The 55,382-nt window shown below is 61.2% G+C and carries 59 protein-coding genes and 2 pseudogenes (2 of these 61 cut by a window edge); 24 read left to right on the top strand and 37 right to left on the bottom strand.

Annotation, left to right across the window (positions count from 1 at the left end):
* The 5 genes from cyoB to AC1D3C_RS03170 form a co-directional block, all read left to right on the top strand.
* A protein-coding gene (gene cyoB / locus AC1D3C_RS03190; RefSeq protein ID WP_477481845.1) for a cytochrome o ubiquinol oxidase subunit I crosses the window boundary here: on the top strand, positions 1-295 show its end. It extends 1,709 nt beyond the left edge of the window; 295 of the gene's 2,004 nt are visible here — the last part of the coding sequence; its start codon lies off the left edge, out of view; it ends in the stop codon at positions 293-295.
* 4 nt (positions 296-299) lie between these two features.
* Positions 300-944, top strand: coding sequence for a cytochrome o ubiquinol oxidase subunit III (gene cyoC, locus AC1D3C_RS03185; RefSeq protein ID WP_477481844.1), 645 nt, complete (start codon positions 300-302; stop codon positions 942-944).
* On the top strand, positions 941-1,357 hold the full coding sequence (gene cyoD, locus AC1D3C_RS03180; protein WP_040124287.1) for a cytochrome o ubiquinol oxidase subunit IV: 417 nt from the start codon (positions 941-943) through the stop codon (positions 1,355-1,357). The genes cyoC and cyoD overlap by 4 nt, the downstream gene beginning before the upstream one ends.
* Before the next feature lie 33 nt (positions 1,358-1,390).
* On the top strand, positions 1,391-2,140 hold the full coding sequence (locus AC1D3C_RS03175) for an SURF1 family protein (protein ID WP_477481843.1): 750 nt from the start codon (positions 1,391-1,393) through the stop codon (positions 2,138-2,140).
* Positions 2,141-2,267: 127 nt separating this feature from the next.
* Positions 2,268-2,723 carry a hypothetical protein gene (locus AC1D3C_RS03170; protein WP_247135769.1) on the top strand — a complete coding sequence of 152 codons (456 nt, stop codon included), beginning with the start codon at positions 2,268-2,270 and terminating at the stop codon, positions 2,721-2,723.
* Between the two features lie 74 nt (positions 2,724-2,797).
* Here AC1D3C_RS03170 and katG read toward each other — a convergent pair whose 3' ends face one another.
* Positions 2,798-4,981, bottom strand: coding sequence for a catalase/peroxidase HPI (gene katG / locus AC1D3C_RS03165; protein ID WP_477481842.1), 2,184 nt, complete (start codon positions 4,979-4,981; stop codon positions 2,798-2,800).
* 206 nt (positions 4,982-5,187) lie between these two features.
* On the opposite strand from katG, the gene AC1D3C_RS03160 reads away from it, so the two are divergent.
* Both AC1D3C_RS03160 and AC1D3C_RS03155 read left to right on the top strand, forming a co-directional pair.
* Positions 5,188-6,105: a LysR substrate-binding domain-containing protein gene (locus tag AC1D3C_RS03160; protein ID WP_477481841.1), complete on the top strand. Its 918-nt coding sequence runs from the start codon at positions 5,188-5,190 to the stop codon at positions 6,103-6,105.
* 27 nt (positions 6,106-6,132) lie between these two features.
* Positions 6,133-6,342: pseudogene (locus AC1D3C_RS03155) on the top strand (IS3 family transposase); the annotation flags it as partial.
* Here AC1D3C_RS03155 and AC1D3C_RS03150 read toward each other — a convergent pair.
* From AC1D3C_RS03150 to AC1D3C_RS03110, 9 genes are all read right to left on the bottom strand, one after another.
* Positions 6,328-7,359 carry an L-idonate 5-dehydrogenase gene (locus AC1D3C_RS03150; protein ID WP_477481840.1) on the bottom strand — a complete coding sequence of 344 codons (1,032 nt, stop codon included), beginning with the start codon at positions 7,357-7,359 and terminating at the stop codon, positions 6,328-6,330. The pseudogene AC1D3C_RS03155 and the gene AC1D3C_RS03150 overlap by 15 nt on opposite strands.
* A gap of 10 nt (positions 7,360-7,369) precedes the next feature.
* Positions 7,370-8,317 (bottom strand): 2-hydroxyacid dehydrogenase, encoded by a 948-nt coding sequence (locus AC1D3C_RS03145; RefSeq protein ID WP_477481839.1) that lies wholly within the window; start codon positions 8,315-8,317, stop codon positions 7,370-7,372.
* Positions 8,318-8,507: 190 nt separating this feature from the next.
* Positions 8,508-9,275, bottom strand: a complete 768-nt coding sequence (locus AC1D3C_RS03140; protein WP_477481838.1) for an SDR family oxidoreductase — start codon at positions 9,273-9,275, stop codon at positions 8,508-8,510.
* A 54-nt stretch (positions 9,276-9,329) separates the two neighbouring features.
* Complete coding sequence (locus AC1D3C_RS03135) at positions 9,330-10,004, bottom strand: 4-carboxy-4-hydroxy-2-oxoadipate aldolase/oxaloacetate decarboxylase (protein WP_247031451.1); 675 nt, start codon at positions 10,002-10,004, stop codon at positions 9,330-9,332.
* A 98-nt stretch (positions 10,005-10,102) separates the two neighbouring features.
* Positions 10,103-10,939, bottom strand: coding sequence for an ABC transporter substrate-binding protein (locus AC1D3C_RS03130; RefSeq protein ID WP_040124270.1), 837 nt, complete (start codon positions 10,937-10,939; stop codon positions 10,103-10,105).
* Positions 10,940-10,971: 32 nt separating this feature from the next.
* Complete coding sequence (locus tag AC1D3C_RS03125; protein WP_040124268.1) at positions 10,972-11,739, bottom strand: amino acid ABC transporter ATP-binding protein; 768 nt, start codon at positions 11,737-11,739, stop codon at positions 10,972-10,974.
* On the bottom strand, positions 11,736-12,497 hold the full coding sequence (locus tag AC1D3C_RS03120) for an amino acid ABC transporter permease (RefSeq protein WP_477481837.1): 762 nt from the start codon (positions 12,495-12,497) through the stop codon (positions 11,736-11,738). The genes AC1D3C_RS03125 and AC1D3C_RS03120 overlap by 4 nt, the downstream gene beginning before the upstream one ends.
* A complete protein-coding gene (locus tag AC1D3C_RS03115; RefSeq protein ID WP_247135760.1) occupies positions 12,494-13,201 on the bottom strand; it encodes an amino acid ABC transporter permease in 708 nt (235 codons plus the stop codon). Before AC1D3C_RS03115 ends, AC1D3C_RS03120 begins: the two co-directional genes overlap by 4 nt.
* A complete protein-coding gene (locus AC1D3C_RS03110; RefSeq protein ID WP_477481836.1) occupies positions 13,198-13,977 on the bottom strand; it encodes an SDR family oxidoreductase in 780 nt (259 codons plus the stop codon). The genes AC1D3C_RS03115 and AC1D3C_RS03110 overlap by 4 nt, the downstream gene beginning before the upstream one ends.
* A 232-nt stretch (positions 13,978-14,209) precedes the next feature.
* Here AC1D3C_RS03110 and nac point away from each other — a divergent pair, with 232 nt between their 5' ends.
* Positions 14,210-15,115, top strand: coding sequence for a nitrogen assimilation transcriptional regulator NAC (gene nac, locus AC1D3C_RS03105; RefSeq protein WP_040124260.1), 906 nt, complete (start codon positions 14,210-14,212; stop codon positions 15,113-15,115).
* 36 nt (positions 15,116-15,151) lie between these two features.
* Here nac and AC1D3C_RS03100 read toward each other — a convergent pair whose 3' ends face one another.
* Genes AC1D3C_RS03100 through AC1D3C_RS03070 form a run of 7 tightly spaced genes read right to left on the bottom strand, consistent with a single transcriptional unit; the run spans position 15,152 to position 21,150 of the window.
* Entirely contained in the window at positions 15,152-16,357 is a 1,206-nt protein-coding gene (locus AC1D3C_RS03100) for a pyridoxal phosphate-dependent aminotransferase (RefSeq protein ID WP_477481835.1), read from the bottom strand.
* A gap of 47 nt (positions 16,358-16,404) precedes the next feature.
* Positions 16,405-17,172, bottom strand: a complete 768-nt coding sequence (locus AC1D3C_RS03095; protein ID WP_477481834.1) for a 5-oxoprolinase subunit PxpA — start codon at positions 17,170-17,172, stop codon at positions 16,405-16,407.
* Between the two features lie 28 nt (positions 17,173-17,200).
* Positions 17,201-18,196 (bottom strand): 5-oxoprolinase subunit C family protein, encoded by a 996-nt coding sequence (locus tag AC1D3C_RS03090; protein ID WP_477481833.1) that lies wholly within the window; start codon positions 18,194-18,196, stop codon positions 17,201-17,203.
* Complete coding sequence (pxpB, locus tag AC1D3C_RS03085) at positions 18,193-18,900, bottom strand: 5-oxoprolinase subunit PxpB (protein ID WP_477481832.1); 708 nt, start codon at positions 18,898-18,900, stop codon at positions 18,193-18,195. Before pxpB ends, AC1D3C_RS03090 begins: the two co-directional genes overlap by 4 nt.
* Positions 18,897-19,319: an acetyl-CoA carboxylase gene (locus AC1D3C_RS03080; RefSeq protein ID WP_477481831.1), complete on the bottom strand. Its 423-nt coding sequence runs from the start codon at positions 19,317-19,319 to the stop codon at positions 18,897-18,899. The genes pxpB and AC1D3C_RS03080 overlap by 4 nt, the downstream gene beginning before the upstream one ends.
* Complete coding sequence (accC, locus tag AC1D3C_RS03075; protein WP_477481830.1) at positions 19,316-20,707, bottom strand: acetyl-CoA carboxylase biotin carboxylase subunit; 1,392 nt, start codon at positions 20,705-20,707, stop codon at positions 19,316-19,318. Before accC ends, AC1D3C_RS03080 begins: the two co-directional genes overlap by 4 nt.
* On the bottom strand, positions 20,707-21,150 hold the full coding sequence (locus tag AC1D3C_RS03070) for an acetyl-CoA carboxylase biotin carboxyl carrier protein (protein WP_477481998.1): 444 nt from the start codon (positions 21,148-21,150) through the stop codon (positions 20,707-20,709). Before AC1D3C_RS03070 ends, accC begins: the two co-directional genes overlap by 1 nt.
* Positions 21,151-21,510: 360 nt before the next feature.
* Between AC1D3C_RS03070 and AC1D3C_RS03065 the strand changes: the two genes are divergently transcribed.
* Positions 21,511-21,732, top strand: coding sequence for a hypothetical protein (locus AC1D3C_RS03065; protein ID WP_247135753.1), 222 nt, complete (start codon positions 21,511-21,513; stop codon positions 21,730-21,732).
* Between the two features lie 106 nt (positions 21,733-21,838).
* On the opposite strand, the gene pdxR is transcribed toward AC1D3C_RS03065, so the two are convergent.
* A complete protein-coding gene (pdxR, locus tag AC1D3C_RS03060) occupies positions 21,839-23,347 on the bottom strand; it encodes a MocR-like pyridoxine biosynthesis transcription factor PdxR (RefSeq protein WP_477481829.1) in 1,509 nt (502 codons plus the stop codon).
* Between the two features lie 128 nt (positions 23,348-23,475).
* Here pdxR and AC1D3C_RS03055 point away from each other — a divergent pair, with 128 nt between their 5' ends.
* Both AC1D3C_RS03055 and AC1D3C_RS03050 read left to right on the top strand, forming a co-directional pair.
* The gene (locus AC1D3C_RS03055; protein WP_477481828.1) at positions 23,476-24,114 is read left to right on the top strand and encodes a LysE family translocator; all 639 of its coding nucleotides are present in this window, start codon (positions 23,476-23,478) and stop codon (positions 24,112-24,114) included.
* 17 nt (positions 24,115-24,131) lie between these two features.
* Positions 24,132-25,040, top strand: coding sequence for a dihydrodipicolinate synthase family protein (locus AC1D3C_RS03050; RefSeq protein ID WP_477481827.1), 909 nt, complete (start codon positions 24,132-24,134; stop codon positions 25,038-25,040).
* 196 nt (positions 25,041-25,236) lie between these two features.
* On the opposite strand, the gene AC1D3C_RS03045 is transcribed toward AC1D3C_RS03050, so the two are convergent.
* Positions 25,237-25,755 (bottom strand): hypothetical protein, encoded by a 519-nt coding sequence (locus AC1D3C_RS03045; protein ID WP_477481826.1) that lies wholly within the window; start codon positions 25,753-25,755, stop codon positions 25,237-25,239.
* A 367-nt stretch (positions 25,756-26,122) separates the two neighbouring features.
* Between AC1D3C_RS03045 and AC1D3C_RS03040 the strand changes: the two genes are divergently transcribed.
* The 7 genes from AC1D3C_RS03040 to AC1D3C_RS03010 all read left to right on the top strand — a co-directional run bounded on the left by AC1D3C_RS03040 (position 26,123) and on the right by AC1D3C_RS03010 (position 34,655).
* Entirely contained in the window at positions 26,123-27,133 is a 1,011-nt protein-coding gene (locus AC1D3C_RS03040) for a LacI family DNA-binding transcriptional regulator (RefSeq protein ID WP_247135748.1), read from the top strand.
* Positions 27,134-27,175: 42 nt separating this feature from the next.
* The gene (locus AC1D3C_RS03035) at positions 27,176-28,450 is read left to right on the top strand and encodes an ABC transporter substrate-binding protein (RefSeq protein ID WP_477481825.1); all 1,275 of its coding nucleotides are present in this window, start codon (positions 27,176-27,178) and stop codon (positions 28,448-28,450) included.
* Positions 28,451-28,629: 179 nt separating this feature from the next.
* Positions 28,630-29,481 carry a carbohydrate ABC transporter permease gene (locus AC1D3C_RS03030; protein WP_477481824.1) on the top strand — a complete coding sequence of 284 codons (852 nt, stop codon included), beginning with the start codon at positions 28,630-28,632 and terminating at the stop codon, positions 29,479-29,481.
* Positions 29,478-30,335, top strand: coding sequence for a carbohydrate ABC transporter permease (locus tag AC1D3C_RS03025; RefSeq protein ID WP_040124231.1), 858 nt, complete (start codon positions 29,478-29,480; stop codon positions 30,333-30,335). Before AC1D3C_RS03030 ends, AC1D3C_RS03025 begins: the two co-directional genes overlap by 4 nt.
* Before the next feature lie 13 nt (positions 30,336-30,348).
* The gene (locus AC1D3C_RS03020) at positions 30,349-31,407 is read left to right on the top strand and encodes an ABC transporter ATP-binding protein (RefSeq protein ID WP_477481823.1); all 1,059 of its coding nucleotides are present in this window, start codon (positions 30,349-30,351) and stop codon (positions 31,405-31,407) included.
* A gap of 19 nt (positions 31,408-31,426) precedes the next feature.
* Entirely contained in the window at positions 31,427-32,683 is a 1,257-nt protein-coding gene (locus AC1D3C_RS03015) for an MGH1-like glycoside hydrolase domain-containing protein (RefSeq protein ID WP_477481822.1), read from the top strand.
* Positions 32,684-33,089: 406 nt separating this feature from the next.
* Positions 33,090-34,655: a sensor domain-containing diguanylate cyclase gene (locus AC1D3C_RS03010; protein ID WP_477481821.1), complete on the top strand. Its 1,566-nt coding sequence runs from the start codon at positions 33,090-33,092 to the stop codon at positions 34,653-34,655.
* 85 nt (positions 34,656-34,740) lie between these two features.
* Here AC1D3C_RS03010 and AC1D3C_RS03005 read toward each other — a convergent pair whose 3' ends face one another.
* Positions 34,741-35,211 (bottom strand): TetR-like C-terminal domain-containing protein, encoded by a 471-nt coding sequence (locus AC1D3C_RS03005; RefSeq protein ID WP_477481820.1) that lies wholly within the window; start codon positions 35,209-35,211, stop codon positions 34,741-34,743.
* A 150-nt stretch (positions 35,212-35,361) separates the two neighbouring features.
* Between AC1D3C_RS03005 and AC1D3C_RS03000 the strand changes: the two genes are divergently transcribed.
* The 3 genes from AC1D3C_RS03000 (at position 35,362) to AC1D3C_RS02990 (ending at position 37,395) form a co-directional block, all read left to right on the top strand.
* Positions 35,362-36,051, top strand: a complete 690-nt coding sequence (locus AC1D3C_RS03000) for a hypothetical protein (RefSeq protein WP_477481819.1) — start codon at positions 35,362-35,364, stop codon at positions 36,049-36,051.
* Positions 36,052-36,303: 252 nt separating this feature from the next.
* The gene (locus tag AC1D3C_RS02995; RefSeq protein ID WP_477481818.1) at positions 36,304-36,762 is read left to right on the top strand and encodes a hypothetical protein; all 459 of its coding nucleotides are present in this window, start codon (positions 36,304-36,306) and stop codon (positions 36,760-36,762) included.
* Between the two features lie 102 nt (positions 36,763-36,864).
* Positions 36,865-37,395: an imm11 family protein gene (locus tag AC1D3C_RS02990; RefSeq protein WP_477481817.1), complete on the top strand. Its 531-nt coding sequence runs from the start codon at positions 36,865-36,867 to the stop codon at positions 37,393-37,395.
* Positions 37,396-37,484: 89 nt separating this feature from the next.
* Here the strand turns inward: AC1D3C_RS02990 and AC1D3C_RS02985 are convergent, their stop codons facing one another.
* Positions 37,485-37,817, bottom strand: a complete 333-nt coding sequence (locus AC1D3C_RS02985; protein ID WP_477481816.1) for a YciI family protein — start codon at positions 37,815-37,817, stop codon at positions 37,485-37,487.
* Positions 37,818-37,914: 97 nt separating this feature from the next.
* The gene (locus AC1D3C_RS02980; protein WP_477481815.1) at positions 37,915-38,460 is read right to left on the bottom strand and encodes a GNAT family N-acetyltransferase; all 546 of its coding nucleotides are present in this window, start codon (positions 38,458-38,460) and stop codon (positions 37,915-37,917) included.
* Positions 38,461-39,168: 708 nt separating this feature from the next.
* Between AC1D3C_RS02980 and AC1D3C_RS02975 the strand changes: the two genes are divergently transcribed.
* Entirely contained in the window at positions 39,169-39,627 is a 459-nt protein-coding gene (locus AC1D3C_RS02975; RefSeq protein ID WP_477481814.1) for a mobile mystery protein A, read from the top strand.
* On the top strand, positions 39,624-40,226 hold the full coding sequence (locus AC1D3C_RS02970; RefSeq protein WP_477481813.1) for a mobile mystery protein B: 603 nt from the start codon (positions 39,624-39,626) through the stop codon (positions 40,224-40,226). The genes AC1D3C_RS02975 and AC1D3C_RS02970 overlap by 4 nt, the downstream gene beginning before the upstream one ends.
* 153 nt (positions 40,227-40,379) lie before the next feature.
* On the opposite strand, the pseudogene AC1D3C_RS02965 reads toward AC1D3C_RS02970, so the two are convergent.
* A pseudogene (locus AC1D3C_RS02965) lies at positions 40,380-40,496 on the bottom strand (hypothetical protein); the annotation flags it as partial.
* A gap of 306 nt (positions 40,497-40,802) precedes the next feature.
* On the opposite strand from AC1D3C_RS02965, the gene AC1D3C_RS02960 reads away from it, so the two are divergent.
* A complete protein-coding gene (locus AC1D3C_RS02960; RefSeq protein ID WP_477481812.1) occupies positions 40,803-41,708 on the top strand; it encodes a LysR substrate-binding domain-containing protein in 906 nt (301 codons plus the stop codon).
* 58 nt (positions 41,709-41,766) lie between these two features.
* On the opposite strand, the gene AC1D3C_RS02955 is transcribed toward AC1D3C_RS02960, so the two are convergent.
* From AC1D3C_RS02955 to AC1D3C_RS02890, 14 genes are all read right to left on the bottom strand, one after another.
* Entirely contained in the window at positions 41,767-43,047 is a 1,281-nt protein-coding gene (locus AC1D3C_RS02955; protein ID WP_477481811.1) for a TRAP transporter large permease, read from the bottom strand.
* On the bottom strand, positions 43,044-43,559 hold the full coding sequence (locus AC1D3C_RS02950; protein ID WP_477481810.1) for a TRAP transporter small permease: 516 nt from the start codon (positions 43,557-43,559) through the stop codon (positions 43,044-43,046). Before AC1D3C_RS02950 ends, AC1D3C_RS02955 begins: the two co-directional genes overlap by 4 nt.
* A 96-nt stretch (positions 43,560-43,655) precedes the next feature.
* Positions 43,656-44,651: a DctP family TRAP transporter solute-binding subunit gene (locus AC1D3C_RS02945; RefSeq protein WP_247033892.1), complete on the bottom strand. Its 996-nt coding sequence runs from the start codon at positions 44,649-44,651 to the stop codon at positions 43,656-43,658.
* Between the two features lie 44 nt (positions 44,652-44,695).
* Complete coding sequence (locus AC1D3C_RS02940) at positions 44,696-45,586, bottom strand: NAD(P)-dependent oxidoreductase (RefSeq protein WP_477481809.1); 891 nt, start codon at positions 45,584-45,586, stop codon at positions 44,696-44,698.
* Positions 45,587-45,603: 17 nt separating this feature from the next.
* Complete coding sequence (locus AC1D3C_RS02935) at positions 45,604-45,909, bottom strand: putative quinol monooxygenase (RefSeq protein ID WP_477481997.1); 306 nt, start codon at positions 45,907-45,909, stop codon at positions 45,604-45,606.
* 14 nt (positions 45,910-45,923) lie between these two features.
* Positions 45,924-47,282: an NAD(P)H-dependent oxidoreductase gene (locus AC1D3C_RS02930; protein ID WP_477481808.1), complete on the bottom strand. Its 1,359-nt coding sequence runs from the start codon at positions 47,280-47,282 to the stop codon at positions 45,924-45,926.
* A 417-nt stretch (positions 47,283-47,699) separates the two neighbouring features.
* Positions 47,700-48,590: a ribokinase gene (locus AC1D3C_RS02925; protein ID WP_477481807.1), complete on the bottom strand. Its 891-nt coding sequence runs from the start codon at positions 48,588-48,590 to the stop codon at positions 47,700-47,702.
* Positions 48,587-49,462, bottom strand: coding sequence for a MurR/RpiR family transcriptional regulator (locus tag AC1D3C_RS02920; RefSeq protein WP_041364133.1), 876 nt, complete (start codon positions 49,460-49,462; stop codon positions 48,587-48,589). Before AC1D3C_RS02920 ends, AC1D3C_RS02925 begins: the two co-directional genes overlap by 4 nt.
* Entirely contained in the window at positions 49,459-50,433 is a 975-nt protein-coding gene (locus AC1D3C_RS02915) for an ABC transporter permease (protein ID WP_477481806.1), read from the bottom strand. Before AC1D3C_RS02915 ends, AC1D3C_RS02920 begins: the two co-directional genes overlap by 4 nt.
* A gap of 17 nt (positions 50,434-50,450) precedes the next feature.
* Positions 50,451-51,977 carry a sugar ABC transporter ATP-binding protein gene (locus AC1D3C_RS02910; RefSeq protein ID WP_477481996.1) on the bottom strand — a complete coding sequence of 509 codons (1,527 nt, stop codon included), beginning with the start codon at positions 51,975-51,977 and terminating at the stop codon, positions 50,451-50,453.
* 63 nt (positions 51,978-52,040) lie between these two features.
* On the bottom strand, positions 52,041-53,105 hold the full coding sequence (locus tag AC1D3C_RS02905) for a sugar ABC transporter substrate-binding protein (RefSeq protein ID WP_477481805.1): 1,065 nt from the start codon (positions 53,103-53,105) through the stop codon (positions 52,041-52,043).
* A 92-nt stretch (positions 53,106-53,197) separates the two neighbouring features.
* The gene (locus AC1D3C_RS02900) at positions 53,198-54,178 is read right to left on the bottom strand and encodes a sugar phosphate isomerase/epimerase family protein (RefSeq protein WP_477481804.1); all 981 of its coding nucleotides are present in this window, start codon (positions 54,176-54,178) and stop codon (positions 53,198-53,200) included.
* A 243-nt stretch (positions 54,179-54,421) separates the two neighbouring features.
* Entirely contained in the window at positions 54,422-55,342 is a 921-nt protein-coding gene (rbsK, locus tag AC1D3C_RS02895; RefSeq protein WP_477481803.1) for a ribokinase, read from the bottom strand.
* A gap of 10 nt (positions 55,343-55,352) precedes the next feature.
* Positions 55,353-55,382, bottom strand: partial view of an RbsD/FucU family protein gene (locus tag AC1D3C_RS02890; RefSeq protein WP_247033879.1) — the final stretch only. Its footprint extends 426 nt past the window's final position; the window shows 30 of its 456 coding nt (coding positions 427-456); its start codon lies off the right edge, out of view; the stop codon is at positions 55,353-55,355.

The following is a 55,382-nucleotide window of genomic DNA, read 5'->3' as shown; positions in this document are numbered from 1 at the left end:
CCATGACAGCTGGTACGACATGAAGAGCCGCGGCTATGAGCGCCCGCTCGGCGGCTTCAAGCCGATCCACATGCCGAAGAATACCGGCACGGGCGTCATCCTCGCCGCAATCAGCGTCGTCTTCGCCTTCGCGATGATCTGGTATATCTGGTGGCTGGCAATCGTCGCCTTCGTCGCCATGATCGCCGTCGCGATCGGCCATACCTTCAACTACGATCGGGATTTCCACATTCCAGCCGATACCGTGACCGCAACAGAGGACGCGCGCTCGAAGCTGCTCGCGGAACGGACCTGAGACCATGAGCCAGACGCAAGTTCAGACCCACGGCCCCTCGGGCAATCGCGAAACCCACAAGCCGCAATTCTATGTCACCGAAGATCACCACCCGGAAGGCAGCACCATGCTGGGCTTCTGGCTCTACCTGATGAGCGACTGCCTCATCTTCGCCGTTCTCTTTGCCACCCACGGTGTGCTCGGCCGAAATTATGCGGCAGGCCCCTCGCCCGCCGACCTGTTCGACCTGCCGATCGTCGCCCTCAACACCGCTATGCTGCTGTTCTCGTCGATCACCTACGGTTTTGCGATGCTGCAGATGGAACGCGGCGCCAAGACCGAGACGCTGTTCTGGCTCGGCGTGACCGGCGTGTTCGGCGCGATCTTCCTCGGCCTCGAACTTTACGAGTTCAACCACCTGATCCATGAGGGCGCCGGCCCCACCCGCTCGGCCTTCCTCTCCTCCTTCTTCACGCTGGTCGGCACCCACGGGCTGCACGTCACCTTCGGCATCGTCTGGCTGATCACGCTGATGGTGCAGGTCGGCAGACACGGACTGATCGAGGCAAACAAGCGCCGCCTGATGTGCCTGTCGATGTTCTGGCACTTTCTCGACGTCGTCTGGATCGGCGTCTTTTCCTTCGTCTATCTCATGGGAGTCCTCGGATGAGCTCGCACGGCCAAGCCCCGCACGCCCCCGCGCACGAAAGTGCCTCAGAGGCCCATCATGGCCACAGCAACGGCCATCAGGCTGGCCACGGCACGCTGAAAGGCTACCTGATCGGCTTTAGCCTGTCGGTCATCCTGACCGCCATCCCGTTCTGGCTGGTGATGAGCGGCGCCATCGACAGCAAGCTGTTCACCGCCTTTCTCGTCATGGGGCTCGGCGTCATCCAGATCGTCGTGCACATGGTCTATTTCCTGCACATGAACCCGCGCTCCGAAGGCGGATGGACGATGATGGCGCTGCTCTTCACGCTTGTCCTGGTCGGTATCACGCTTGCCGGATCGCTCTGGGTCATGCACCATCTCAACACCAACATGATGCCGATGTCGCCGGAGATGATGAAAAACATGCCATGACCCCTCGGGGGCAAGCTGGGAAGGGATAGACGCGTGGCTCTCGACCATCCTTTGACCGGAGAAACAGCGGATGCGGCACCGGCTCGTTCCAGGTTCGTCTTTGCCGCCGCGATGCTGTTCCTGACCGTCGTCTTCCTCGGGCTCGGCACCTGGCAGGTGCAGCGGCTCTTCTGGAAGCTCGACCTGATCGCCCGCGTCGATGCCCGGGTCACGGCAACCCCAGTGCCTGCGCCCTCATCGCCAGCCTGGCCCACCATCAACGCCGAAGACGACGAGTATCGGCGCGTCACGGCGACTGGCACTTTCCGCCATGACGCGGAAACGCTGGTCCAGGCGGTCACCGATCTCGGTCCCGGCTTCTGGATCCTGACACCCCTGGAACAGGAGGACGGGACCACCGTCCTCATCAATCGCGGCTTCGTGCCCGCCAACCGCCGTGACCCGGCTTTGCGGCCGGATGGGCAGCTCGCAGGTCCTGTGAAGATCACCGGCCTCATCCGCATCAGCGAGCCGGAGGGCGCCTTCCTGCGCTCCAACGATCCCGCGAACGGCCGCTGGCACTCCCGCGACGTGGCCGCGATTGCCGCCGCCAACGGCCTCGAAAGGGTCGCACCCTATTTCATCGATGCGGACGCGACGCCGATCCCCGGCGGCCTGCCCGTCGGCGGACTGACGGTGATCCGCTTCCGCAACAGCCACCTCGTTTATGCCGTGACCTGGTATCTGCTGGCGGTGATGAGCGCGGCGGCCGCCTATGCGATCCAGCGCCGGCGGCTCGCCTGAAACTTGAGGCGTGGATTTCCACGGAATACCAGGTCCGCAACCTGTTCATCGCGCGCCGAATTTCTCATACTCGATAAACGGCATTTGCCAGCGCCGCGGGCGGGCCGGTTAAGAGCGGATTGATATTATGCGCCAGTTTTTCAACTCGAAATACAAGATCATTTTCACGGCCGCGCTGTTCGTCCTGACATCGATCTTCATGTCGATCTCCGCGACCGGGCATGTCAGTGGCAACTATATCGCGATTGTTCTGGTGGGATTCCTGTTCACGATCCTGTCGCTCTATTCGGCAGTCAGGTCGCGACACGCGGAATACCTGATCATCGGCAGCCTGTTGTTGTCGCTTTCGACACTGGTCGGGATCACCGAATTGCTGACCAAGAAGATCTCCAACATGCAGTACGGGGTTTATTTTTTCGCCTTCCTCGGCTGCGTCGGCTTGCTTTCGCTCGGCCTGATAGCACGGTATCTCACCAGCGAGGGATGGAGCGTCAGCTCCGAAAAGACGCGCGAGGCCCTCTCGGTCTGCGCCACGATCCTGGGATTTGTGCTGGCGATCGCCTCGGCCTTCGTGCCGACCTGAAAAGCCCGGCGGTAAATCAGCATTGAAAAGCTGCCCGGACGCAGCTGAGCCACGTCCGGGCGATTTTTTATCGATCAGACAAGATCGAAGCGGTCGGCGTTCATGACCTTGGTCCAGGCCGCCACGAAATCCCTGACGAACTTCGCCTTGGCATCGGACTGGGCATAGACTTCCGCGATCGCACGAAGCTGCGAATGCGAGCCGAAGATCAGGTCGACGCGGGTGCCGGTCCACTTGGGCGCCTTCGTCTTGCGGTCATGACCTTCGTAAACACCATCCTTGCCGGCAACGGGCGACCATTCGGTGCCCATGTCGAGCAGGTTGACGAAGAAGTCGTTCGTCAGCGTTTCCGGTTGGGACGTGAAGACGCCGTGTTCAGGCTGGCCGGCCTTCAGTACGCGCAGGCCGCCGAGAAGAACGGTCATTTCCGGTGCCGTCAGCGTCAGAAGCTGAGCGCGGTCCAGCAAGGCCTCTTCAGCCTTCATGAACTGCGTCTTGCCGCTGTTGACATAGTTGCGGAAGGCGTCTGCGCGGGGTTCCAGCGCGGCAAAGGAAGCCGCGTCGGTCTGCGCCTCGGAGGCATCCATACGGCCCGGCGTGAAGGGCACGATGATGTCCTGGCCGCCGGCCTTGGCGGCCTTTTCGACGCCGGCTGCACCAGCAAGCACGATCAGGTCGGCCAGCGAGATCTTCTTGCCCCCTGCCTGGGCAGCGTTGAAGTCCTTCTGGATGCCTTCGAGGATGCCCAGGACCTTGGCGAGCTGCGCAGGCTGGTTGGCTTCCCAGTCCTTCTGCGGCGCAAGCCGGATCCGCGAGCCGTTGGCACCGCCGCGCTTGTCGGAACCGCGGAAGGTCGAGGCGGAAGCCCAGGCGGTGGAAACCAGTTCCTGCACCGTCAGGCCGGTCGCCAGAACCTTTGCCTTCAGGTCGGCGACGTCCTTGTCGTCGACGAGCGGGTGGTCGACGGCCGGGATCACATCCTGCCAGATCAGGTCTTCGGCCGGAACTTCCGGGCCGAGATAACGAACCTTCGGCCCCATGTCGCGATGGGTCAGCTTGAACCAGGCGCGGGCAAAGGCATCGGCGAATTCGGCCGGGTTTTCCAGGAACCGACGCGAGATCTTCTCGTAGATCGGGTCGAAGCGTAGTGCCAGGTCGCTGGTCAGCATAGTCGGCAGCTGCTTCTTCGACGGGTCGAAGGCGTCCGGAATGGAAGCTTCAGCGTTCTTGGCCACCCACTGCTTGGCGCCGGCCGGGCTGGTGGTCAGCTCCCATTCGAAGCCGAACAGGTTTTCGAAGAAGTAGTTGCTCCACTGGGTCGGTGTCTGCGTCCAGGTCACTTCGAGGCCGCTGCCGATCGCATCGCGCCCAACCCCGGTGTTGAACTTGCTCGACCAGCCGAGACCCTGGGCTTCGAGCTCGCCGCCTTCCGGGTCGACACCGACAAACGACGGATCGCCGGCGCCATGGGTCTTGCCGAACGTGTGGCCGCCGGCGATCAGCGCCACGGTCTCTTCGTCGTTCATCGCCATGCGGGCGAAGGTTTCGCGGATGTCGCGCGCCGAAGCGAGCGGATCGGGTGTGCCGTTCGGGCCTTCCGGGTTGACGTAGATGAGGCCCATCTGCACGGCGCCGAGCGGTTCTGCGAGCTGACGTTCGCCGCTATAGCGCTCATCCCCGAGCCAGGTTCCTTCCGGACCCCAGTAGAGCTCTTCCGGCTCCCAGACGTCGGCGCGCCCGCCGGCAAAACCGAACGTCTTGAAGCCCATCGATTCGAGCGCGACATTGCCGGTGAGGATCATCAGATCCGCCCAGGAGATCTTGTTGCCGTATTTCTGTTTGATCGGCCAGAGCAGGCGACGGGCCTTGTCGAGGTTGACGTTGTCCGGCCAGCTGTTGAGCGGCGCGAAACGCTGCTGCCCCTGGCCTGCGCCGCCGCGGCCGTCGGTGATGCGGTAGGTGCCGGCGCTGTGCCAGGCCATGCGGATGAACAGGCCGCCGTAGTGACCGAAATCGGCTGGCCACCATTCCTGCGAATCCGTCATCAGGGCCTGAAGGTCTTTCTTCAGGGCGTCGAGATCGAGCGTCTTGAACTCTTCGGCGTAATTGAACGCCTCACCCATCGGGTCGGAGCGGACGGAGTGCCCGTGAAGAATCTGGACGTTCAGCTGGTTGGGCCACCACTCGCGGTTCGATCGACCGCGAGGCGTATGCGCGACCGGACATTTGCCGGCGTTTTCGCTAGATTTCGCATCCATGACTATCTCCTTGATTTCTTTAATTATCTGTCGTGCAAAAGAGGCTGTTTCTGCCGAACCGTCCGGTCCGGCTGCGCTGTTTCAGACTGTCGTCCCACCTTTCGAGCAAGGATCATGGTCACGCGCACCCTCCCTTGGATCCTTCTTATCGGAAGCGCCTCATAAATTTAAGTTGGATTTACTGATCGCCGCGATAAGTTGAGGTTATGAAGAACGTCACACTGAAACAGCTCCGTTATTTTGAAGCCCTGGCGCGGGACGGCCGCTTCCGCCGCGCCGCCGATGCCTGCGCGATTTCCCAGCCGGCTTTGTCGATGCAGATCAAGGAACTCGAACAGGAATTGGGCGGCGATCTCTTCGAGCGGAATGCGCGCGAAGTGAAACTGACCGCCTTCGGTCAGACATTTGCGCTGCGGGTTCGCGATATCCTGCGGGCGGTGGACGAACTGGCGGATCTCGCCCGCGCGTCGCGCGATCCGTTCCTGGCGCGCCTGCGCATCGGCATCATCCCGACGATCGCGCCCTATCTGCTGCCGGCGATCATCAACGACCTGAACAGGACGTTCGACGGGATCGAATTGCAGGTGCGCGAGACGCAGACGGCAAAACTGGTTCAGGAACTGGCGCAGGGCGAGCTGGATCTGGCAATCGTCGCCCTGCCCGTATCGGAACCGTTCCTGACCGAGCTCAAACTGTTCGACGAGGAGTTCGTGCTGGTCCGGCGACGTGAGGACGAGGACAAGCCCGTCCCCGAACGCGAGGCGTTGCGCGAAATGCGCCTGCTTCTGCTGGAGGAAGGCCACTGTTTTCGCGACCAAGCCTTATCGTTCTGCAAGATTGGATCGACCCGCGCCCGGGAAGTGATGGAAGGCAGCTCTTTGTCCACCCTGGTCCAGATGGTCAGCGCCGGCATCGGCATCACCCTGATCCCGGAAATGGCGGTGCCTTTGGAAACGCGCTCGGCGCAGGTTTCGATCTCCCGCTTCCAGACGCCCCGGCCGGCCCGCACCATCGGAATGATCTGGCGCCATTCGACGCCTCTCGTCACCCAACTCCTGCAGATTTCCGAGGTAGTGCGCCGCTCAGCCGATACGGTGCGCGAACAGTATGCGATGCGACGTTGAGACGTCGATCTGCCAGCGAAGCTGCGCCGCCTCTCCAACCAGCGGCGGCGTTTTGTCGGCACGTCGGCACCGATCCTGGTCGAGACGAAGGCCAATTCCCGCCGGTCGCTCGATTTCGTCCACGACCAGTTCGCCTGCGGCAGACGGTTCCGGGTCCTCAATGTCGTTGACGACGTGAGGCGCGAATGCCTTGCTCATGGTTTCGTTGCTGACTACGCATTGTCAAAACGCGAGTTGGACCTTCATCGATCGCGTCCGGTCACCGGCCGCCTCGAATGCCTTGACGGCATCTTCGAGGGGATAGGTTCCGGTGAGCAGTGGCTTCAGATCAACGCGCCGCTTGCCGATGAGGTCAACGGCAAGCCCGAATTCCTCGTGGAAGCGGAAAGTGCCCTTCATCTCGATCTCCTTGGCCACCACCATGTTCTGCGGGATCGACACGTCGCCGCCGAGCCCGAGCTGGACGAGGATGCCGCGCGGCTTCAACACCTCCAGCCCCGAACGCAATGCGCTCTGATTGCCAGACGCCTCGAACTGGACGTCGAAGTATCCCTTATTGGCAGCGTAGGCGGATAGGAGCTCCGGATCGCGGGCGACGTTGATGACCCGGTCGGCACCAACCTGGAGCGCCGTTTCGAGTACGGGGTTCATTACGTCGGTGGCTATGATCTCACGGGCTCCATGGGCGCGTGCCGCGATGATCGCCAGCGCACCGATCGGACCGCAGCCTGTGACGAGAACCCGCTTGTCGGCGAGCCCGCCTGCGCGGACGACGGCGTGGAGCGCCACAGCGAAAGGTTCGGCCATCGCGGCTTCGTGGATGGAGACGCCATCGGCGACCTTGTGGCATTGCCACTGTTCGGCAACCAGCCGCTGGCGGAACGCGCCCTGGATATGCGGCATCGGCATGGCGGAGCCGTAGAAGCGCATGTTCAGGCAATGGTTCTGCTGCCCCTTCAGGCAATAGTCGCAGGCATTGCAGGGCCGGCTCGGCGACACCGCCACCCGGTCTCCGACGACGAGGCTGGAGACGCCTTCTCCCAGCGCCTTGATCGTACCCGCAACTTCGTGGCCGAGGATCATCGGCTCGCGGACACGCACTGTGCCGAAGCCGCCATGATTGTAGTAATGCAGGTCGGAACCGCAGATGCCGCCCGCCTCGATGGCGACCTCCACCTGTCCTTGCCCGAGCGCCTCGACCTCCCGTTCCTCTATACGCAGATCCTTGGCGGCATGAATGACGACGGCTTTCATGGGCTTGTCCTCAGAGAACGGGGGTTGGCAGGGCGGCACCGGCAAAGTGGGCGGCGAGATTGTCGCGCACCAACTTGCCCATCGCCTTGCGGGTTTCGATCGTGCCGGACGCATGATGCGGCTGGACGAGAACATTGGAGAGTTTCAGGAAACGCGGGTTCAGTTTCGGCTCGCCTTCGAACACATCGAGTGCCGCAGATCCGAGCGCTCCGCTTTCGAGTGCGCCGAGCAGCGCTTCCTCGTCGATATTGGAGGCCCGCGAGATGTTGATCAGCATGCCTTCCGGGCCAAGCGCCGCGATCACGCTCTTCGAAACGATATGACGCGTGGCAGCCGACGCGGCGAGAGTGACGAACAGGAAGTCCGAGTGCCGGGCAAGTTCGACCGGATCGGCGATGAAAGTCATCCCGTCGGAATAGGGCTTTTCCGATACGTCGCTATAGGCAATGTCCATGTCGAAGCCCTTGAGGCGCTTGGCGACCTCGAAGCCGATGCGACCGAGGCCGAGAACTCCGGCCTTGCGGCCCCAGACCCGGCGCTTCAGCGGATAGAGACCCTTTGCCCCCCAGCTTCCGTCCCGGACCCAGGCCTCGGCGCCGATCATGCCGCGCGACTGGACGAGCATCATCGCCACGCCGAGATCGGCCACGTCATTGGTCAGCACGTCCGGCGTATTGGTCACGCGGATGCCGCGAGCGCGGGCAGCATCCAGATTGACCGCATCGTAACCGACGCCGTAGACGGAGATGACTTCGAGCTTCGGCAATGCGGCGATAAGATCGGCGGAAGCACCAAGCTCGCCGCGCGTGGCGATGGCGCGGATACCGGCGGCATGTTCACTCATGAAGGCATCACGATCGGACGCCTCGTACAGCTTGCGCACGTTGTACTGCGCCTCCAGTTCGACGAGATCCCATTCCGGATATGGGCCGATCAGAAGAATGTCGGGCTTGCTCATGGTTCCTCCAGGTTTCAGTTCGAGCGCCTCTGGCGGGCCGCCAGCAGCGTCATTGCCATCGAGACGATGGATTCAAGCGACTGGTTGATGTCGACGGTCACGACGTCGGGCTCTGCGGTCGGAAGATCGAGCGTCGCACTTGCCGCAGCCGGACACGCCCATCACGACGATCGGCCCGAAGCCTCCTGCTTCAGAGGCTGGTGGTGATGCCGCCGTCGACATAGAGCGTGTGTCCGTTGACGAAGGAGGAGGCCCTGCTTGACAGGAAAACGGCCGCACCGACCAGTTCTTCGACATCGCCCCATCGGCCCGCAGGGGTCCGCTTCTCCAGCCAGGATGAGAACTCCTGGCTGTCGACCAGTGCCTGGTTCAACGGCGTCTTGAAGTAACCCGGCGCGAGCGCATTGATCTGCAGGCCGTGCTTGGCCCAGTCGGTGCACATGCCGCGCGTCAGGTTCTTCACCGCCCCTTTCGTCGCCGTATAGGGCGCGATGCCCGGGCGCGCGAGTTCGCTCTGCACCGAGGCGATGTTGATGATCTTGCCACGACCGCGGCCGATCATGTGCTTGGCCACCGCCTGGCCAACGTAGAAGACACTGGAGATATTGGTCTTCAGCAATTGCTCCCAGCGATCGATGGGGAAATCTTCGAGCGGGCTGCGGAACTGCATCCCGGCATTATTGACGAGGATGTCGATCGCACCGATTTCGGCCTCGATCGTATCGACCCCGCGCTTCACCGCTTCGGCGTCCGTAACGTCGAAGTCAGAGGCCGAAACCGTCGCACCAGTTTCCTTGAGCTGTCCTGCAGCGGTCTCGAGCCTGGCCCTGTCACGACCGTTCAGAACGATGGAAGCTCCGTGTTCCGCAAGGCCCCTGGCAAGCGCAAGTCCGATACCCTGCGACGATCCCGTTACCAGGGCTCGCAAACCGGTCAGATCGAACAGGGAATAGCTCATCGGATACCTCGTTCCTTGAACAGGAAAAATTGCTGCGACATCTGGAGCGCCTACTCAGATATCGACGACAAGTCCCTTGGCTTTCAACACCGGTTCCAGCTTACTGACCTCGATGACCGACTTTCCCTGTTTGTAGGCTTCGATATAGCCGGCTTCCGCATCTTCGCGGGCCTGCGACAGACGCGCTACCTCCTGCGCCTCGGCGCGGCGCACGACAACGAGGCCATCGGCATCGCCGACGATGATATCGCCCGGATTGATGATCTCTCCGCCGACGATAACCGGATCGTTGACGGCGGCGATGGTTTCCTTGACGGTGCCCTTGATGCAGACGCTGAGCGAAAAGACCGGGAAGCCAAGCTCCCGCAGTTGCAACGTGTCACGGACGCCGGTATCCGTCACCAGGCCGCCAATGCCCTTTGCAAGGCAGGCATTGGCAAGAACATCGCCGAATGAGCCGGCCTCTTCAAACTCGCCCGCAGACACGACGATGATATCGCCCGGTTTGGCGTAGTTGATGGCAAGCTGCAACATGATGTTGTCGCGCGGCGCACATTTGACAGTAAAGGCCGGGCCGCACAGCTTCATGCGATAGTCGACCGGCTTGAGGCGCGAGGAAAGCGCCCCCCTGCGCCCCTGCGCTTCATGGATCGTGGCCGGCGAGAATTTGGCGACCGCCTCGATGTCGGCCTTGCTTGGCCGTTCTGCGATGTCTTTGATATGGATCATGGAAACCTCGTATGGCAAGACCGGCGACGGGCACGTCCCGCCGCCTGCAGCCTTCGTTGATTTGCGATTGAGTTCAGGCAGAGCCGAGCGGGAGGCGATTACGGGATTGGGTCGAACTTCAGTTCGGAAAGCGGCACCACCTTGTCGGTGCGGGTCATCTTGTATTCGGTGTCCTGGCCAAGCCACTTGTCCCAGATCTTGTTGAGATCGCCGGACGTGTCGAGCTTGCGCAGGATTTCGTTGACCTTGGCGGTCAGGGCGGGATTGTCCTTGGCCATGCCGATACCGATTGGCTGGAAGAGCATCGGCTCGTCGATCATCCGCATCGGCTTGCCCTTTGTCTTGGATTCGTTCACCAGCTTGGTCGTGGTCATGGTGTTGGCGACCATGCCGCGTGCCTTGCCCTGCTGGACGGCGAGATAGGCGGAGCCGGTGTCCTGGAAGGTCAGCGGATCGGACTTGTTGAGCTTGATCGACATTTCCGATGTCGAACCCTTGGTGGAGGCGACGCGCTGGCCCTCGTAATCGGACTTCTTCTTGCCGGCATCGTCGACTGGAACGATCAGCATTTCCTTGGCGAGATAATAGGGATCGCTGAACTGGATCTGCTCGGCGCGGCCCTGGGTATAGGCAAGATTGGCAACCGTGATGTCGACGCGGCCAAGCTTGACTTCCGGCACGCGGGCTTCGACCGAAACCGGCTTCACTTCAGCCTTGACGCCGAGTTCCTTGGCGATGGCATTGCAGAGATCGACGTCGAACCCGACCATCTCGCGCGTCTTCACATCCGGAGCGGCGAATGGCGGAACGTCGGCGAACGTAGCGCAGCGCAACGTCTTGCTGGCCAGGATCGTATCGAGTTGGTCCGCGACCGCCGGCGAAGCGGCACCGGCCGCTGCCAATGCGATGGTTAGTGTCAGGCATTTCCAGTTCATTGCTGTTCTCCTTGTTATGATGTCTTGATTGGTCAATGGCGCAGATCGGACAGGAACCGCTGGGCTCGGGGATGACGAGGGTTCTGGAAGAAATCCGTGGGCGGCGCCATTTCAAGGATCTCGCCCGCATCGATGAACCAGATGCGGTCTGCGACATCGCGGGCAAAGCCCATCTCGTGGGTGACGCAGAGCATGGTCATACCGTCGGCAGCCAGGCTCTTCATGACACTCAGCACCTCGCCCACCATTTCCGGGTCGAGCGCGCTGGTCGGCTCGTCGAACAGCATGACCGGTGGTTCCATGGCAAGTGCCCGGGCAATCGCCACGCGCTGCTGCTGCCCGCCGGATAGCTGGCCTGGATAGGAATTCGCCTTGTCGGCAAGCCCGACACGATCGAGTAGCTTGATGGCTTTCTCGCGAGCGACGTCCGCAGAAACGCCCTTCACCCGGATCGGCGACATGGAGACGTTCTCGACCGCCGAGAGATGCGGAAACAGATTGAAGCTCTGAAACACAAACCCGATCCTGCTGCGCAGCCGGTTCAGTTCGCGTCCGCGCATCGGGGCATGAATATTCTGGCCCTCGAAGTTGATCGATCCGCTGTTGATTTCCTCCAGCCGGTTGACGGTGCGGATCAGCGTGGACTTGCCGGAACCGGATGGTCCGCAGATCACGACGACTTCGCCGCGGCCGACCTCGGCGTTGATGTTGCGCAGGACCGGATAATCGCCGTAGCTCTTGCAGACATCCGAAAGGCGGATGGCCTGGCCATCCTGCAGCGGGGAAACTGGCATCGTCATGGCTGCTCCACAAGTGTTTTGAGGGGGACGGCCTCGGTGGCCAGGCGAGCGTTGCGGCGCGGACCTGCGCGGCGGCGTGCAATGCGCCGCTCGAGGCTGTTGGCCACATAGGTCAGGCTCCAGCAGAGCACGTAGTAGACGGTAGCCAGGATGATGAAGACCTGGAAGGGCTGGGTGAACAGCTGGTTGTTCACCTGGCTTGCCGCGAAGGTCAGGTCCGGCACGTTGATCACGTAACCGAGCGTCGTGTCCTTGATCGTCGAGACGAATGTCGAGATCATGCTCGGGATCATGTTGTAGAGCGCCTGCGGCAGGATCACGAAGCGCATTGCGCTGAGATGGCTGTGGCCGAGCGCCCTTGCCGCATCCATCTGCCCCTGGCCCAGCGAGACGATGCCAGCCCGCACCACTTCGCTCAGGAACGCCCCCTCGTAGACGACCAGCGTTACGAGCATGATCAGGAAGCTTGGTACGTCGGCACCGGTCCAGAGCGGAACCAGGAAATAGCACCACAGAATGAGCATCAGCAGCGGCACGCCCCGGGTGACGTAGACGAGGCCGGTCACCGGCCATCTCAACGCCCGCCATTTTGAAAGGCGTGCCAGGGCGAGCAGAATGCTGACCGGAAAGGCAAGCAGGATCGCCAGCAGGGAGAGGATGATCGTATTGGCAAGCCCGCCTAGCGGTCCGTTGGGATACTGCCCGATCAGCAAGAGGAGCCAATAGTCATGGATGATGGTGATGATGTCCTGGATCATATGCGCGCTCTCCGAGCCGGATCAGCGCGCATCGACAGATAAGCACCGGCCCCCATGATGATGAGCGAGAAGAACAGGTAGAGGACCGTGCCGACCAGGTAGATTTCGAAAGTGCGGAAGCTGAGGTTTTCAATCTCCTTGACCGCGTGCGTCAGTTCCGAAGCGCCGACGACGATCGCCAGGCTGCTGTTCTTGAACAGGGAAACGCTGTGATTGATCAGCGGCGGCAAGGCATTGCGCACGCCCTGGGGCATGACCACGAAGCGCAGGGCCGAGATATAGCCGTGACCGAGGGCCTTGGCGGCTTCCATCTGGCCCGGGCTGACGGAGCGCAAGCCGGACCGCAGGTCTTCGCTGAAATAGGCTGCCTGGCACAGTCCAAGGCCGATAATGGCGAAGATCGCCTCCGCATTGTGATCCGTCAGCCAATTCGCCAGGCCCTGCGGCAGCAGCGTGAATATCCCGAAATACCACAGCATCAGCTGCACCAGGGTCGGCACGTTGCGATGGTAGGAGATGTAGGCCTTGACGATGGGCTCGCCGATCCTGACCGGCGACATGCGGAACGCCAGCAGCAGGATCGCAAGCGTCATCGCCAGCAGCCACGAACCGACATAGATGGCGAAGGTCGTCTCGATGCCGTGCAGCAGCATCGCGCGATAGTCGGAATTGGTCAGGATCGCGGATAGATCAAAGCCGGTCACCGCTTCGCGCCTTCAGCTTCGTAGACGGCTGCGGAGGTTTCGGGCCTGGCAGTCTGCAGCCCGCCCATCACCTGCAATGTCGGGGTGATTTCTATATGGCCGATATTGACGGCAACCGGTGCGGCGATCGCAAAGGCGATCGCGTCGGCGATGTCGGATGCCTGCGGCAGCTCGAACCCGTCGATGAAACGTTCGCGTACGCTCGGATCGTTGCCGTGCACGTGGTTGAAAATATCCGTCGCGACACGCCCCGGGCAGATTTCCGTCACGCGGACGCGTTTGCCGAATGCGTCGATCCTGAGCTGATTGGACAGCATGGCGACGCCGGACTTGACCGCATGATAGATGGAATTGCCGCCGAAATTGTAGTTGCCGGCGATCGAGGAAATGTTGACGACATGGCCGCGGTCACGCTCGACCATGCCGGGAACGATCAGGCGGCAGATATGCAGGACCGCGCGCAGATTGACGTCGACCAGCAGATCGATGTCTTCGGCATCCGCCTGCAGAAACTTCTTCGGCCGGTCGACGCCGGCATTGTTGATCAGAATGTCGAACTGGACGCTGCCGGCAAGTTCAGCGATCGCGGCACGGTCGGTGACGTCGATGACATGCGCGATACAGCCCGTACGCTCGGCGAGTTCATTGAGGGCATCAGCACTACGAGCGATCGCATGCACTTCGATATTCTCGGCGCGGAGACGCTCGACGACGGCAGCGCCGATGCCGGACGATGCGCCGGTGACCAGTGCGGTCCTGTAATCGGAGAATGACATTCTGATCCCCTTGTTGTTGGCGTGGACAGTATCGAAGCTTTAACGGCTTGCCTAAGACCGATTATTTCTGGAGTAATAAGCAAGTTTTATGGAGCTTGCCGGATGGCAAGCGCCCAGCCCCAAGGCCTTGAATTCCTTATGCGGAGTAGGCGGCCATCCTTCAGAGCCGCATTGCCAAAGGCGGGCATGTCTGCAAAACATAGGCCTGCGGAACAGAGCATCACCCGACCCCATGGATATTAGGCGCCTCAAATCCTTCATCGTCATTGTCGACAGCGGCAGTATCACCCGCGCCGCCGATATCCTTCACCTCGCACAGCCGGCGCTCAGCCAGCAGCTTGCGGCGCTCGAGGAGCATTTCGGCCAGAAACTGCTGATCCGCAGCCAGCAGGGCGTCAGTATGACCGATGCGGGACATGCGGTGTACAGGCACGCGCAGATCATCCTGCGGCAGATGGAGCAGGCGCAGGCTGATGCCGCAGCCGCCGGCAATTCACTGGCGGGCAGGGTCTCGGTGGGCCTCGTGCCGTTCAGCAGTGCCGCGACGCTCTCGGTCGATCTCTTGGCGGAAACGCGCAAGCGGCATCCGGGCATTCTGCTTCACCTGACCGAAAGCGTCGGCCAGACCTATAGCCAGATGATCATGAACGGGCGGCTGGAAATGGCGCTGATCCATGGTATCGGGCCGATCAAGGGCGTTCGCTTCGAACCGATCCTGAGCGAGGAATTTTATCTCGTCGCGCATCGCAACTTCGCGATCGAGGCGGATTCGAAACCCGTGCCGCTCGGCGCCCTGGATGGAATGCCGATGCTGCTGCCACCGGCCTATAATTTCGTGCGCCGCGCCATCGATACCGCTTTCACCCGCAGCAGGATCAATCTCAAGGTCGTGGCGGAAGTGGAAATCGTGCGCACCCTCGCCCGCGCGGTCGGAAATGGGCTCGGGGCGACGATCATGCCGAAGGCCATTGCCGATCGCATCGTTTCCGAGTCGAGCGAACCGCTCGTCTGCCGGGTCGTATCGCCCCGGATAGAGGAAACGCTTTCGCTCTGCACGTCCGACCAGAACTCGTTGTCGGAACCGGCATTTGCCGTCCGGGACATTCTTGTCGAACTGACCGAGCGGTTGAAACTCTGAGCAAGCTATTTCCGAGCCGGAAGTCGGCACTTCATCTCAGTGCATCGATTTGCAGAACTCGGCAATGCGCGCGCAACCCTCGTTCAGCATCTCCATGCTGGTCGCATAGGAAATGCGGAAATGCGGGCTCATGCCATAGGCCGCACCCTGGACGGTCGCGACATGGTGTTCCTCTATCAGGCCCATGACGAAATCGACGTCGGTCTCGATCTTCCGCCCGCCCTTCGTGGTCTTGCCGATCAGGCCCGACATGTTGGGGTAGAGGTAGAATGCCCCTTCCGGCTTGTGGCAGCGCAGGCCTTCGATTTCCGAGAGCCTTCCGACGACGAAGTCGCGCCGTTCCCGGTAGATCGCCGCACGCTCCTTAAGCAGATCCTGCGGGCCGTCGAGGGCAGCGATGGCCGCGGCCTGCGTGACCGTCGTGATGCCGCCGGCGTTCTGGGAGTTGACCTTGCTGATCGCCGCGACCAGTTCCTTCGAACCGCTGGCGCAGAAGCCTAGCCGCCAGCCGGTCATGGCATAGGCTTTCGAGACGCCGTTCATCGTCAGGACGCGGTCGTAGAGCCTGGGTTCGACCTCGGCGATGGTGCAGAATTCGAAATCGTCATAGACCAGATGCTCATAGATGTCATCGGTCAGGATCCAGACATTCGGGTGCCGCAGCATGACCTGCGCGATCGCCGCCATCTCGGCCCGCGAGCAGGCAGCGCCCGTGGGGTTGTTCGGGAAATTCAGGATGAGCCATTTGGTGCGTGGCGTGATCGCCGCGTCCAGATCCTCCGGGCGCAGTTTGAACCCGGTCTGCTCGAAGCAGGGAACCGCGACGGGTGTTCCACCGGCGAAATGGACGATATCCGCGTAGCTCACCCAGGAAGGGGTCGGAATGACCACCTCGTCGCCCGGATTCAGGGTCGCGAGCATGGCGTTGAAAATGGTCTGCTTGCCGCCAGCCGACGCAACGATCTGGCTGGCGTCATAGACGAGATTGTTGTCCCGCTTGAACTTCCTGGCGATCGCGGCCTTCAGCTCCGACGTACCATCGATCGGCGGATATTTCGTATCGCCACCCAGTCCTGCAACGTGAGCGGCCTCGATCGCGTGGGCCGGTGTGGGGAAATCCGGTTCCCCGGAGGAAAGGCTGACGACCTTGATGCCCTTGGAGGCCAGTTCCCGGGCGCGCTGGGTCATGGCGGCGGACGCCGGTATGGAAACGTTCTTCAGGCGGTCGGCGATGGACGGCATTGACTTGGTCTCTCGGTGAAACGGAAATTTTGATGGCAGGCATCCGGTCAGGACGCGAGTTCGGCCGCAGGCGCGAGCGTCGCGCCGGAAGCTTCGATTTCGCTGCGGACGATCCGGGCAAGCTCAAGCGAGCCAGGCGTATCGCTGTGCACGAGAATGGAGCGAGCCGGCATGGCGATGATCGTCCCGTCGATCGCTTCGACGGTCGCATCGGTCAGAAACCGGCGCACCCTTGCACGAACCGCCTCCTCCTCCTTGACCAGCGCACCCGGCAACCCGCGGGCGACGAGCTTGCCGCCGGCGTCATAGGCGCGGTCGGCCAGGAAAAGTGCCAGCGTCTTCAGCCTGGCGCGCTTCGCGGCCCTCTCGATTTCGCTGTCCGGCGTCACGAACACCACGAGGTTCGGATCGACGCTCGAAATGGCATTCATCAGCAGGTCCGCCAGCGCGGTATCCCGATTGGCCATGTTGCCCATGGCCGCGTGAAAGCTGAAATGGCCGACGGTCATATTCTCGGCCTTGGCGATCGCGGTCAGGGCGCCGAGCTGGTACAGCATCTGCTGGCGCAATTCGTCCGGCTGGTAAGGCATTTCGCGCCGGCCGAAACCGGCCCGGTCCGGCAGGCCCGGATGTGCGCCGATACCGACGCCGTTCTGCTTGGCGAGGCGCACCATGCGCGCCATCGTGTCCGGATCCCCGCCGTGAAAACCACAGGCAATATTGGCCGACGATACGACCTGCATCATCGCCTCGTCGTCGCACAGGCGATAGGGGCCGAAGCCTTCGCCCATGTCGGAATTCAGATCAATCTTCATCGCGTCCTCCATCTGATCGCGAATGGCGTCAGGTCATCGCCTTCAAGGCGCGCTTGACCATTTGTGATGTCCGCTCGATGTCCTCGACATATCGGGAGACTATCTGTTCGACCGCGCGGGCCTCGGCATGTGTCGAGCGCATGAACCGCAGCCGGCTGCCGGCACGCGCCTGCCCAAGCCGCCACAGATCGGCTTCGATCACGCCGGCGATCTTCGGATAACCGCCCGCCGTATTGGCGTCGCTCATCTGGATGATGGGCTCCCCGCCCGGCGGTACCTGGACCACGCCGGGCACCACGCCATGCGAGCGCATTTCGACCGTCTTCACCGGCTTGATCGGTGCACCGGAAAGACGGTAGCCCGTGCGGTCGCTGCGCGATGAAATCCTCCAGACCTGGCTCCAGAAAGCCTCGCCGTCATCGGCGAAAAGCTCATGTTCTCCGGCGGGAATGGCGCGGATGAGCAGCGTGCCGTCACCCGCTACGGGGAACGCGTCGCGCAACGCGGTCGCCGGCGCCACCGCGGCGATACCGCCTGCCGGAAGCGGAAGAGGTTGGGGAAGGGCACAGACCTCGATCCGGTCTCCCTTCATGAGCGGCCGGCCGGCATTGCCGCCGAACCCACCACGCAGCGCCGTGCTTCGCGAGCCCATGAGAACGGGAACGTCTATCCCGCCCCCGAGCACGATATAGGCGCGCGCAAGCTTCGGCGGCTGTTTCAGCTCGAGGATCTCCCCGGCCTCGGCCCGATACGCGCACCACGGCAGCAATTCCCGGCCATCGAGCAGCGGCTGACCATCAATGCCCGTGACGGCAAACGCGGTAGGAACCTTGAAACGCAGCTTGAAAGGAAACATCTGTATCTCGATGGCAGCCGCATCCTGCGGGTTGCCGACGAGGATGTTGCCGATCCTGACCGCGAGCGGATCCATGGCGCCGCCGGCGGACACGCCAATATCGCGATAGCCGGGGCGGCCGAGATCCTGCACCGTATTGAAGGGACCGGTTTCGACGATTTCGATCATAGCTCGATCCTGTCCGGCACGAAGCGCACCGTGTCGCCCGGCGCCATGAGGGCCGGCGTGGAAGACGTCGGGTCGAACATCTGCAGATCGGCATAGCCGATGGAATTCCACCCGTTCGGGCCGGTCAGCATCGCGACGCCCGTCTGCATTCCGCCGATCGTCACGCAGCCCTTTTCCATCTTGAGCGACGGAACCGTCTTGCGGGGCATGTAGATACGGGCATCGAGGCCATGCAGGTAACCGAAACCGGGAGCGCTTCCGAGCGCAAAGACCCGATAGGTCGCATCGTGATGGAGGCGCACCACCTCCCGGTCGCTCAGACCGGAAAAGTCACAGACCGCCGCAAGATCAGTCGCATAGGCACCACCGTAGTGGACGGAGATCTCGATCGTCTTGCCGGAGAGATCGAGGCTGGGGACGCTGTCCCAGGCCTCCAGAAGCCGGCCGACGATGAACTCCGGATCCTCGGGCGTTGCCGTGACGATCGCCAGCAGGTTTGTCATGCCCGGTATTACCTCCGCGACATCCGCCCAATCCCTGACCACATGGGATAGCGCCCAGATGAAACGCTGTGCCGGCAGATCGAATTCACCCGCCGCTTCGAGCAGGAAGGAGCGCCCTCCAATGAAGGAAACGCGCGCCCTGCCTTTCGTCGCCGTGACGGGCTGGTGCGAGGACGCAAGGGGCTTTGACGTGACGATCATGGCTGGGGCTCGATTTCAAAGAGGGGATCGCCAAATCCGACCAGTGCGCCGGGCTCCGCCAGCCGCCGCGCCAACAAGCCGGATCGGCCAGCCGGAACGGGAAGCAGCACCGATCCGATGCGGATAAAGCCGACGACATCCTTGTCGGAAACCCTGCGCGGCAGTGTCTCGGTTTCCTCGGAAACCGAAGGATGGATGGCGCAGAAGCATCCCGCAATCGGCGCCTTGACGGTCACCGCTTTGGCCTGGTTCGCCCCGATGCCGCCTGTCAAACGGATGTGCGGCCCCTCGCCCTTCGAGACGACGAGGCGAAGTTGCCCAACCGGACCGGAAATCTCGAGGCCGTCGACGCCGGCCGCCGTCAGCGCTTCCGTCAGCGCAGCGATCATTGCCGGATCACTGAAATCGATCGTGCTCATGCGGCTCTCCGCTGCTTGAGCCATTTCTCCAGGTAGTGGATGTCCGTTTCGCCCCGAGCAAAGGCTTCGTCCTCGAAGAGCGCCCGCAGGAGTTGCAGGTTGGTGGAAATCCCCTCCACCCTCGTACCGGCAAGCGCCTCGCGCATCCTTGCCATTGCCTCGGCCCGCGTCGGAGCGTGCACGATCAGCTTGGCGATGAGGGAATCGTAATAGGGAGAGACCCGATAGCCGGCGTGAATATGGGTGTCCACCCGCACGCCCGGCCCTTCGGGAAGCGCAAGCTCGGTGATGGTTCCTGCCGACGGCAGGAAGCTCTCCGGAGCTTCGGCATTGATGCGGCACTCGAACGAATGGCCGCTGCAGCGGATATCGTCCTGCCGCAACTCGAGTGGAATACCCTGGGCGGCGTTGATCTGCGCATGGACGATATCGATGCCGCTGGTCATTTCCGTGACCGGATGCTCGACCTGAAGGCGCGTGTTCATCTCGATGAAATAGAACTCGCCGTCTTCATAGAGGAACTCGAACGTTCCGACGCCGCGATAGCCGATCTGCCGGCAGGCCGCCACGCAGGCCATTCCCACCGGTCCGATCAGATCGGGCGAGATGCCGGGCGCCGGGGCCTCCTCGACCACCTTCTGGTGGCGCCGCTGCATCGAGCAATCCCGGTGCCCCAGCCAGATGGCATTGCCGTGGACGTCGCACAGGACCTGGATTTCGATATGCCGGGGATGCTGAAGGAATTTCTCCATGTAGAGCGCGGGAGAACCGAAGGCCTGACGCGCTTCCTCGCGGGTCAGCGCGATTGCCTCGTGCAGTGCGCCGGCCTCGGACACGACGCGCATGCCGCGGCCGCCGCCGCCGCCGGCAGCCTTGATGATGACGGGATAACCGATTTCTTGCGCAGTTCGTTCGACGGTCGCAGGCTCGTCGAGCAGCGCCGTCTGGGGACCGGGAACGCAGGGAACGCCCGCAGCGATCATCGCCCGCTTTGCCGATATCTTGTCGCCCATCGTCGAGATCGACGAAGCATCCGGCCCGATGAACACAAGACCGGCCTTTTCGACGGCCTCCGAGAAGGCCGCGCTTTCCGACAGGAAACCGTAGCCGGGATGAATTGCGCCGGCACCGGTCAGCTCTGCCGCGAGGATGATGGCATCTTTGTTCAGATAACTTTTCGCGGCATTCGCCGGGCCGATACACAGAACGCTGTCGGCCGTCTTGCCAAAAGGCGCCTGCCGGTCGGCCTCCGAGCAGATCGTTACGGCTTTCAGACCAAGCTCGCGGCAGGCGCGCTGAATGCGAAGGGCGATCTCTCCCCGGTTGGCAATCAGGACGGTATCGAAGCGGCGATTGGCCGAGGCGGTGTTTTTGGGAAGTTCGCCCATCACGCGATCTCCGCGAGCACGTCGCCGACTTCAACTTCCACACCATCGATCTCGGTCAGCCGCTCAACGCGACCCGCAAGCGGCGCCGCGACCGTATTGAAAACCTTCATGGCCTCGATGATGAAAAGCGTCTGCCCCTCTTCCACGAGATCGCCGATCCTGACGAACGGCTCCTGTCCGGGAGCGGATGCCCGATGCAATATGCCAAAGACCGGTGCCTTCAGCTGAAAAGCCTGTTTTGCCGAGGCCGCAGGCGACGAGCCGGAAACAGGCTTCGCTGCCGCACCTACGGTTTCGTCCGGATCCGAAACCGGAACATCGATTTCCGCATGGCCCGCATTACGGAAGATCCGGACCGTGACGTCCTTTTCCGTGACCGACAACTCGGTCACATTCGATCGTCCGACAAAATCGATCAGCGTCTTTATTTTCGACAGGTCCATCAGTGTGCTCGGCATTTCGGAATGCCGATCGCAATCCACGGAAACCGGATCGGGATCAGCTGGCCATTGCGTAACATGCCGATCGCGAGATGGGGTCAGAAGAAGTTTCAATGACCGTCAACCGGAGGCCTCGCACGCGTCAACGAAACCAGCCGGGTGCGTGCCGAGAGAAGGCGACGTCATTGCCGGGCAATTTGCCCGGCGAGCCTGAAAGGACTTGCAACAGCGGCGCCCGCCGCATCGAAGACCAATACGCCAACGTCTCCGCTCGTTCGCGCACGCGCCTCCGCCTTGACCAGCTCGCCACCAAACCGGGCAAGCGCGGCATAGCGATCATGTGATCACTACGCGGAACTCGTCGTGCCGATCCTCGTCACGGGGCAGGCTCTGATCGACGAAGGTGTCCGTCAGGGTGAGTTTCGGGACGGACCTGCCGCGGTTGCACGCGTCATACTTGCGCCTGCGTTGGCCTTGATTGTCGAAACACTGATCCACGACGGTCGTCTCGATCTTGAAACGCCGAGATATATCGAGGCCCATCTTGATCTTGTCTTGCACGGTCTCGCGGCCGCCAGGACCTGATCAGGCGAAAGGGTGTGTGGTCGATCCGGAAATCGGCCCTCCATCGGAAGACGTCTCTTCTCGAAGTCAGAGAACAGCGGATGCGTTACGTAGCCGCCAGTGGAAACTATGCGACGGTCGAAAACTTTCCGTTGTCGCCCCTCTGTCCGCCCGGAGGCCCCTCTTCGCCGATGAAGCTAAGGTATGCGTGATGCAACTTTTCCACTCCTTTGGAGAGTTGATCGACGGACATCGACGCATAGCCAAAGATATATCCTGCTCGTTCATCGCTCGGCGATGAGAACAGGCGGGCGATGGGATAGATTCCAATGTCGTGGCTTTGGGCAATATCCGCGAAGCGCGCCTCTTGTCGGCAGGAGATGGTGTTGAACCAGACGACCACGTGAAGTCCCGCAGTCGTGCCGACGATCTCGATATGGTCCACAAAAGCGCTGGCCATCGACGCTAAAAATACGGCGCGTCGCTCGGCGTTAAGCCTCCGCATTTTGCGGACATGCCGCTCGTAAGCGCCGGTCTCGATCAGCGCGGCGAGAGCCTCCTGCTCGAACGTGGATGTGTGCCGATCGGCAATCCGCTTGCATTCGATGAAGGCTTCGACGAGTGGATGCGGAAGTATGATGTATCCGAGCCGGAGCGTCGGCGACAGGGTTTTTGAGACCGTTCCGACATAGATGACGCGCCCTCGCCCAGAAAGATAGAGGGGCGGGATGGGGCTGACATCGTACCGATACTCGCTGTCGTAGTCATCCTCGATGACATAAGCGCTCGCCGACATGGACCACTCCATCAAGGCTTGGCGACGCGCAGCAGGTAAAACTCCTCCCAGAGGAAATTGGTGGCTCGGCGTCACATAGGCCACCGCGATGTCGCTGACCTCGGGAAGCCTGTTGGTGTCTATGCCATGAGCGCCACAAGGCACGGCAACGATGTTTCCTCCGACGGCGAGCATGACGTTCTTGGCCATGGCATAGCACGGGTCTTCGACCACGACCCCGTCTCCGGGATTGACGAGGACCCGAGCGCAGAGGTCCAGCGCCTGCTGCGATCCGTTCACAACGATGATCTGGCCGAGATCGCAGCTGATGCCCCTTGAGCGCCAGACATAGCCCTGCAACGCCTCCCGCAAGGATCGGCTTCCGGCTGGATCATCGTATCCCAATCTGTCGCGATGCCTGAGGAAAGCGGTATTCAGCGCTTTTCGCCACGGGGCCTTTGGAAAGTCCTCTGCCGCAATATCGCCGTAGCGGAAATCGAATTTGAGCGGCGGCCTTCCGGCGGTGCTGTTCGGCGGCAGAGCCATCGCTCGAGTTGCATAGGCGGAAAGCCGGCGGGCGAGGATAGCCGAACGGTCGGGCGGAGCCACCTGGCTCACCCGCCCTGCCGAAGCGACACACGCTTTCCGTCCCTGCTGCACCCGGACATACCCCTCCGAAACAAGCTGGTCGAATGCGGCGGTCACCGTCGTCCTCGAAACACCCAGTTCTTCCGCAAGCGAGCGGCTTGAAGGCAGAGCGTCACCGACACCATAGACGCCAGCCTCGATCTGCTTGAGCAGGGAATGATAGATACGGCGCGTCGCTCCAGTCCTGCGAGACCCTTCTGCGTACTGGACCAATGAAAATCTCCAAAACTGGCAGTTTAGTTTGTGCCAATGAACTGCAATAGGTCGCTTGCAGTCAAGACGATCGTCACCGGTAGCAATTGCATCTTTCGATGCTGGATAGATTTAAGGGACTTCAAGGAATGAATTCCGACCTGCATCAGTTGCTCATAGTCTATGCAGCATATGTCATCGCCGCTGGTAGCCCCGGCCCGAGCAACATGCGCATTATGGGCGTGGCCATGGCTCGCGGCAGAGGTGCTGCGCTCGTGCTCGCCTCCGGCGTCGTCAGCGGCTCGATCTTCTGGGGTCTGATGGCCTCGACGGGCATCTCCGCCTTGCTGGCGAGGTATGCCCAAGCCCTGATCGTTCTCCAGATTTTCGGGGGCTTGTATCTGCTGTTCCTCGCCTTCAAGGCCGGACGTTCGGCGCTGACGTCGAACGAGAAGCTGGCGGCACGCATGTCGGCGGATGACGTTGCTCTTTCTCGGGCTGCTCTCTACCGGCGGGGGCTCCTGATGCATTTGGCGAACCCGAAATCCGTGCTGGCATGGATCGCGCTGGTTACGCTGGGCATCGGCCCGAGTTCCTCGTGGGAAAGCATCGCTGCCATATTGGGTGGCTGCGCCGTCTTGAGCGTCGTGATCTTCTGTGGCTACGCCGTTGTCTTCTCCACAGCGCCGATGGTGGCTCTGTACCGCCGCTGCCGCCGTTGGATCGAAAGCCTGCTGTCGCTGTTCTTTGCGTTCGCGGGGCTGCGCATGCTGCTCTCCCGTATTTAGTTTGGAAAGGTTAGATAATGAATATGTTCAATGGCCTGTCTGCGTTTCCCCTGACCCCGACCGATGCTGAGGGGCGCATTGACGCCGAGGCGCTGGCCCGCTTTCTCGAGCGTATCCATCACGCGGGAGCAGATTCCATCGGGTTGCTCGGCAGCACGGGCGGCTATGCATACCTCACGAAGGAAGAGCGCAAGCGTGCCGTCGCGGTTGCTGTTGAATGTATTGGCGGCAAGACTCCTCTTGTGGTGGGTGTAGGAGCATTGCGCACCGACGACGCTCAGGCTTTGGCGCGCGATGCCAAAGCCGCTGGCGCCGACGGTCTGCTCCTGGCGCCCATGTCATACGTTCCCCTGAACGAGGACGAAGTCTTTCAGCACTTCGTCGCTGTGGCCGAGGCGGGCGAATTGCCTTTGTGCATCTACAACAATCCGAGCACCACACGCTTCACATTCAGCGATACGTTGATCGCCCGGTTGTCGGCGGTGTCCAACGTGGTCGCCGTGAAAATGCCCTTGGCGGCCGGTGGCGATTACGCCGGGGAACTCGCACGCCTGCGACAGGTCACTCCTGACAGGTTCACGATCGGATATAGCGGAGATTGGGGGGCGGCCGATGCCTTGCTTGCCGGATGTGACACCTGGTACAGCGTTGCGGCAGGCCTGCTGCCGGGCCCGGCGCTTGCGTTGACGCGGGCCGCGCGCGCCGGCGATACTGTCGAGACCGCGCGGTTGAACAAAGCTCTCGAACCCCTCTGGGCCTTGTTCAAACGCTACGGCAGCTTCCGCGTTATGTTCGTCATTGCGAACCTTCTGGGTCTGGCGCATGTCCAGCCGCCGCGTCCGATTTTGCCATTGCCCAAGGACGCCGGAGATGACGTCAGGCTGGCATTGGAGATGATCGAAGGCGCGAGCCGGCAGAGGCTTTAGCGCCCCGGGCGCAGTTGGACATCTTCCGTTTATCTACCGCCTTTACTCAGCCGAGGTTCCGAGCCGCAAGAAGGCACGGTCACGGCTCTCGACCTTGCACCTGAAAAGGTACGGCGAGCAGAAGGAAGATGGGCAAGGTGAATGCCGGCTCTGCCGGCGGGCAGCTTGAAGGGAACGGCGCTTAGTTCGGAGACACTCAGGAGGAGCCGTCGAATATCCTTCGGCAGATGGCCAGCATATGCCGGTTGTAATCCTGGTTGCGCATGGCGTTTTCAAAAATCCGACGCATGATCGGGTGCTCCCGATACTTGAGCAATGTATTCTCCCAATCGACAATCAGGTCTTCCCGATCCTTCTGCGACATGCCGAGATCGATGGCCTGGTTATGGGCAATAAAGACCATGCGCGAAACCTGCCCAAACAGTCGTTTCATGAAAATAAAGGCTGCCAGATCCTCGTCCTTCCAGGAAGGGTCGATCTCGGGCGCATAAGACTGCCTGATAACTGCTGGCGGAGCATTGATGAGCGTTTCCATAGCGCGGTCGAACTGACCTTCTGCCTGCAGGATAAAGTTGACGGCGGCGGTGTCGGATTGTTTTTTTGCCTGCCGGCGAACTAGTCGAAACTGCCGAATGGCAAGAAGTATAGCGATGGGCGTTGAGATGCTTGCGAGCGCCTGCGCCACCATCAACACGGTCTGAAGCGAAAATTGCATGTGATCCTCCAGGAACGGCTTGCGCTTACCACGAAGCTTATGGAGGGACAACGATGGCGGCTCGTCCGACCACCTCGGAGGCGGACGTAGACATCGGCGCGGACCAACGTCCAGCCTGCCTTAAGCTCCTGAAGGAATAGAACTGGCGACCACGGCCAAAGAGCCGTCTAAATCGTAGGACCCATTGAATATAGCCGCTCAGTTTGAGACTGCCGGCTAATGGCTTTTCCATGAGCAATGCGACGTCCGACAAAACCTAGCCGTACTGCGGGCTGGGCCGGCGATGGCGCCAGGCTAGCCTCCAAAACGTTTTGGTTGACTCCCAAAACGTTTTGGAGGATGTTTATTTCAATTCGGGAGGAAGATCTTGGCAAATCTGAAACAGCTGGCACATTCGCTCGGACTGTCGATTACCACTGTGTCCCGGGCACTTGATGGCTATTCCGACGTGTCCGCGGCCACCCGCGAGCGGGTTCGCGAGGCGGCAGAGGCCGCAGGTTATCGGCCGAATGCGTCTGCTCGTCGGTTGCGCAAGCAGCGCGCGGAACTGGTCGCCGTGACGCTGCCGAGTGATCCTGGCCACGTCGGCCCCCCTCATTTCCTCGACATGCTGTCAGGCTGCGCCGAACATCTCGCCGCGGCCGGTCTCAATCTCGTCATCGCGCCTGTGCCACGGGGTGTCAGCGAACTTGAGATATGCCAGCGCTTCGTCGACGGGCGCCGCGTCGACGCCATGTTGCTGGTCCGCACCAAACGCAAGGACGAGCGCGTCGAATACCTCCAGTCGCGGGGCATTCCCTTCGTCACCAACGGCCGCACCGAAAGCTCGATCCCTCATCCGTTCATCGACGGCGATGGTTTTGCCGGGTTCCGCGCCGCAACGCTGCGCTTCCATGCGGCCGGGCATCGGCGCATCGGCCATATCGCTGGGCCGCAGGAATATTACTTCGCGCATGTCCGTCGCCGCGGCTGGCAGGCGGCGATGGAGGAATGTGGGCTTGCGACCGATCTCTGCGCCGAAGGAGCGCCGCTCGAACAGGGCGGTTATCTCGCAGCGCTGGAACTTCTACGCCAGCCGTCGCGTCCGACGGCCCTTGTCTGCGCCACCGACGAAATGGCGATCGGCGCGTTGCGGGCACTGCGCGAGGTCGACGGCGGCAACCAGATCAGCATCGTCGGGCATGACGACCTGTCGATGGGCGCCTTCACCAGCCCGCCGCTCTCGACCATGCGCATGACCGGCGAGAACCTCGGCGCGACCTTCGCCTCGTTGCTCCTGCGCGCCATCGCCGGAGAGCCCGCCGAAGACCTTCAGGAGCTTCACGCGATCGAATTTGTCGACCGCGACAGCCACCGCCGCCCACCGGTGGCCGCATAGACAGCCGTGCATTTCAAGACGAACAAAATGAAGGAGGAGAAGATGAAACATATCGTGTCACTTACAATTCTGGCTTCGACGGTGGTGGCGTTTGCCTCGCCGGTGCTTGCCCAGACGGTTTTCGTATCCACCCAGCTTCGCCCGATCGAGGAGGCGACCGTGGTCCGGCAGGACCTTTTGAAGGATGCCGGCAAGGTCGATTACGTGGTCGAGGAGCCGCCGCAGTTTGCGGTGCGCATGCAGGCAGAAGCGCAGGCCGGCAAGCACACCGTCAGCCTCGTCGGCGCGCTGCATGGCGAGCTTTCGCCGCTCGCCGACAAGGGCCAGCTGGAACCGCTCGACGAGCTTGCCAAGAAGCTTGCCGCCGGCGGCATGCCGCAATCGGTCCTTGATCTCGGCAAGCTCGGCAAGCCCACGCAGCAGTATATTCCGTGGATGCAGGCGACCTATGTCATGGCCGCCAAGAAAGAAGCCCTGCAATACCTGCCAAAGGGCGCGGATATCAACGCGCTGACCTACGACCAGCTGATCGAGTGGGGCAAGAACATGCAAGCTGCCACCGGCCAGCCGCAGATCGGTTTCCCGGCCGGTCCGAAGGGCCTGATGGCGCGTTATTTCCAGGGCTATTTCTATCCGTCCTTCACCGGCGGCGTAGTGCGCACCTTCAAGAATGCAGATGCTGCTGCCGGCTGGGAGAAGCTGAAGGCGCTCTGGGCCTATGTCACCCCGAACTCGACCAATTACGATTTCATGCAGGAGCCGCTGGCCTCGGGCGAAGTCATGGTCGCATGGGACCATGTCGCCCGACTGAAGAACGCCATTTCAGCGGCGCCGGATGACTATGTCGTCTTCCCGGCACCGGCCGGCCCCAAGGGCCGCGGCTACATGCCGGTTCTGGCCGGGCTTGCGATCCCGAAGGGCGCACCCGACACGGCAGGGGCCACGAAGGTCATCGAAACGCTGACGACAGAGAAGACCCAGCTGCTGACGGCTTCGAAGGTTGGCTTCTTCCCGACCCTCAACGTCCAGCTGCCGCCCGACCTCGACAAGGGCGTGGCGCTTCTCGCCGGTGCGGTCACCAAGACGCAAGGCTCCAAGGATGCCGTGATCTCGCTTCTCCCGGTCGGTCTCGGCGACAAGGGCGGCGAATTCAACAAGGTCTACATGGACGCCTTCCAGCGCATCGTGCTGCAGAACGAGCCCGTCGCCGACGTGCTCGCCAAGCAGGGCGCCACCATGGCCAAACTGATGACCGACGCCAAGGCGCCTTGCTGGGCCCCGGACGCCAAGAGCGACGGCGCCTGCCCGGTTCAATAAGGCACCATCCGACAAGCCTCCCAAGGCTGATGGCATCCGGGCGCGAATGCCCGGATGCCAAATCCAAAGGAGCGGGAGCAGCGGACCAAGGTGCCTGCATTCCATCGCGATGCGGGTGGCGGAGAGAGGAACAATTCGATGTATGATCAATTCTCAAAGCCCCCTTGCGAGGGCAATCGATGACCCAGAACCGACCCTGGATCCCCTATCTGCTGATCCTGCCGTCAGTCGCCTTTCTGGCGCTGCTCTTTGTCGTGCCGCTGGTGCAGACGATCTGGCTGGCTCTCTCGGACAATGGCGCAGCGTCGCTGGCAAATGCCGAGCGCATGGTGACCGACATCAATTTCACCCGCTCGGTCAGGAACACCTTTCTTCTGACGATCGTCGTCGTGCCGGTGCAGATCGCCATCGCGCTCGCCATGGGCACGATGGTCGCCAAGGTCGGCCGCGGCCGCGAGACCATTCTCTGGATCTGGACCATCCCGCTTGGCATTTCCGACCTCGCTGCCGGCCTTGTCTGGCTGTCGATCCTGCAGAATACGGGCTATTTCAACTCGCTCCTCTTCAGCCTCGGCGTGATCGGCCGGCAGGCAAGCTGGCTGTCCTACCAGACGCCGGTCGCGCTTTTCATCGCCATCGCAGTTGCGGAAATCTGGCGCGGCACGGCGATCGTCATGGTCATCATCGTCGCCGGCCTCAACCAGGTGCCGAAGGAATTCAAGGAAGCCGCCGAGATCTTTGGCGCGGGCCCATGGACGCGCTTCTGGCGTATCACCCTGCCGCTGATCCGGCCGGCTCTGCAATCGGCGCTGATCCTGCGCACCGTGCTCGCCTTCGAGGTGTTCGCGGTTGTCTACGCGCTCGGCGGGCGCAATTTCCCGGTCCTCGTCGGCGAGGCCTATAACTGGCAGAACCAGAACCAGAATTACAGCGTCGCGGCGGTCTACGCGGTGCTGATCATGATCATCTCGCTTGCCGCGACGCTGATCTATCTGAAGGCCCTGAAAGTCGATCCGGAGCGCCTGCCATGAGTACGGAAACCATGAGCGGGACGGAAACGGCTTCCCGTCCCGCAAGCTTCGCCTCCTCCCGCCGCTGGCTCCTGTGGAGCGGCATTGCGGCGCTCTGCGCCTGGGTTCTGGTGCCGATCTATCTGGTGGCGTTGGGGGCACTCGGCGGTCGCCAGGGTGTCTATATCTGGCCGAAGACGGGCCTGCCGACCGGGATTTCGCTCGAACCGTTCATTCTGTTCCTAAAGACCGAAGGCGTCGTCCAGTCTTTTCTCAACTCGCTGGGGGCAGCCGGCATCACGGTGGCGCTTTCCATCCTGCTGGGCGCGCCGGCCGGCTATGCACTGGCCCGCTACGATTTCCGGGGCAAGGACAGCTACCGGCTTCTGGTCCTGCTGACCCGCGCCTTCCCCTTGGCGATCCTGGCGCTGCCGCTCACCGTCTCCTTCATCCGGCTCGGGCTCTATGACACGATCATCGGCGTCGGCCTGATCCACACGGTCCTGGCTCTGCCCTTTGCGGCGCTCGTGACCCAAGGCATATTCCTTGGCGTTCCGAAGGAACTCGAGGAGGCCGCCTGGGTGTTCGGCTGCACCCGCGTCCAGGCCTTTTTCAAGGTGGTCGCGCCGCTGGCTTTGCCCGGCATCGTCGCCACGGCAGTGTTCGCCTTCGTCATCTCCTGGAACGAGGTGTTCGCCGCCTCGGTACTGACGGTGCGCAACCGCACGCTCACGGCCTATCTGCTGACGGTGCTGTCGGAAAGCCCGATGCATTACCGCTTTGCCGGCGGGCTTATGCTCATTCTCCCTTCCGTTGTCTTCATCTTCGCGGTCAGGCGTTACCTCTTCGCGATCTGGGGCATTTCCTCCAAATAACGGGACCATCGACATGGCCAATATTGTCATTGACCGCATCCGCAAGAGTTTCGGCGCTTTTCAGGCGCTGAAGGAGGTCTCGCTGACGATCAACGATGGCGAGTTCGTCTCGCTGCTCGGGCCATCGGGCTGCGGCAAGACCACGCTCCTGCGCATCATCGCCGGTCTCGAAACCTCGACCTCGGGCGATGTCCGCATCGGCGACCGGTCGATCATCGGGCTGGCGCCCAAGGATCGCGGGCTGGCGATGGTCTTCCAGAACTATGCGGTCTTCCCGCATATGACGGTCTACGAAAACGTCGCCTTCGGCCTGCGCATGCAGAAGGCGGACGACGCGCGGGTGAAGGCGCAGGTGGAGAAGGCGGCCGGCCTGCTGCATATCGAGCCGTATCTCGACCGTTATCCGAACAAGCTTTCGGGCGGCCAGCGCCAGCGCGTGGCGGTCGCCCGCGCGCTGGCCGTCGAGCCGAAGGTGCTGCTGATGGACGAGCCGCTCTCCAATCTCGACGCATTGCTGCGGCTCGAAATGCGCACCGAACTGAAAACCGTGCTGCAATCAGCGGGTACGACGACGATCTATGTCACCCACGACCAGACCGAGGCGATGGGCCTGTCGGATCGTATCGCGGTCATGCACAACGGCGTCGTCGAGCAGGTCGGTCATCCGGTCGAGATCTACAATCATCCGGCCACGCGGTTCGTCGGCGGCTTCATCGGCAATCCTCCGATGAACTTCATCAAGGTGCCGGTCTCGAACGGCCGGGTGGCGGCGGGTGCTGAACAGCTCGCGGTGCCGGAAGATGTCGGCAATGAAATCGTGCTTGGGCTGCGTGGCGAAGCGGTCGAACTGGCGCCGCTGCCGCAGGGGATCGAGATGAAGGTGCGGGTCGCCGAGCCGATGGGTTCGCACCTCTTGCTGACCGGCTCGATCCACGACCAGCCGGTGCGCGTCATCCTGCCGGCGTCCGAAACCGTGAGGAGCGGCGACACGATCGGCCTGAAGCTCGACCGCAAGCGCATCACCTGGCTTTCGCCCGAAAGCGGCAAGTCGTTTCCAGCCGTTTCGGCCTGAGCATACCGGAGTACCCGACATGAACGTGCATATCACCGAGGCGAAGCGCATCCTCGTCGCCAACGACCGCGGCGGCTATACGGTGCCGACCGACCGGCTCTACCCGTTCCAGTGGAACTGGGATTCCGCCTTCGTCGCCATGGGTTTCGCGCTTTATGATACCGATCGTGCCTATCGCGAACTGGAGCGGCTGATCGAGGGCCAGTGGGCGGACGGCATGATCCCGCATATCGTCTTCCACCAGCCGAGCGACACCTATTTCCCGGGTCCGAACGTCTGGCGCACCCGTCACACGATCCCGACTTCCGGCATCACCCAGCCGCCGGTCTTTGCGATCGCGCTGCGCAAGGTGTTCGAGGCGGCCGGCAGCGGCGCCGAGGCGCGCACCCTGCCCCTCTACGAGGCGGCGCTGAAATGGCATCGCTGGTGGTATTCCGCCCGCGATCCGGAAGGCACCGGCCTGGTCGCTTTGCTGCACCCCTGGGAAAGCGGCAGCGACAACTCGCCGGCCTGGGACATCGCGCTCGCGCGCGTGCCGACCACCACCGACACGCCGGTCGTGCGCAAGGATACCGGCCATGTGAACGCCTCGATGCGCCCGCGCGACGAGGACTATAACCGCTTCATACACCTGGTCGACACCTATGCCGCCTGCGGCTGGGATCCCGCAAGGCAATGGGAAAAGGCACCGTTCAAGGTCGCCGAGATCCAGACCACCGCTATCCTGCTGAAGGCCGGCGAGGACCTCGAACATCTCGCCCGCGAATTCGGCCGGATGGAGGACGCCGCCGAGATCGCCGCCTTCAACGACCTCACCCGCAAGGCGATACTCGCGCAGTGGCGCCCGGCCCTGTCACGCTTCGTGTCCCGCGACCTGATCTCCGGCGAGGATGTCGAAGCCGCGACACAGGCCGGGTTCATCCCTCTCCTATCGCTCGATCTGGACAAGAGTATCGCCGACGCGCTGGTCGACGAGATGAAAGCCTGGTCGAAGGGCCTCAAGGTCGCCTTTCCGACTACCAAGCCGGGCATCGCAGGCTGGGAACCGAAACGCTACTGGCGCGGCCCGGCCTGGGCGATCATCAACTGGCTGCTGATCGACGGCTTCAGGCGCAACGGTCATCCGGAAGCGGCGGAAGAGCTGCGCAGATCGACGGTCGAGGCGATCGAGGCGGAAGGTTTTGCCGAATATTTCGACCCGGTAACGGGCGAAGGCTGCGGCGGCCTCGGCTTTTCCTGGACGGCCGCCGCTTATATGTGGCTTACGTGGACCTAAGATCAGCGGAAAACCGCAGATTGCCACATAGTCGAACGACTCGAGTGCTTGTTGCCTGACATGCGCACGAGGCAAGATAAAAAATCCAGTGCCCGTCTGATGCCAGGAAACGCCCGATGGAATGGGAGTCACGCAACGCCGGAACTCGACACCAGCAGGCGGCAGGCTTTTTCCACAGAATACCGTGATCCGTTTGGAGCAAAAGCGTTTCCGTTTTTTCAGCCTCTTACGTCCGGATGCATAGAAACCTCTCTATAAATTTAAAGCAATATTAAGGGCCGCGCCGATCGTTGGGTCGACAGTGTTTGCCCGGCATAGCCATAATCCCCGATCGTGAGTGCCTTTTATCTCGAGTGAGACATGGCTCCCGCTCAGCAGTCGATTTCAGCCAGTAGCGGAGTTTTACATGTTCATTCGTGTACTCGATTGCATCAGCACCGATCATAACCCGACGCTTGTCGTCCTGGCGATTGTTGTCGCGCTCTTTTCGGGCTTTGCACTGTTCACGATCCTCGATCATGCCAGAGCCCGACATGGACGTATGAAGACCGTTTGGGCATTTGTGGCTGCTTTCGCGGCGGGTGGCGGAATTTGGTCGACGCACTTCATCGCCATGCTGGGTTTTCAACCTGCTGCGTTTGTCAGCTACGATGTAGGTCTCACGACAATGTCGGCCTTTTTTGCAATTGCCTTTGCTTCAGCTGCAACACCCCTGTTACTGTCGCCTGGTCTTGTCAACGCTCTCGCGGGCGGTCTTCTTCTCAGCGCCGCAATTGGCACCATGCACTTCATCGGCATGAAGGCTTTGCTATTTGCCGGCACTCTCGAGTGGCATTTGCCTCTCGTTGCGCTTTCGCTCTGCGCGGGCAGCTTACTGGTGATCGCGGCGACATTCGCTGGACGTCGACGTGCCTCGGTCGGGTCTCGCCTTGCCGCGGGAACCTTATTCGGTGCAGCTATCTGCACACTGCATTTCACCGCGATGAGTGCCGCCCTTCTTAAGACAGACCCGTCTCTTCGAGTTGCGGATGGGAACCTGTCGGAATTTCTCCTCGGGCTCTCCGTTGCCGCGGTCACAACATTGATCGTGGTCTTCAGTCTGGTGACGGTTATGTTTGATCGACGTGCTCACGACGCGACCGTCGATGCCCAACAGATGCGATCAATTCTTGAGGCCGCACAGATCGGCATCCTTGTTTGTCAGGATGATGAGGTCATCTCGGCAAACAAGGCATTCGAGCGGCTCGTGGGCTGTGAAGGGTCGAGTATCGAAGGTCGTGCCGTTGCCGACTTTTTTGAACTCCCGGCAGGCGCCGATCGTCACGCACCTCGCCTTTACGAGACCGAAGGGCAACTAAGGACGGCAAATGGGGTGCGGGTGGACGTTGCGCTCAACACAACACCGATCCTGTCGGGAGACACGTTGCGACATCTCGTCGAAGTTCGCGATATTGGCGATCATAAACGCGCTCGTGATCGCTTGGACTACCTCGCCAACCATGACGAGTTGACGGGACTTCCAAATCGCAGGCTGTTAAATGCCGAGCTGCGAAAAGAGGCGCTGTCCAATCAGGAGTTTGGGCTACTCTGGGTCGATCTCGATCGTTTCAAGGAGATTAATGACACATATGGGCATGCGATCGGAGATGCTCTTCTCCACGCGGTGGCGCAACGCTTCCGCTTGGTTCTGGACGAGCGGCATTTGCTTGCGCGTGTCGGTGGAGATGAGTTTGTCGTTCTGTTCAGGCACTCATCAAGACAACGCGATCCCGCCAGCGCGGCTGAAAGCCTGTTGAAGGCAATGGTCAATCCGGTTGTCGTCGACGGCCAAATGCTGGAGGTCGGGATTTCTATCGGTCTGGCAAGATACCCCGATGACGCGAAGTCGACAGACGCTTTGATGCGCCGAGCCGATCTTGCTCTTTATGAGGCAAAAAAGACCGGCCGCAGCCGCTACGCCGCCGCGTCGTGAGCCTTGCGCTGTCGGTCAGGCGGCGATACCGCCATGGCTCCTTCGCGGTTGCGCATCCACGGCCACCACTATGGCCGGTCGGCGATCAGATCGTCTCCTCTGGCAGTGTGATCGGGGCTCTCCTGATTGACGAAATATAGTTCTTTAGGACCGTCTGGACGGTATCTTCTGCCGTCTGTCCAGGTATCGCCCATTGCGCGAAATGACCATCGATGTACATCCGGGCAAGCCCGTACACGAGCGCCCTTGCGGCAATTTGTGTTTCCATGATGTCGTTTGACTGAAGCAAATTTCGCCGCCTGGCCTCCAGCATCGCTGCTTCGACAAGCAGACGCACGGCGTCGTTGTCCCGGCGTAGAGATTCAGAATTTTCCCAATCAATCAGGCTCCGCGTCGAGATGATCTGGAAGTGTGTCGGGTTTCGAATCGCCCATCGCAGATAGGCCACTCCCACCGCTGCAAACCGATCAACCGGATCGTCAGTGATAACAGCCTCCACCGCGCTGACGATCTCCAGCCTAAAACGCGCCATCGCCTGCTCAGCAACAGCTGTCATCAAAGCGGTCTTGTTGCTGAAGTGCCGGAAAGGGGCACCTGGGGAAACGCCAGCCCGTTTTACAAATGAATGTAAGCAGTGATTACCGACGGGAACTGGAACACCTTGCGATCCTCGCAACTCTCTACTTTCCCGGATGGAGGAAACATCATGCTCGCGAAAAACGCCCCTGCTTTATCGCCTACGCCATCCGGCAACGTCGCAGCCTCCAGCTCCAGCACAAGGTTCCGGCCATTTTCGGCGATGCCCGGCGCTTCAGGCGGTATCCTTTACCGTGTCGCAGCTGTCTGTGGAGTAGGAAGTGCAATCATACTGCTGATCAATGCGGCCAAGCGTAGCGGACTGATCGCGACCTCCAATCTCACCCAAATTCTCGCACCCCTTGCCGAAATTCTGGCGCTTGGACTGATCGTCGGTTTGTTTCTATCCGCCGGCCGCCGTACCGGCCTGTTTGGGTTGATTGCCTTCGTTCTCAACTTCGCGGCCCTTGCGAGCCTGGAAGGGGTGGAAGTCGTCATCAATCTGGTATTTTCCAAACTTCCAATGGCAACCATTGTTGAGCTTCAGGCGGGACCGCTCGGGCTAGTCCTCGTGGCGAGTTCATTGCTGTTTCTCTTCGGGACGTGCGCGTTTGTAATCTCGCTTGTGATCGCAAAGGACGTACCCCGGATTCCACTTGCGCTCTATTTCCTAAGTGCGATGCCGATTGCCCTTCGCGCTTTCATACCGGAACTAGCGCTTGACCTCGGCCTGGCAGGCCTGGCAGCCGCGTTGATTTGTCTTTCGACGTGGCTATGGACGCGCGCAAGCACATTCGCCCAGCCGGCCTACGAAGTGTAGCCTCTGTGCGCTCACGCCGAAGCGATTGGCTTATGAGTGTGGCACGGCGCTGCGTTTATCGCCCTGGCGATCGGCGCGCTGTTCTCCTCCATCCTGCCGACCTTCCCCGCGAAAGCGTGCTCGTCGCCCTCCGGACATGCTTTCGCGACCGCCTTCCTCAAATGCGTCAATTCCTTCCATTGCGTTGCATCTGCTTCAAGCCTACGTAGGGGCAATGAAGACAATCATCAGCCACAACGTGCAGAGGCCATAATGGGTTGGCTGATCGGCGGCGCGATAGTTTTGATAACTTTCTTGTTTTCGCGCAGAGCTGGCGCCGTTGTGGTCGCTTCGCTCGCCGTTGCCTGGGTCGGACTTTGGCTCGTCACGGATCGTAAAAGCGAGCAGGAGCCCTCGAACCAATCCGTCTCCATCAATGCGAAACCTGATCCCCAGTTGTGTCCAAATCCGGCCATGCCGATCTCGGTCCGGATTACCAATCATGCGGACACGGCCCTTCAGACTGTCTCATTCAGCCTAGTTGCCAAACAACGCAAATCAATCGTTTACAGGGCGTCCCATACGAGTGATGAAGTCATCGCGCCGGGAGAGACCTTCTCGACGTGCTATGGACTAAACCCTCTTTCCTTTGCGATCCGCACTGTCCGTTATGAGCCGCGAGAACTGGATTGGGTGGGCGAAACTTCCCTAACCCGGTTTGCGAGCTCGTAAGGCGCGCTGCACATCCGTGCACGACCTTCGACATTGGTCCCGCCGGTCTTCGCGCTGCCTGACCGGCCAGTTCTGACTATTGACCGCCAGGAGAAACACGCGATGCCGCTGACAGTCTACAAGTTCGAGGTCATCGAAGGTCAGGAGTGGATATTCCCGGCCGATGATGACGACTATGAGACCTTCTCTGCGATGGATGGTCGCGTCATTCAGGATTGGATCGCTCCTGTCATGAAACTGGACACGGCGGATCGGACCTATTCCGATTTCCCCTGGCTAGGCGAGCACGCGCCGATCCTGAAAAGACCCGCAGTCGACGCACTGGCGCCGGTTCTCGTCGAGCATGGGCAGCTTCTGCCCATGAAGGGGGAAGAGGTTTGGCTTTTCAACACGACGACGGTCCTCGACGCCCTCGATCATGAACAGTCACGCATCGCCTATTTCGACAACGGAGACATTCTCGATATCGAGCGTCATATCTTCAGGAGGGAGAAAATTGGAGCCGCACAGCTCTTCAAACTGCCGATGCGGGCTTCGGCTGTCTATGTCACCGACAGTTTCGTGGAACAGGTCGGCAGCGCTGGACTTCGCGGTGTCTCGTTCATCCGCGTGTGGACGTCAGCAGAGAAATGAGCGGGGCGCGCCAGGCTGGCTGAGCCCATAAATCTGCCGTTCGAGATTCGACATATCCAATCTCCTGTATCTTGAATAATGAGCTCTGATCAGGGTACTTCTTTCAGGGGCCAAACTTCAACGACGCCGTGTGCAATCGCGCACGGTACGTGGGAAACCTTCTCTATGGCGTCGGCCAGGTCGGTGGCCTCGATGACGGCAAATCCCGCAATCGGCAGGGCTGACGACATGAACGGTCCATCGCGGGTTTCCACCCCGCGCGCCTCCGGATTGCGGACCTGCACCGGTGTGCCGGCGATCCCGATCACGGCGCCCTCGGACCGCAGTTTTGCGTCCTGGGCATGCGCGGCGTCTTTGACGGGTCCGGGCGTGCGATCGTAGCCAGCCGGGTCGCCATATCCGATTGTGATAAACTTCGACATGGTCTTGTCTCCTTTCCTTTCCGTGGTATGCGGCGGGCCGGCCACAACGGCGTCAGGGGCGGCTACAGACCGTCTGATCCGGCCAATAGCCAGGCGCCTATCCGGCGTCCTCGAGTGGCAGGGCGTACGCTATGATCTTCTGATCGGTCAGACCGGGACTGAACCCGAGAACATTCGACGCCGTCACGTCGTGCGAAGGGCACCTGCGAAAACCAAGGCCCTCATACAGTTTGCACGCAGCCCTCATGAACTCGGCAGTGTGCAGCGTGAGAGCACGTGCCCCATCTTGTTGGGCGCGTCCTATACACCACAAACAAAGTGCCCGACCGTAGCCATATCCTTGAGCGGAAGGCGCGACGGCCAATGTTCGAAGCCCTGCAACACTGGAAGGCCACCCCATTCCCTCGCGCGAGGCCTCTGCGTAATAAGTGACCGTTCCCACGAGGCACCCTTGCGTCTCGAGCACCGCAATATCCGCCTGCCCCCATCGGCTCGTGAAGTCGCGCGAGTCTCTCAAATAGGGATCGAAGATGTGGGCGGGCAAAACTCCGCGATATTGCGCGAAAGCGTCGGTGACGAGAGCGGCCGTGGCGCCAAGTTCCCGAGGCTCCGCAAGGCGAACCCTATATTCAGTGTCGATCATTCCGTGTCCTCGTCCAAGGTGAAGGAAAAAGACTGCTTCCCTCAAGGCTCGCGGCGCTCAACCTTTGGCGATCTCCCATAGTCCGGAGCAAAGCCGGCCAGGCTTGCATAATCGCGCACGACCTATGATGAGAAGATAGCGCGCCAACGTCCGGCGCTCCGATCTGCATTGCAGCCATCGCCAAGGTATCGAGCGAGTCTTGTGGCGGGAATGACAAAAAGATTGCATTTTCTGCCAATGCCTGGCGTTACCGTCATTGTCTCTTCAATATGATGATCAGCCTGATAACCCGCCCCATGGCATTCTGCTCTTCATCAGATAGCGGCAACGCCGGTCGCGAGGGAGCTAAGGCAGTCATGCCTGGGACAGCATACGCCGCAGGATCTCCGCAGCGTCGGATAGGCAAGCACGGCTCGCCAGGCGCTCGATCGCCACCACGCAGGAGCACGCGAAAAATTCGCCGGGAAGCCGCCACCGCCATGATCGCGATCGCTTCGCTTGGAAAAGCCTCGTTCAATTCAGCGATCGCCTCGCAGGTCAGCAGCGAGACGGGGCGATTGCCAACGAGGAAGAACAGCTTGGTCGTCTCCAGTGAAGGCCATTATAAGTGACGCCCCAAGAGCGTCAATAAATATATTGACATTTCGTGACCGATTGTATAGCTTTTTATTGACGAAATGATTTAATCCGTCAACATACGAGTCTCCAATGGGCGTGAAGCAAACCGTACGTCGGCAGTATCAGGCGATTGTAGATACGGCGCATGGAAACGATATCGAGAGACCCGCTGAAGGCTGGATCCGAACGGTGCGCAGAGCTTTGGGCATGTCGGGCGTGCAACTCGCCAAGAAAATGGGCGTCACGCGCTCGCGCATCGCGCAGGCCGAAAAAGCCGAGCTTGATGGCGGTGTGACCTTGAAGTCCATGGAGGCGATCGCAGAAGCGATGGGTTGCCGCTTCGTCTACGCCTTTGTCCCACCTCAGACGGTCGAAAATGTCATTATCGCCCAGGCCAGGAAAAAAGCACAAGCGATCGTCGGTAGGGCCGCAAAGCATATGGCGTTGGAAGACCAAACTGTTTCGCACAGCCTGACCCAGCAGGAAGTCGCGCGCCTGATGAATGAGCTGATGTACCAGATGCCCTCCGATTTCTGGGAGGATAAGTGACCTTTGAGTTCGAATATCCCGATGGTGCGACCCCTCTCGACCCAAACGAAATCGGCGGGCTGAAATTTAAGCATCTTAAAACGCAGAGTGAGCTGGACGAGCTCGAACAGGCGAACATCGCTTCTGGACTGCGCTGGATTTCTCGTATGCGCCGAAAAGATATTCTGACCGATGACTTTGCAATCGAGCTTCATCGGCGCCTTTTTGGCGATGTTTGGGATTGGGCGGGCGCATTTCGCAAAACGGGGAAAAACATTGGTATCGATCCCATGCAGATAGGAGTCCAACTGCGGGGGCTCATGGATGATGCCCGGTATTGGGCTGATAACAACACGTACTCTGCGATCGAGGTGGCTGTCCGGCTACATCATAAGCTGGTATTCATTCATCCGTTTCCGAACGGTAATGGCCGGCATGCGCGCATCATGGCGGATGTCGTTCTTGAAAAGATATATGGAGCCGAACCTATCGATTGGACGTCGGGCTCCAATCTTCAAAAGATGAGCGAGAGACGCGCCGCCTATATCGCGGCGCTGAAAGCGGCAGATAGTTACGATTTGGAACCGCTGCTGGCTTTTGTGGCGCCCGGGGTCTCTTGACTTCCTGCGACGCATTTCACGTCGACGCCAAGGCGGTCGCCGGGCGATGACAGGCTTCCTGGTGATGCCGTGCACGACATCTCCAACTGTCTCGACGGAATATTCCAATCCCACGATGAACTCCTCGATCAAAACATCCCGGGCCGTTCCCTCGCCGCCGCTCGACAGCAGATGGGCCACCTGCTCTCCAACATCTCCACCGTCCAGACAAAGACGCACGCGGGTGCTTCCACTTCCGACCACCGGCTTGACGATCAGCGGAAAGCCGATCCGGATCGCTGCTTCGACAGCGGACGGGACATTGTGGACCAGTTCATAAGCCGGGGCGAGTAATCCGGCATTCTTGAGCGTTCCCCGCTGGCTCTGCTGGTGGCTAGTTCCTGATCACCTATGTCCCGGACCTGGTGCTTTGGCTCCCGCGTTTAGCCGGCGCGATGCGATGACGATAGGAAAAGCCGGCTTGACGTCGCCTTCTTCTTATTGTCCATTTGCTCAACGAAATTAAGGCCATTCGTGATTTCAGCATTCTCTGAACGACGAACACCGCCTCAGCGCCGTCGTCAGCGCAGGTAGAAAATGCAGCTTCCGATCAAGGCCATTCTGGTTTTTCACGCCGCAGCTCGTGCCGGCAGCATTTCACGCGCAGCCGCAGAGCTGAGCGTGACGCCATCGGCGGTCAGCCAGCAGATCCAGTTGCTGGAGGTTCAACTTGGCGTCTCCCTGCTTGCCAAAGCCGGCCGAGGCGTCGTGTTGACGGAGGCTGGCGAACGTTATTTCTCGATGATCTCCGAGCAGATCGAGCGCATCGAGGAAGCAACCGGCACGATCCAAGGGTTTCGCTCGGTCACGACGCTGACTGTTCGCGCTACCCCCACGTTGTCCAACAAGTGGCTGCTGCCACGGCTCGGCAAGCTGCTCGACCAGCACCCCGATCTCGAAGTTCGCCTTGACGGCACCAATGAGCCTACCGATTTTAACCAGGAACTGGTGGACATTGAACTCCGCCACGGCAATGGACGCTGGCCGGGACTGTTCGTGGAAGGTATCGCCGACGAACAGTTCATGCCGGTCTGCTCGCCCGGTTATGCCGCGGCAGGCAGCCTCCAGCCGCGGGACCTGCTCGATCACCGCCTGATCCATTCGGTCAAGTCGCAGGCGCAATGGACGACCTGGTTTCAGCTGACCGAGGTTGCGCCACAGGAGCGCTGGTCACGGATTCTCTTTGACCGCAGCCATATGGCGATCGACGCCGCGATACGCGGCATGGGCATTGCCCTGGAGAGCACGCTGATGATGGGCGACGAATTGAAGAGCGGGCGGCTGGTCTGCCCGGTCGCAGCGCCACCGGAAATCCGCATTGTCACGCAATGGATCGTCTGCCCGCGGGACCATCTGCGTCAGAAGAAAGTGCGGATCTTTCTTGATTGGCTGCGCGCCGAGCGGGATGTCTGGCAGGCTGCCCAGCGCGACGCGGTCTCCTGACGGCAGATCCCGTGAGGGCCGAGGACCGCCACGGGATCGCTCGTATTTCGCTGCCGCTTCAGTAGAGGCCCAGCAGCCGGATGGGCGTCAGCGTCAGCTGCGGAAACAGCACCAGTGCGAGAATGGCCCCGACCAGGATGGACATTGGCGCAAGCGAGCCCTTGATCACATCCTCGATCGACATCTTCGCCACTTGCGCCACGGCAAACAGGCAAACCCCGACCGGCGGCGTCACCAAACCGAGCGTCAGGGTGATGACCATGACGATCAGGAAGTGAATCGGATCGACCCCGAGGGAGACGGCAGACGGCATCAGCACCGGGATCAGGATGAACATGGCGGCGATGGCATCCATGAACATGCCGACGACGATCAGGAACAGGAAGATCAGGACGAGAACCATGGTCGGACCGGTGCTGATCGCGGCCAGGAACGTCGCCACCTGCGCCGGCAGACCGTCGAAAGTGAAGACCCAGGCGGCCAATTTGGCGGTGGCGGCAATGAAGAGGATCGTGCCCGAGGTCCGTGCCGTTTCGATGAAGATCGTGGGCAGTTCACGCGGCGAAATTGTGCGGTAAAGGATGACCGATAGACACAGGGTATAGAGCACGGCGATACCGGCTGCTTCCGTTGGCGTGAAATAGCCATCGACGATACCGATCAGCAGAATGACGGGCGTCAGCATCGGCAGGATGGCCGCGATGCCCGTCGTCACCACCAGGCGCATGTTGAACGGCTTGGACGGGTTGTAGCCGTACCTTACCGCGTAAAAATGGTTGAACACCATGAACATCAGCGCGATAAACAGGCCGGGTATGAGGCCCGCGACCAGCAGCGTGCCGATGGAGGCATTGGCGATCGATCCCGCAATGACAATCAGGATTGACGGCGGAATGATCGACGAAAGGGTGGAGGTACAGAGCGTCATCCCCACGGCATAACCCTTGGGAAATCCATGGCGCTCCATCGCCTTGATCTCGATTGCGCCGATGGAAGCAATATCGGCAACAGACGACCCGGACACGCCACCGAAAATGACGGACGATGCCACGTTCACATGGCCGAGTCCGCCCGGCAGCCAGCCGACGATAGCTTCAGCAAAGTCGAAGAGCTTTTCGGCAACGTGGCCGCGCTCCATCAGCACCCCGACCAGAATGAACAGCGGCACCGCGACCAGCAGGAACGAATTCATCGCCGAGAACATGCTCTGCGCCAGAAGATCGATCGGGGTCGAGGTAAAGAACACGATGGCCAGCACGCTGGCGAGGCCTAGAGCAACGGCAAGCGGAACGCCAAACGCACTCATCACCAGGAAAAGGACAAGAAGAACGAGGCTCATGGCTGCTTCTCCGGCTTGGGCAATACAGTTTCGGCGAGAGTGATCTCCGGCATGCCCTGGGCGGGATCGGAAATTTCAATGAGGTCGCGGCGTGTCCGTAAGGATTCGAAGATGGCAAGTACCGCCAAGACGGAACTAAGAGGCATGATGAGGCCGATCACCCACATGGGCACGATCAGCGTGGCTGTGGTTTCGTTCATCATGAACTGCTGCTTGACCAGATGATAACCGGTCCATCCGGTCAGGACGAAGAAGATGACCGACGTCGTCACATAGATCGGCACCGAGAGCCGCTGGATCGCGCGCGGCAGCATCGCCAGAAAGACAACCACGCGCGCAGTCTCCACCGTGCGAAAGCCCGCCGCCAGTCCCAGGAAGATCATCCACACAAAAAGATAACGCGTAGCCTCCTCGGTCCACGAGACCGGAACGCCGAGAAGACGGCTTGCGACCTGGAGCAGGACAACCACCAGCACGCCGAACACGGCAATGCCGGCGACGACATCGGTCATGCCCTTGATGATCTTGTTTAAGAGAGAGCTGTTTTTAACCATGGCTTATTCTCCTGTCCGGACCGGTGCAGGACCGGTCCGGCTTGGGACGAAGGATCAGTTCTTTCCGACGAAGGCGATGGTCTTGTCGAAGAAGGCCTGGTCTTTCACCAGTCCGGCAAAGACCGGGTAAAGGCCCTTCGAGATCGCGACGAACGCCTTTTGCTGCTCGGGCGTCAGGCGGTTGATTTCCATACCGTGCTTCTGCAACTCCGCGATGGTGGTTTCCGCCGTCGCGGCGTCGTTTGCGACCTTCCAGGCCTCCGCTTCCTTGCCCGCCTCCGCGAGCGCCTTCTTATGCGCGTCGCTCAGTCCCTCGAATTTCGCCGGATTGATGCCCAGCACCCAGCCGTCACCCATGTGATTGGTGATCGACGCATATTTCTGCACCTCGTAGAACTTGGCGCTGAGCGGCACGTTGATCGGGTTTTCCTGGCCGTCGACGACCTTCAGCTGCAGGGCGTTGTAAACCTCCGCGAAGGCAAGGGGCGTCGGCGCAGCACCCATCTTCTTGAAGAATTCGACCCAGAGCGGATTGTTCGGCACGCGGAACTTCAGCCCCGACAGATCCTGGGGCTTCGTGATCGCAAGCTTGGAATTGGTCATCTGGCGGAACGGACGCGGCCAGAGATTGATGCCCTTGATGCCGATCTTTTCGAGATCAGTGATCAGCTCCTGGCCCGGCGCGCCCGAGAGGTAGCTGCGCAGCTGCGCCTCGTTGTCGAAGACGTAGGGGATGGAGATCGCCGAGAACTTCGGATTGAAGTTGGCATAGAGCGATGTCGCGAGCAGCAGCATATCGAGCGAACCGCCGGCCAGCTGCTTTACGGCGCCGGAGGGATCGCCGCCATAGAGCGTGCCGTTCGGGAAGACCTTGACGGTCAGTTGGCCATTGGTCTTGGCGGCCACGAGTTCAGCGAATTTGTTGGCTGCAACGGTGATTTCGGAATTGTCTGGATCAGGCGTCGATAAGGTCAGCGTCGCTGCCTGGACGATCGAGGCGGTCAGCATGGTAGCGGCGGCCAACAGGCTGCGAAGTGCGAAGTGTTTCATTTTCATTCCTCCCTTTTGATAGTCTCAACTGGATGTCAGGCGGACTAGCCTCCGCCCCGGTTCATGCGTTGCAATTGAAGAATGACGCCGCTGTGATCGAGATCGCCGTCACCATCATCCACCATGGCTTGAAAAAGCCGATCAACCTCCTCGCTGACCGGTAGCGTCAATCCAAGGCTGCGCGCAAAGGCCAGCGCCGTCGATGTGTCCTTCACCTGATATTTCGCGGGCCCACCGGGCTGGAAATTGCCTTCCACCATGCGCAGGCCGTGCTGGCGGAACACCGTGGAGTCGGCGAACCCGCCGAGCAGAGCCTCGCGCACCCTGGCCGGATCGGCACCGCCCCGCTTGGCGAGCGTCAGCGCTTCGGCCACCGCGCAAATGGTCGAGGCGACGATCAACTGATTGGCAAGCTTGGTCAGCGCGCCGCTGCCCGCCGGGCCGACATGGGTCACCCGCCCGAGAGGAGCGAAGACCGGATGCAGCCGATCGACGACTGCGGCATCCCCGCCAGCCATGATCGCAAGCGTTCCTTCCCTGGCACCCTTCTCGCCACCTGAAACCGGCGCATCGACACAAGCCACACCGTGATCGGCGGCCACCTTGGCCAGGGCCACGGCGGTCTCCACCGGAATGGAGCTCATGACGGCCAGGATCGCTCCCGGCCGCATGGCGGAGATCACGCCATGTTCGCCCATCAGCACCGTTTCGCAGACGGGACCGGAACTCAGCATGCAGATCACCACGTCGGCGTCCGCTGCGGCGGCGACGGCATCCGATGCCGTGACCACGCCGCGGCCGCTCAGCGCCGCCGCCTTTTCCGGCGTCCGGTTCCAGCCCGAAACCGCAAAACCTGCCTCGGCCAGACGCCCGGCCATGGGGCCTCCCATGATGCCGGTGCCGATGACGGCAATGCGCTGTATGCTCTCGGTCATTTGTCCTTCTCCCGCCATCACGGATAGTCCCGGCGTGAAAAGCGGACCGGCCGCTCCTCGACGATCAGCGGCGGGAAAGCCTGCCGGAAACGCTCGAGATGCGGCGTTTCCAGATGAGCGTCGAAGGCGGCCCTGCTATCATAGACCTCGTAGAACACCACGGTATCTTCCGATCCTTCAGGGCAGATCACGTCGAACTGCCGGCAACCAGGCTCATCTGCGGCAGAGTGCCTGGCGTCATCCCGCGCAGCTTCCAGGAAAGCCCGCATCTTGCCGGGCTTCACCTGGAATTCCGCGATCACGACAAAGGCTGGCGCGCTCATCTGGTCACCCGTGCTCACGCTGCCGCGCTCTTGGCCGGGCGGAAGCTGCCTTCCATTTCCTGGCGCAGCTTCACCACGTCGAGGTCATTGACGATCTCGACGTCGTCGAACGAGACGATCTGATCCTTCTTGATCGGCCGCTTGAGCTTGACGTTATGGGCAAGACCGATCGGCAGGGCCTTGAGATCAAGGCTGCGGGTTGCCGGAATGGCATTGGCCCAGACGGCATAACCGCCCTCGCCATCCAGCATTTCGCCGGGCTGCATGTCCTTCTTGGCGGTCGCGACCGCATCGCCGCGGAATTCCTTGGAGCAACCGGTCGGCTCCTTGCGCAGCACGGCGGACAGGACGCTGATCGAGGTCTCCAGGCCGATGATGTGGAACGGACGCCACATCGAGGCATACCAGCCCGAGGGATCGGTCAGCAGGCCATATTGCTTGAAGCAGGACCGGGCATATTCGTTATGCGCCTTGAAGGTGACGAACACGCCGTAGCGGATGTTATTGAACACCTCGCGGCCGTCCGGCTCCTGGCTGGCGGCAATGTCGACCAGACCCGAACGCGCCATGCGGCCACCGTCGGATGCCGGGCGGAAAACGCGAGCGAGGTCGTGGAGGCCAGCGGGCGGGAAGGCCAGGCCATCATCCGGGCAATCCAGGCCGGTGCCATTGGCGACAGCAGCCATTTCGATCGCGGCCTTGGTGCCGTCGGTAAAGGAATTGTAGAGCTTCGGGTTGAGGTTGTCCGCCGCGACCTGTTCCTCCGTCCAGCCGAAGAGGCCCCAGACCGTATCCGGGGTGGAATAACGGTAGCGCGGCTCGAAATTCATGCCCTTGCCGGCGGCGGTAATCTCAAAGCCGGTGGCGCGTGCCCAGTCGACCAGTTCGCAGATCAGCGCCGGCTGATCGCCGTAGGCCATGGAATAAATGAGCCCCTTGGCGCGAGCCTTCTCGGCCAGGATCGGGCCGACCATGACGTCGGCCTCGACATTGACCATCACCACATGCTTGTTGTGCTCGATCGCGCCCAGCGCATGGCGGGTGCCGGCAATCGGATGGCCTGTCGCCTCGATGATGCATTCGATCTCGCCGCATTCGAACAGTGCCTTGACATCGTCGGTGATGAAGGTCGTGCCGTTCTTGACGGCATCGCCGGCGCTGGTCGCGCTGTAGCGCTCCTTGGCCCAGCCAACCCGCTGCATGGATTCCTTCGCCTTTCCGACATCGAGATCGGCCACGGCAACCATGTGCAGGCCGGCAATGCGCTGGGCCTGGGCGAGCACCATCGACCCGAACTTGCCGGCACCGATCAGGCCGACCCTGACCGGACGTCCATCGGCGGCACGAAGCGAAAGCAGTGAATACAGATTCATTTCAACATCCTCGGCTGGGGAATATCTTTTGCACAGAGCCCGGCCGGAGACCCGATCGATAACAACCGCTCCCGGATTGCGGGGCATGGCTGCCCCTCCGGCGAATGCGGTTCCAGCGATGATAAAGCCTCCTCCCGGAGAACGCGGCAACCTGCCTGCGCCCCTCTCAGCCGCCTCCCACAAACGGCTTGTACCCAGACAGTAGGAGTGAAAAGCGGTTAGCTCAATTTAGAAGATTGGGAATATGCGTTAGATTTTCTAAGCATTCCTAGCTCAGGTCGCGTACCAGCTGACCAACACCGGCGGCCATGTGTTTCTTGGGATTACCGGCGCAAAGCGTCGCTTGAAGCAGTGGGCGATCATCGAGCCGTACGACAGGCAAGCTTGAACGGTGCCGGAGGCTTTTACCTGCTAACCTTACCCAAGACGGTCCGCTTCAGGGGTGCCAACCAGTTTTGCCGCGTCCATGTTCGCCTTTCGAAGCGCGTCGTTCATCGTTTTGCCAGACGCGATTTCCGCCGCAAGGACGCCGATAAATTCGTCTCCCGCCCCATGCGTGCTTTCAACGTTCACCCTCACAGCCGCAATGACGATCTCCTTTCCATCGCGGTTCGCGTAGGCGACACCCGAACCTCCAGCGGTGACGACAACCTCGGGAAAGAGCCGCACAAGTTTCCGTGCGGCCTCAAGGGCGCCGTCGAGTGTTTCAACGACCGGGACGCCGGCCAGCATTTCGGCCTCGATGGCATTGACGACGATGATATCGATGAGGGGTTGCAGCTCGTTCGACAGAACGCGTGCCGGGGCTGCATTGATCAACACGCACCCGCCTGCCTGCTTGACGGCCCTTGCCGCCGCAACGTTGGCGGCATCGGGAATCTCATTTTGCAGAACGAGAATTGTTGTCCGGCTGAGCAGATCGCGAGCCGCCAGGACATCATGGTCGCCAAGCGTCAGGTTGCTGCCCGACACGATAACCGCACCATAGTCGCCCTCGTCGTCGAAAATAGCGACACTCATGCCGGTCGATTGCGAGACGTCGCGCCGAACGAATGTGTGATCGACATTCCGACGGTCGAGATTCGAGATGAGAAATCGCCCGAAGTCGTCATCGGCGACGGCCCCGATCATGGAGGTCGCAATCCCTGTACGCGCAGCCGAAACCGCCTGATTGCCACCCTTGCCGCCGCTTTTCGGATGCCAGGACGTCCCCGTTATTGTCTCGCCCTTGCGGGGCCGAGCCGGGCCGAAAACGGCGATATCGTAGTGAAGGCTGCCGAAAACGGTGACAACGGGCGAAGGTGTCATAGAAGTCGATCTTTTCGTTTGGACGTTACGGCGGACATGGTGCGTTCAAGATTGCGTTCGGCTGCCTGATAGTCACGTTGGGCGACGGCGACGAAGATGGCATCGAGAATATTGAGCTGGGCGATGCGTGCCGCAGCATTTTCGCCCATCAGCGGCGACCCTTGTGCGGTAGAACACAGAACCACATCGGCGGACTGGGCGAGCGCCGAAGAACCGTAATTGGTGATGGCAATGGTGCGCGCGCCGTTCCTGCGCGCGAGCTGGATCGCCTCGATCACCGCGATCGTGTTGCCGGAATGGGAAAAGCCGATGGCGATATCGCCCTCCGCCAGCAGCGAGGCCGACATCAGCATCATGTGCGAATCGTCGAACACGCTGGCGCGCACGCCGATCCGCAGGAACTTGTGGGCCACGTCGCGGGCAATCTGCGCCGAGCCGCCGACGCCGTAGAAATCCCGCGTTGCTGCCTTGTGGATCAGATCCGCCGCCCGGTCGAATGCTGCCATGTCGAGAATGGCAAGCGTTTCCTCGAGCGCGTGGATCGAAGTTCGAAACACCTTCTGGACGATTTCGAGCGAGGTATCGTCCACGGACAGTTCCTGGTGCATCTCCGCCGTCGGCTGCCGGTTGTACTGGCTAACGGCAGAGCGGAAGTCGCGAAAGCCGGAGAAGCCGAGCTTCTTGGTTATCTTGACCACCATGGCTTCGGAAACGCCGGCGTTCTCCGCGATCTGCTTGAGCGACGTCTCGTCGCTGAAATCCCGCATGGCGAAAACGGTATCGACGACCTTTGCTTCGAGCGGCGTCAAGAGCGGCATCATCATGCGGATGCGTGGTCCCACGGCCTTCATGTCGAAGCTTTCACCGTTCATCCCCGTCCCCTTGTCGCGCGATCGATTATCATTGCGGCGAGGATTATAAGGCCGGTGGCGAGCAGTTGATAGAAGGCTTGGACATTCATCAGGGTCAAACCGTTGCGCATCGCCCCAAGGATGATCGCGCCGAGTATCGTGCCGAGAATGCTTCCCTTGCCGCCCATCAGGGAAGCGCCGCCGATGGCCGCAGCCGCAATTGCGTCGAGTTCCCATAGATTGCCGAGGATAGGCTCGGCAGCTCCCAGGCGCCCGATCAGGATCAGCGAAGCCAGCGCTGCCAGCCCGCCCGAAATGACATAGGCCGTGATCTTGGTGCGCGCAATCGGAACGCCGGCCACGTAGGCTGCCTCTTCATTGCCACCGACAGCCATCAGATATTCGCCGATCGGTGTCTTCTTGAGCAGGATCCAGGCGGCAATCGCCACGACAGCGACGATAATGACCGGCGTCGGAACGCCGAAGAGATTGCCGTTGAAGAGCGAGCGGAAGCCCGAGGGAATGCCGAGGACGGGATTGCCGCCGGTATAGATGAGCGCGATGGCCCGGTAGGTACTGAGCGTGCCGAGCGTGACGATGAACGGCTGCAGGCCGACATAGGCGACGAGCGCGCCGTTGATGAAGCCGCAGACGATGCCCACGCCGAGACCCGCGAGGATCGCCAGGGGTATCGGCGTGCCGGCGAGCAGCAGGGTCGCGGTGATGACGGCGGAGATCGCGGCCATCGGGCCGACCGACAGATCGATGCCTCCCGAAATGATCACCAGCGTCATCCCAAGCGCCAGGCACGCATTGATGCTCGACTGCTGAAGAATGTTGACGAGGTTTCGCTCGGACAGGAATCCCGGGACGAGTGCGGCGAATACCGCCATGATGACGATGAGGCCGATCAGCGTTCCCGCGTCGCGCAGCGAAAACGAGAAGCGGCGGAAGGCCGATGTTGACTCTACGGCGTTCGACGAACTGGTCATTGTATGTCCTATCTGGTTCACGCGGTCTGGGCGGCACGTGTGTCCGCCGCACCGGCATTCGCCCCCGGAATGGCGTGCGCAACGATCGCGCTTTCTGTCAGCTGGTCGCGCGGAATACCGGCAGCGACCCGACCTTCCCGCATGACCAGCACGCGATCGGAGAGCCGGATAATCTCAGGCAATTCCGAGGACACGACGATGATCGAATGGCCTTCGCGGGCGAGATCCTCGATCAGGTGATAGATCTCGGACTTGGCGCCGACATCGATGCCGCGGGTGGGCTCGTCGAACAGCAGGATCTGCGATTTGGCCGCCAGCCATCGGGCGATGATCGCCTTCTGCTGGTTGCCTCCGCTGAATAGCCGGATCGGCCGATCCAGTTGGAACGGTCTCAGGTTGACGCGCTTCAACAAATCCTGCGCGGTCGCACGAAGCTTGCCCGTGCTGATCATGCCGCCCGCGGAAAAGCTGGAGAGCGAAGCGAGCGCCACATTGGTGCTCACGGGACGCAGAGGAATGATCCCTTCCCGCTTGCGTTCTTCCGGCACAAGACCGATGCCGGCTGCAATCGCCTCGCGTGGCGTGGCGAAGCGCACTGCCTTGCCGTCGATGGCGATCGATCCGGCGCTCAGGCGGTCGACGCCGGCCAAAAGCCGCAGCAGTTCCGTTCGGCCTGAGCCCACGAGCCCGGCAATGCCGAGCACTTCGCCCTTGAGTAGCGTGAAGGACACATCGCGGATCTTCGTTGCCGACGAGAGGTTCTTCGCCTCGAGCTTGACCGTATCGGTCACGAAGGAATTGTGTTCCTCCTGCATCAATTGACGACCGACCATCATCGCGATGACGTCCTTTTCCGACGCAGTCTTCAGATCGACCTTGCCGACTAGCTTGCCGTCGCGCATGACGCTGGCGCGTTGGCAGATGCGGAAAACCTCGTCCATCTTGTGGGAGACATAGATGATTGAGACACCTCTCGCCGAGAGGCTGGCGATCACCTCCGCCAGGCGGTCGAACTCGGTCGGCGTCAAGCTGGAGGTCGGCTCGTCCATGGCGACGACCCTCGCGTTGTCCAGCAGCGCACGGCCGATCTCGACAATCTGGCGCTGCGCCACCTTAAGGGAGGAGATTGGAGCGGCAGGATCGATACTCCTGTCGATCATCGATAGCGCTTCAGCGGCGCGCGCCTCCTGCTGGCGGCGTGAGACGAACAGGCCCCCCATGCGGGTCAGCGAGTGACCGAGGAACATATTCTGGGCGACACTCAGATGCGGCACCTGCTGCAGTTCCTGGTGAATCATGGCGATGCCGGCTCCGCGGGCATCCATCGGCTTCTTGAAGGCAACGCCCTGGCCATCGATCAAGACCGTTCCCGAGGTCGGGCGAAACACCCCGGAGAGTATCCGCAGAAGGGTGGATTTGCCGGCGCCGTTTTCACCAAGGAGCCCGTGGATTTCGCCGGGTGCAACGTCGAACGACACGTCGGTGAGGGCGTTCACACCGGGAAAGCTCTTGGAGATCGTCTCGAATCTCAGTCGGGGGATCATCATTCCACCTCGCTCACTAAACCCGGATGCCGGCCTTGACGGCCGGCATCCATTCGACGTTCGTTACTTGGCCGCCTTGGCATCTTCCATCAGCACCGCGCGGACATCGACGTTCGCACCCTGGTAGCGGCTGAGATTGTCGGCGGTGATGAGGGCCTGCGGCGTGGCGACGACGCGGGGCAGCTTCTGGCCGGCGACAAGGCGCAGCGCGGTTTCGAGCGCGACTTCGCCTGTCAAGACCGGAAAGCTGTCGACGGTGCCGGTCAGTTCACCTGCCTTGATCGAGGAATAGGCATCGGAAATTCCGTCGGTGCCGAATACTGCGACCTTGCCGGCAAGGCCGGCGGCCTTGACGGCTTCCACGATGCCGAGCGCCATGCCGTCGTTGTTGGCATAGAAGCCGACGAGATCTGGATGCTGGTTGAGAATGTTGGTAGCGGCATCGTAGGACGTCTGACGGTCCCAGTTTCCGGGAACGCTGGCGACGACCTTGAACTTGCCGCCTTCGCTGATGGTCGACTTGAAGCCGTCGGTGCGCTGGACGGCAGCGTAGACACCGGCCTGACCTTCGACAATCGCCACCTTGCCGCCCTGGGGACGGTTTTTAATGAACCACTTGGCGACGCGGACGCCATTGTCGCGCTGGACGTTACCGACATAGTGCTCGGCCTGGGGGATGACCGCGTCGTTGACGTTGACGACCGGAATCTTGGCGGCCTTGGCCTGTTCGATCACCGGCTGCAGGTTGGCGTCCGTCTGCGGCGAGACCAGCAGGACGTTATAGCCTTGCGTGATCATACCTTCGGCGATCGTCAGTTGGCCGAGCTGGTCGCCCTCGCTCTGGGCAGCTTGATAGACGACGGGCACGTGGACCTTCTTGCCGAGGGACACATAGCCTTCGCCGAGCGACCGCCAGTATTCGTTGGTCAGGGTCTTTGAGACGGCTCCGGCCTTCGTGCCCTCGGGCAGTTTGGGAAATGGGCCGAGCTTGGCTTCAAGCTCCGACCAGTCCATGCGATTCTTTTCGGTATCGGAATTCAGCGGCGCGAGATCCTGCGCGACGGCTGCGCTGAACAGGAAGCTGGCGGCGACGCCGGCAGCAAGGGTCGTCTTCATAAAGATCTTCATCGGTTCCTCCCGGATGGTGTCGATCGGCACGCCTTCGGCGTGCCTTGGGTTCAAGGTTCTTAAGGTTTCAAGAATTTCAGCGTTCGGGCGGCTCAGCCGAGCATCAGCTCCTGGACAACGGCCTGCGCAGATACGGCATCCTGTCGGTCAATCGCCCCGGAAAGGCGGTTGTCCTGCTCGAGGCGATCCACCACCGTCAGCATCCGCTTGACGGTCTGGATGTTTACCTCGCATTCGTGGACCGGATCGAGACCGGTCATATCGGGAAACGTGTCGAAATAGATCGCGCCGTCATAGCCGTCCTTACGGATCTGACGCAGAAGCTCGATCGTCTGCTGGGCATGCACCGCGCCGACCATCAGGCCGTCGTCGCGCTTGGCATAGCCGTCGTTGAGATGAACGCCGAGAAGCCGACTGTATCGGGCGATGAGAGCGGCGGCAAAGGCCGGCTGCTCATCGGCATAGAGCACGTGGGCGAAATCCAGCGTCACGCCCAGATTGGGCATATCGACGTCCTTGATCGCAAGAAGCGTGGTCGCGCAATCGGGCATCAGGCTGTAGGAGCGTGGCTCGTTCGGTTTGTATTCGATGCTGATGCGGCAGTCGGGATCATGGGCGCAAACTTCACGAATTCCATCTACTTCGTGTTGCCACAACATATGATAGTTCGCCTGAAAGGCATAATCGAAACCATCCTGCCCGAGCCAGAGCGTCATCAAGTTGCTGCCGGCGGCGCGAGCCGCGTCGATGCCTTTCTTCGTCAAGTCGATCGCCTCGCGGCGAACCGCCGGATCGGGGTTGGTGAAGGCGCCAATTTTGAAAGCCGGATTGGTATAATAACGCATGGCGAAGCCGTTGATCGCCAGGCCGAGATCGCCGATCATACCTGCCAGAAGCGACGGATCGTCGGCAACATGGTCGGGGTAGTTGAGATCGAGATCCGTCAGGCCATCGACCTTGGCGGCGCGCGTCGCCATCTGCATCATTGTCGGCTTGCCCGAAAGATCAGGCCATTCGGCCTTCGGCTTCGAGGCAAAGGAATTCAGTCGGGTGGCAAATCTCGGTTCTGGCACGGGTCTGGCTCACTTCAATCACTACAATTACAACTTCACAAGATTATTATTATTTGTAAAGTTATAATTGTTGTGCGGCGCACCAATTCGTATGACGGACGCTCCAGAGACCTGTTTTCGGCCTTTTCCCGTGATGTACGAACGCACGCGTAGGCGGCCAGCCGGGATCGGCAGCCATGGCTGGACGAACCTCGAAACCGGCCCCGAAAAGTTTCAGTCGGCTGCGCCGGCAGGACTTCGGCGTCAGCCCGCCATCACCGCCTCGATCTCGGCAAGCGTGGGCATTGCGGGGGCCGTCCCGCGTCTTGTGACGGCGATGCCGGCGGTGGCGCAGCCGAAGCGGACGGCATCGAGCGGTGCCGCGCCCCGCGCAAGCGCTGCAGCAAAACCGCCGACGAAAGCATCGCCGGCACCGGTCGTATCAATGACCGGGCCGCAGGAGACGGCGGGCACATGAGTGGATTGCCCTGCACTGTGGAACAAGACGCCCTGCCCGCCGAGCGTGATGACCGCCGTACCGACACCATGCGACAAAAGCACATCGCCCGCGCGCTTTGCATCCTCCAGGGTTTCGAGCGGAAATCCGACCAACGCTGCGGCTTCTGTCTCGTTGGGGACGATATAGTCGCAGAGCCCGTAGATCTCCGCTGGAAAGACGCCCGCGGGTGCGGGGTTGAAGATCGTGGTGACACCGGCCTGCCTTGCGATTTCGAGCGCCCGATGGGCCGCCGGTGCGGGCTGTTCTAGCTGGGTGATGAACACGGCGGATAGCTCGATGGTACCCCGCGCTGCCTCGACATCCTCGACGTCGATCGTGCCGGCCGCCCCGGCATAAACGATGATCGCGTTGTCGCCGGTACGGTCGTTGACATAGATGAAGGCAGCGCCGGTCGGATGGTCGTCCATGACGGTCAGCTTCGCCGTCACACCGGCCTGCTCGTAGGTCTTGAGCGCCAGATCACCGAATGTGTCGCGGCCGATCTTCGAGATGAAGGACACGTCGGCCCCTGCCCGCGCGGCAGCCACCGCCTGATTGGATCCCTTGCCGCCCGGCCCGACGGAAAAGCCGCTGCCGGCGATGGTCTCACCCAGGGCTGGCATGCGCGGCGCGAGATAGGCCGTGTCGGCGACGAAAATGCCGAGAATGGAAATTCCGGTTCCCATGCCGAAAACCTCACACGCCTGCAGGCGGGATGACGCCCTT

The sequence above is a fragment of the Neorhizobium sp. P1_A6 genome, assembly GCF_056406795.1.
Note: the sequence above shows the minus strand (reverse complement) of the source record. Positions and strands in the feature narration are given on the sequence as shown.

Excerpts from the sequence above, each read along its gene's own strand:
- cyoC (WP_477481844.1), top strand. The coding sequence starts at position 300 with ATGAGCCAGACGCAAGTTCAGACCCACGGCCCCTCGGGCAATCGCGAA.
- cyoD (WP_040124287.1), top strand. The coding sequence starts at position 941 with ATGAGCTCGCACGGCCAAGCCCCGCACGCCCCCGCGCACGAAAGTGCC.
- AC1D3C_RS03170 (WP_247135769.1), top strand. The coding sequence starts at position 2,268 with ATGCGCCAGTTTTTCAACTCGAAATACAAGATCATTTTCACGGCCGCG.
- katG (WP_477481842.1), bottom strand. The coding sequence starts at position 4,981 with ATGGATGCGAAATCTAGCGAAAACGCCGGCAAATGTCCGGTCGCGCAT.
- AC1D3C_RS03160 (WP_477481841.1), top strand. The coding sequence starts at position 5,188 with ATGAAGAACGTCACACTGAAACAGCTCCGTTATTTTGAAGCCCTGGCG.
- AC1D3C_RS03150 (WP_477481840.1), bottom strand. The coding sequence starts at position 7,359 with ATGAAAGCCGTCGTCATTCATGCCGCCAAGGATCTGCGTATAGAGGAA.
- AC1D3C_RS03145 (WP_477481839.1), bottom strand. The coding sequence starts at position 8,317 with ATGAGCAAGCCCGACATTCTTCTGATCGGCCCATATCCGGAATGGGAT.
- AC1D3C_RS03140 (WP_477481838.1), bottom strand. The coding sequence starts at position 9,275 with ATGAGCTATTCCCTGTTCGATCTGACCGGTTTGCGAGCCCTGGTAACG.
- AC1D3C_RS03135 (WP_247031451.1), bottom strand. The coding sequence starts at position 10,004 with ATGATCCATATCAAAGACATCGCAGAACGGCCAAGCAAGGCCGACATC.
- AC1D3C_RS03130 (WP_040124270.1), bottom strand. The coding sequence starts at position 10,939 with ATGAACTGGAAATGCCTGACACTAACCATCGCATTGGCAGCGGCCGGT.
- AC1D3C_RS03125 (WP_040124268.1), bottom strand. The coding sequence starts at position 11,739 with ATGACGATGCCAGTTTCCCCGCTGCAGGATGGCCAGGCCATCCGCCTT.
- AC1D3C_RS03120 (WP_477481837.1), bottom strand. The coding sequence starts at position 12,497 with ATGATCCAGGACATCATCACCATCATCCATGACTATTGGCTCCTCTTG.
- AC1D3C_RS03110 (WP_477481836.1), bottom strand. The coding sequence starts at position 13,977 with ATGTCATTCTCCGATTACAGGACCGCACTGGTCACCGGCGCATCGTCC.
- nac (WP_040124260.1), top strand. The coding sequence starts at position 14,210 with ATGGATATTAGGCGCCTCAAATCCTTCATCGTCATTGTCGACAGCGGC.
- AC1D3C_RS03100 (WP_477481835.1), bottom strand. The coding sequence starts at position 16,357 with ATGCCGTCCATCGCCGACCGCCTGAAGAACGTTTCCATACCGGCGTCC.
- AC1D3C_RS03095 (WP_477481834.1), bottom strand. The coding sequence starts at position 17,172 with ATGAAGATTGATCTGAATTCCGACATGGGCGAAGGCTTCGGCCCCTAT.
- AC1D3C_RS03090 (WP_477481833.1), bottom strand. The coding sequence starts at position 18,196 with ATGATCGAAATCGTCGAAACCGGTCCCTTCAATACGGTGCAGGATCTC.
- pxpB (WP_477481832.1), bottom strand. The coding sequence starts at position 18,900 with ATGATCGTCACGTCAAAGCCCCTTGCGTCCTCGCACCAGCCCGTCACG.
- AC1D3C_RS03080 (WP_477481831.1), bottom strand. The coding sequence starts at position 19,319 with ATGAGCACGATCGATTTCAGTGATCCGGCAATGATCGCTGCGCTGACG.
- accC (WP_477481830.1), bottom strand. The coding sequence starts at position 20,707 with ATGGGCGAACTTCCCAAAAACACCGCCTCGGCCAATCGCCGCTTCGAT.
- AC1D3C_RS03070 (WP_477481998.1), bottom strand. The coding sequence starts at position 21,150 with ATGGACCTGTCGAAAATAAAGACGCTGATCGATTTTGTCGGACGATCG.
- AC1D3C_RS03055 (WP_477481828.1), top strand. The coding sequence starts at position 23,476 with ATGAATTCCGACCTGCATCAGTTGCTCATAGTCTATGCAGCATATGTC.
- AC1D3C_RS03050 (WP_477481827.1), top strand. The coding sequence starts at position 24,132 with ATGAATATGTTCAATGGCCTGTCTGCGTTTCCCCTGACCCCGACCGAT.
- AC1D3C_RS03045 (WP_477481826.1), bottom strand. The coding sequence starts at position 25,755 with ATGCAATTTTCGCTTCAGACCGTGTTGATGGTGGCGCAGGCGCTCGCA.
- AC1D3C_RS03035 (WP_477481825.1), top strand. The coding sequence starts at position 27,176 with ATGAAACATATCGTGTCACTTACAATTCTGGCTTCGACGGTGGTGGCG.
- AC1D3C_RS03030 (WP_477481824.1), top strand. The coding sequence starts at position 28,630 with ATGACCCAGAACCGACCCTGGATCCCCTATCTGCTGATCCTGCCGTCA.
- AC1D3C_RS03025 (WP_040124231.1), top strand. The coding sequence starts at position 29,478 with ATGAGTACGGAAACCATGAGCGGGACGGAAACGGCTTCCCGTCCCGCA.
- AC1D3C_RS03020 (WP_477481823.1), top strand. The coding sequence starts at position 30,349 with ATGGCCAATATTGTCATTGACCGCATCCGCAAGAGTTTCGGCGCTTTT.
- AC1D3C_RS03015 (WP_477481822.1), top strand. The coding sequence starts at position 31,427 with ATGAACGTGCATATCACCGAGGCGAAGCGCATCCTCGTCGCCAACGAC.
- AC1D3C_RS03010 (WP_477481821.1), top strand. The coding sequence starts at position 33,090 with ATGTTCATTCGTGTACTCGATTGCATCAGCACCGATCATAACCCGACG.
- AC1D3C_RS03005 (WP_477481820.1), bottom strand. The coding sequence starts at position 35,211 with ATGACAGCTGTTGCTGAGCAGGCGATGGCGCGTTTTAGGCTGGAGATC.
- AC1D3C_RS03000 (WP_477481819.1), top strand. The coding sequence starts at position 35,362 with ATGCTCGCGAAAAACGCCCCTGCTTTATCGCCTACGCCATCCGGCAAC.
- AC1D3C_RS02995 (WP_477481818.1), top strand. The coding sequence starts at position 36,304 with ATGGGTTGGCTGATCGGCGGCGCGATAGTTTTGATAACTTTCTTGTTT.
- AC1D3C_RS02990 (WP_477481817.1), top strand. The coding sequence starts at position 36,865 with ATGCCGCTGACAGTCTACAAGTTCGAGGTCATCGAAGGTCAGGAGTGG.
- AC1D3C_RS02985 (WP_477481816.1), bottom strand. The coding sequence starts at position 37,817 with ATGTCGAAGTTTATCACAATCGGATATGGCGACCCGGCTGGCTACGAT.
- AC1D3C_RS02980 (WP_477481815.1), bottom strand. The coding sequence starts at position 38,460 with ATGATCGACACTGAATATAGGGTTCGCCTTGCGGAGCCTCGGGAACTT.
- AC1D3C_RS02975 (WP_477481814.1), top strand. The coding sequence starts at position 39,169 with ATGGGCGTGAAGCAAACCGTACGTCGGCAGTATCAGGCGATTGTAGAT.
- AC1D3C_RS02960 (WP_477481812.1), top strand. The coding sequence starts at position 40,803 with ATGCAGCTTCCGATCAAGGCCATTCTGGTTTTTCACGCCGCAGCTCGT.
- AC1D3C_RS02955 (WP_477481811.1), bottom strand. The coding sequence starts at position 43,047 with ATGAGCCTCGTTCTTCTTGTCCTTTTCCTGGTGATGAGTGCGTTTGGC.
- AC1D3C_RS02950 (WP_477481810.1), bottom strand. The coding sequence starts at position 43,559 with ATGACCGATGTCGTCGCCGGCATTGCCGTGTTCGGCGTGCTGGTGGTT.
- AC1D3C_RS02945 (WP_247033892.1), bottom strand. The coding sequence starts at position 44,651 with ATGAAACACTTCGCACTTCGCAGCCTGTTGGCCGCCGCTACCATGCTG.
- AC1D3C_RS02940 (WP_477481809.1), bottom strand. The coding sequence starts at position 45,586 with ATGACCGAGAGCATACAGCGCATTGCCGTCATCGGCACCGGCATCATG.
- AC1D3C_RS02935 (WP_477481997.1), bottom strand. The coding sequence starts at position 45,909 with ATGAGCGCGCCAGCCTTTGTCGTGATCGCGGAATTCCAGGTGAAGCCC.
- AC1D3C_RS02930 (WP_477481808.1), bottom strand. The coding sequence starts at position 47,282 with ATGAATCTGTATTCACTGCTTTCGCTTCGTGCCGCCGATGGACGTCCG.
- AC1D3C_RS02925 (WP_477481807.1), bottom strand. The coding sequence starts at position 48,590 with ATGACACCTTCGCCCGTTGTCACCGTTTTCGGCAGCCTTCACTACGAT.
- AC1D3C_RS02920 (WP_041364133.1), bottom strand. The coding sequence starts at position 49,462 with ATGAACGGTGAAAGCTTCGACATGAAGGCCGTGGGACCACGCATCCGC.
- AC1D3C_RS02915 (WP_477481806.1), bottom strand. The coding sequence starts at position 50,433 with ATGACCAGTTCGTCGAACGCCGTAGAGTCAACATCGGCCTTCCGCCGC.
- AC1D3C_RS02910 (WP_477481996.1), bottom strand. The coding sequence starts at position 51,977 with ATGATCCCCCGACTGAGATTCGAGACGATCTCCAAGAGCTTTCCCGGT.
- AC1D3C_RS02905 (WP_477481805.1), bottom strand. The coding sequence starts at position 53,105 with ATGAAGATCTTTATGAAGACGACCCTTGCTGCCGGCGTCGCCGCCAGC.
- rbsK (WP_477481803.1), bottom strand. The coding sequence starts at position 55,342 with ATGGGAACCGGAATTTCCATTCTCGGCATTTTCGTCGCCGACACGGCC.